We start from the raw sequence: 57671 nt of genomic DNA, 5'->3' as shown, positions 1-57671 counted from the left end.
TGGGCATCAGTGTGCCACCGCGGGTGCGCGATTCCGTTGCGCTTGCGGCGGTAGATTCGAGACATGCGTGAGTTGCCGGCGGGACCCGATGCGGTCGTGCTCGACTTCTCGGCCGACGAGTCCCCGTCGGCCGCGGTGCTCGACGCCGCCGTGGCACTCCGCGACGCCGTGGAGCGCGGCGAACTCCGCGACGTCGCCGACCTGGTCCCCAGCGCGCACACCCTGCTGGTGCAGGCACGGCCGGGCCGCGGGGTCGACGAGCTGGGGGTGCGCCGGGCATTGCGGCGCCACGCCTGCGCCGGCCGGGGCCCCGATCCCCGGGCCGACGAGATCGTGATCCCGGTCGTCTACGACGGCGAGGACCTCGTGGATGTCGCTGACCTGCTGGGCATCTCGCCGGCCGAGGTGATCGCCCTGCACTCCCGGACGCGGTGGCGGGTGCAGTTCATGGGCTTCGCACCCGGATTCGGCTATCTCGTCGCCGACGACGCGGCTCCGCATCCGTTCGAGCGGGTGGGGCGACGCGCGGAGGCCCGTACCCGCGTCCCCGCCGGCGCGGTGGCGATCGCGGCGGGCTACAGCGCGGTCTACCCGAAGGCCAGCCCGGGCGGATGGCAACTGCTGGGCCACACCGACATCCGATTGTGGGACGAGCACGCCGAGCCCCCCGCGCTGCTCTCGACCGGCCGGGTGGTGCGGTTCGTGGACGCGGAGCCGGCCCGCCGATGACCACGGTGACCGTCGTCGCGACCGGACCGCTCGCGACGATCCAGGATCTCGGGCGATCAGGGTATGCGCACCTCGGCGTCCCTTGTTCCGGCGGCGCCGACCGGGCGTCGTTGCAACTGGCGAATCGCCTTGTGGGAAACCGCGAATCGGCGGCGACCATCGAGTCGACCCTGGGCGGCCTGCGGGTCCGCGCCGACGGCAACGCACTCGCCGTGGTCACCGGCGCCGACACCGTGGTCCGCGTCAACGGCACGCCGGTCGGGCTCGGCGCGGCCGTCGTGCTGCGTGCCGGCGACGAACTGTTCGTCGATCCTCCCCGCTGGGGACTCCGCAACTACCTCGCGGTGCGCGGCGGATTCGATGTCACGCCGGTGCTGGGTTCCCGGTCCACCGACACGTTGTCCGGGCTCGGGCCCGCCCCGCTGGCCGCCGACACCCGGCTGCCGGTGGGCTCGGAGACCGACGAGTGGCCGCCCACGCAGACGGCACCGCCGAACACCGAGCACCCGCCCGTCGTCGAACTCGAGGTACACGAGGGGCCGCGCACCGACCACCTGGTCACGGCGTCGGACCTGTACGCGGGGACCTGGGTCGTCGGCGCCGACAGCAACCGGGTCGGGGTCCGCCTCGACCGTCCCGGCGACTCGCCCCATCCGCTGCTGGAGCACCGGCCCGACGCCGGCGAGCTGCGCTCGGAGGGCGTGGCCCACGGCTCGGTGCAGGTCCCGCCCAGCGGACGGCCCGTGCTGTTCCTCGCCGATCACCCGGTCACCGGCGGCTATCCGGTGGTCGCGGTGCTCAGCGCGGAGTCGGTCGACCTGGCGGCGCAGCTCGCGCCGGGATCGGAGATCAGGTTCCGGGCGAGATGAGCCGGGCCGCAGCGCCCGGTTGCGTTGCGTTTGCGCCCGCTTTGCGGCATCGAGCGCAACGGGGTTCACCGCCGGAACGTTTGGCACTCCGGACCCTCGGGAACGCGGTCGGAGTCCCCGACACGGAGGTACGACCGTGACCGAACCGTCAGTGAACGACCTGTCGACCGTCCAGCTCGTCGAACGCCTGCAGCATCAGACGACGACGCTGGTGAGAACCGAGCTGCAGCATGCGGTGACCGAGATGAAGGACAAAGGCACCCGGATCGGCGTCGGCGCCGGGATCTCCGGTGCCGGCACCCTGTTCGCGCTGTTGGGGCTCGGCACGCTGGTCGCGGCCGCGGTGCTGGGCCTGGCGAACGCCGTCCCCGCCTGGCTCGCGGCGGTGATCGTCGGCGTGGCATTGCTCGTGATCGGCGGCGCGACCGCGGCGTTCGGCGCGCAGCGCGCGAAGTCGGCGGTGCCGCCCGCACCCGAACACACCGTGGAGAGCGTCCAGCGCGACGTCGCAACCGTGAAGGAGCGCCTCTAGATGCCCGACGACAACCGACCCGACCGCGACGAGTCCGCCGCGCCCCCGCCGATCGAGCAGCAGCGTGAAGAGCTCGCCGAGACCGTCGACGCACTCGCCGCGAAGCTCGACGTCCCGGCTCGGGTGAGCGCCGCGGCGTCGGAGACCGCGCACACCGCGAGGACCAAGGCCACCGAGAACCGCAACGCACTGGCCGGGGCCGCGGTGGCCGCCGTCGTCGCCCTCGGCGCCTTCCTCATCGTCCGCCGACGCCGCTGATCCACCCTTATCCCAGGAGACCTGCCATGAGTGTCGTGTCCAAGACCTTCTACAAACCGCTGTCGCTGGCCACCAGCGTCCTCGGCGGCGTCGCCGCCGGCGCGGTGTTCGGCCAGATCTGGAAGCGGATCTCCGACGACCCCGACACCCCCGATCCCAAGGACCTCCGGCGCAGCAACGGCGAGGTGTTCGCCGCGGCTGCCCTGCAGGGACTGGTCTTCGGACTCGTCCGCGCGGCCGTCGACCGGGCCGGGGCCAAGGGTTATCGGGCCGTCACGCATGAGGACCCGTCGTGATGCGTGACGGTTGACACACCGATGAGACGAAACCTAGAGTTCCGTCTCATGACCGAGCTACTGGACGACACCCAGGGCGGTTGCCCCGTCCACACCGGCGCCACGCCGAGCGACGGCACCCCGGCCGAGCGCGACGGCTGTCCCGTCGCCACAGGCTCACCCGACGCCGAGTACTCCGAGGACGGCTTCGAGGTCGGGGCCAAGGGCGTCAAGGCCGCCCACGAGTACGAACCGCTCGGCCCGGACTCGTTGACCTGGCAGATCTGGGGCACCTGGACGGGCATGTTCCAGGGCCTGTGGGCCGGCTCGATCCAGAACATGCATCCCAAGCTCGGGGCGGCCGTATGGGACCACTCCGACTTCTTCGGTGAGCGGTGGCAACGCCTGATGCGTTCGCTGTACCCGATCAGCGGCGTCGTCTTCGACTCGGTGATCCCGGGCGCCAAGACCGGGCACGAGGTCCGCGACTACCACCGCACCGTCAAGGGCGTGATGGAGGACGGCTCGCGGTACCACGCACTCGACCCGGATGTCTTCTACTGGGCGCACGCCACGTTCTGGTACGGCAACGTGCGCCTCTGCGAGCGTTTCGGACCGTTCCTCACCGAGGACCAGAAGCGCCAGTTGTTCGAGGAGTCCAAGGCCTGGTATGCGCAGTACGGCGTGTCCATGCGTCCGGTCCCGGACACCTACGAGGACTTCCTCGAATACTGGGACCACATGTGCCGCAACGTGCTCCGCGATCACGTCTCGGTGCGCACGGTGCTCGACATCACCCAGCTGCCGCCGCCTCCGTTCTTGAGTTTCATCCCGAAGCCGATCTGGGACAAGTACCTCGTGCCGCAGAACCAGAAGCTGTTCATGTGGCTGACCACCGGCTTCTACGACGAGCCGATCCGCGAGATCCTCGGACTGGAATGGACCGAGAAGGACGAGCGCCGATTCCGCCTGCTGGGCAGGTGCATCAACATCGTGATGCACAAACTCCTGCCGAAACGCTATCTGCGCCACCCGCGTCCGCGTGATGCCTGGGATCGTGTGAAGGGAAGGGTGCCGGTCGACGCACCGATCGTGCACACGCCCGAGCGCAATCTCCCGCCGGAGAGCGAACGCGGAAACCCCATGCACTACTGTCCGGTGACGGCCGCGCGTCGCGCCACCTACCCGGGGATCATCACCTCGGATTGACCGGATGTCGAGATCCGGCGAATGCCGGATCGTCGTCCCTACTGCTGCCCCTGCCCGCCCCGGCGCATCGCCTGGCGCACGCGCTCGGCTTCCCGTCGCGCATACGGGTTCGGCCGTCCGGCACGCGACCCCGCGAGCTTGGTCCCGATGTGTTCGCCGACGGTGATGGGTGAATACCGGCTGCCCGCACCGACGCACGACGGCAGCGTCGAGATCATCGCGTCGATGTTGCCGTCGTGGAAGTACGCGGCCGAGCGTCGACGTGCGATGGTGCCGTCGACGATCGGCGGCTTCACCCGGTGCAGCGTCGACATCCAGCGCTCGTTGGTCCAGCGGGCCATGAGGTCGCCGAGGTTGATCAGCAACGCACTGTCGGCGGGTGTCACGTCGTGCCAGCGGCCTTCCTTGTCGAGGACCTGCAGTCCCTTCACCTGGTCGGCCCACAAGACGGTGACGATCCCGTAGTCGGTGTGCTCCCCCATGCCGGTGAGCTCTCCGTCCAACTCCACCTCGCCGGGCGGCAGTGCGTAGTTGTTCATGCGCAGGACGTCGAGGGAGTGGTCGGTGAAGCCCTCGAAGAAGTCGGGCGGGAGGTCGAGGGCGTCGGCGAAGATCCGGGTCAGGGTGTGCGCGACGCGTCGGGCCTCGGTGAAGTACGCCGACACGGACGCCCGGAAGTGCGCGACGTCGGGCCAGGTGTTGCGCGCGTAGTGTTCCTCGGGAAGGTCGAGGTCGGGGTACTCGTCGGCCTCCACGCCGACGTTGAAGGCCTCGAAGAAGTCGTTCATCCGCCCGGCCGATTCGACGCCCAGCGACAACGACAGCGACTCCGACCTCGGCGGCGCGTACCCGCGGTTGATTTCCGGCGGGGCGCAGTAGGCCTTCTTGACCTCCAGCGGCAGGGCGAAGAAGTCGTCCATCACCGCGGTGAACTCCTCGATCACCGCCGGCGGGATCTCGTGGCCCACGATCTGCATGAAGCCCACCGAGCTCGCGGCATCGTCGACCTGCGCCGCCACGACCGCGCGGTCGGCCGGGTCACCGTGACGCACGTACGGCGAGATGTCGATGATCGGCACATGAAAGCCGGTCTGGTCGGCGGTCATGGCACCCATGGTGACACCGAATCGCCCGGTTCGCTGGCCGGAACCGATCGCGACTAGGTGCGTTGACCTGCGCGGTATCGCACGAACGCCGGGATCAGCAGCGCCGCGACGACGGTCGCGATCACCACCGCCACCCCGCCGTAGGCGGTGGCCGCGGCCACTCCGATCGAGGCGGCCGCGGTTCCGTGCGCGACGTCGGCGATGCGCGGACCGCCCGCGACCACCACGATGAACACGCCCTGGAGGCGGCCGCGCACCTCGTCGTTGGCCGCGGCGAGCAGGATCGTCTGGCGAAACGCGGCCGACGCCATGTCGGCTGCGCCGCCGATCATCAGCAGCACCACCGCGATGACGAGCATCGGCATCGCGGTGCCGTCGGCGAAGGCCACCGCGACGCCCGTGCCGGTGATCGCGACCCCCCAGATGGTGATGCAGACGATCACCGCCAGTCCCTGACGCTGCACGCGCGACACCCATCCGGAGAAGACGCCGCCGACCACGGCGCCCGCGGAGATCGCGGTGAACAGCAGCGCGAAGGCGATGCCGCCACCCTCGGGACCACCGAAGTTCTCGTGCGCCATCTGCGGGAACAGGGCGCGGGGCATGCCGAAGATCATGGCGATGAGGTCGACGAGGAACGAGGCCATCAGGATCTTGTGCCCGGTCAGGTACCGCAGGCCCTCGACCACCGAGCGCACGCCCGCGACCTTGGGCGCCGCGTCGGCCTCCGGCCGCAGCGACGGCAGCCAGACGACCGCGACGAGCGTGGGGAGCAGGAAGAGCGTGTCGACGAAGTAGAGCCACGAGTAGCCGAGCACCGGGATGAGCGCACCACCGACGAGCGGGCCGGCGATCGCCCCCGCCTGCATCACGGTCATGTTGAGCGACAACGCCGCCGGGAGTTCCCCGGCGTCGAGGAGTCGCGGCAACACCGCGGTCCGGGTGGGTTGGTTCACCGCGAAGAACGCCTGCTGAATCGCGAAGAGCGACAGGATGATCCAGACGTTGTCACCGCCGGCGGCCGCCTGTGCCCAGAACAGCGCGCTGCTGACGATGAGGCCTATCGAGGTGACGATCAGCAGGGTCCGACGGTCGAAGACATCGGCGAGGGCGCCGCCCCACAGTCCGAACACGACCAGCGGGACGAGACCGAAGACGCCCGTCAGGCCGACATACGCCGAGCTGCCGGTGATCTCGTAGATCTGGGCGGGCACCGCGACGATCGTGAGCTGCGATCCGATGACGGTGACGATGTTCGCCAGCCACAGCCGCCGGAAGTACTGATTGCGCAGCGGCGTCGTGTCGGCGAGGAGTCGTGACATTCCCACGATGCTATGGCTGTGACCGCCCTCACCCGACCTGTGGATGGCCCGTCGGCCTCCGGCCCGCGGCCTGCCGTCGCCTCCCGCGCCGTCGCGCGCGGACGATCACCCCCGCCTCACCGCAGGAGCGCCGGCGGCCGGGTCACGGCTGCAGCCGCTCGATCCGCCACTCGTGGTCGACGTGCGTGAGCCGGACCCGGTTGTGCAGGCGGTTGGCCCGTCCCTGCCAGAACTCGACCTCCTCGGGCAGGATGCGGTAGCCGCCCCAGTCGGGAGGACACGGGATCTCCTCGCCGCCGTCGAACCCGCCGAAACTCTCGGCCGTGTCGGCGGCCTTCTTCTCGAGGTCGAGGCGGCTGGCGATCGGACGCGACTGGTCCGACGCCCTGGCGGAGATCTGCGAGCCGCGGGGCCTCAGTTCCCAGTACGCCTGGGTCTCCTCGCGGCTCACATGTTCGACGGGTCCGCGGAAGTGCACCTGACGCTCGAGCGCGATCCACGGGAACGTCACCGACGCGTAGGGGTTGTCGGCGAGTTGAAGGCCCTTGCCGGAGTTGTACCCGGTGAAGAACACGACCCCGTTGGCGTCGGCCCCTTTGCAGAGGACGCATCGGGTCGACACCCTCCCCCGGGCGTCGGCGGTGCCCAACACCATCGCGTTGGGTTCGGGAATCCGCGCGTCGAGCGCCTCACGCAGCCACACCTCGAAGAGATCCAGCCAGGGCGGGTCCCCGCGCATCCAGCTGGGGTCGAGGTTCTCACGGATACCGTCCGCCCCGGCGGCACGATCTCCCTCGCCGATGTTGGGCGGGATCCCGCCGCCATAACCGACACGCATGTTCGGCAGGTCGATCGGGTTCCGGGATTTGTCCAACACAATCGTGAATTTACTCCGAGAACATTGTTCCGCCCTCGCACACGCCGCGGGGTGTGCTCATCTACAGTTCGATTCGGATCGACGCACACGAGAGCACGACACGGTTGTCAGTGAGGTGGTTGCCATGGCCAACGCGGTTCCCGAGGACTTCGTCCCTGGTCTCGAGGGCGTGGTGGCATTCACCACCGACATCGCCGAGCCCGACAAGAACGGCGGCAACCTGCGATACCGCGGCGTCGACATCGAGGACCTGGTCGAGAACAAGGTCACCTTCGCCGACGTGTGGGCGCTGCTCGTCGATGGCAGGTTCGGCAACGGGCTCCCGCCGGCCGAACCCTTCCCGCTGCCCATCCACACCGGCGACGTGCGCGTCGACGTGCAGGCGGCTCTGGCGATGCTCGCCCCGATCTGGGGCTACGAGCCGCTGCTCGACATCGACGACGCCACGGCGCGGGAGAATCTCGCGCGGGCGTCGGTCATGGCGTTGTCGTATGTGGCCCAGTCCGCGCGCGGCATCCACCAGCCCGCCGTGCCGCAGCGCGTCATCGACGAGTGCACCACCGTCACCGAACGTTTCATGACCCGGTGGAAGGGCGACCCCGATCCCAAGCACGTCGCCGCCATCGACGCCTACTGGGTGAGCGCCGCCGAACACGGTATGAACGCCTCGACCTTCACCGCACGCGTCATCGCCTCGACCGGCGCCGACGTGGCGGCATGTCTGTCCGGCGCGATCGGCGCGATGTCGGGTCCGCTGCACGGTGGCGCCCCGGCGCGCGTGCTGCCGATGATCGAAGAGGTCGAGAACACCGGCGACGCACGAGGATTGGTGAAGGGCATCCTCGACCGCAAGGAGAAGCTGATGGGCTTCGGACACCGCGTGTACCGCGCGGAGGACCCGCGGGCCCGGGTGCTCCGGCGCACCGCACAAGAACTGGGCGTGCCCCGTTACGAGGTGGCCGCCGCTCTCGAGCAGGCCGCGCTGACCGAGCTGCGTGAGCGTCGTCCCGATCGCGCGATCGAGACCAATGTCGAGTTCTGGGCCGCGGTCATCCTCGACTTCGCCGAGGTGCCGCCGCACATGATGCCCGCGATGTTCACCTGCGGCCGCACCGCCGGCTGGTGTGCACACATCCTGGAGCAGAAGCGCCTGGGCAAGCTGGTCCGACCCGCCGCCGTCTACACCGGCCCCGCACCGCGTCGTCCCGAGGACGTCGAGGGCTGGGGCGATGTGGTCAAGCCGGGGCTCTGAGCGTCGAACGAGCCACCCGAACCCCCAGGGCGGCGCCAGGGCCGCCAACCGAGCGCCGAAACCCTGCCAGTGGGCCGGCCGCGGATTCTGTTGGGCGGTGTCCGGGGCGCGCCGACGACGCGATAGCGTGACGAGAGTTCGGGCGCAACGAGCCATCCCACCACCTCCAGCCAGTCCGTACGGGTCCCGGCGGAGTACCGATTCCCGACCGAGGTGGCCGGCACCTTCACCTTCATGTGGTCCGCCGAGGACGGGATCGATCTGCATTCTCGTGCGGCGGAGGTCATCCGCGCGCAGGTCGAGTCGTGTGCACTCTCACTCTACGGCGCCGACGCGGTGTACCCCGGTGCGGAGGAAGCCGCGCTAGATGCAGATATCAGATCATCTGCCAATTGCGTTCGCCCTTACCACAGGCCACTACGAAGCGGCTACGCGTTTCAAGGAACCATCCACGCACATGTGGTCTCGGTGGAGTCGACGGACACGTCGATCTCAGCTCATGTCTGCGAAACCCGCACCGGCAGGGCGCGACTCGACCCGGACAACCCTCACCTGTACGGCACCCCGGAATCCGACGTCCTCGACGGAACCGCAGGGATCCGGATCGTCGCACAGAAGCCCGCTGACGTCGCCGACACGCGAGCCGGCGCCGTACGGATCGCCCAGCCCGGTACGGGCAATCCCGAGCCACGGTACAACGTCTTTCACCCGTGGGTGTTCCCGCCGTTTCTGCTGCCCACGACGAAACCGCCTGCCGGAAACCTCACCAGCGATCCGATCTGCGAGAGCTGGGCGGCGCAGGCACTCAACCGTGTCCCCGCCTTCGCCGGACAGAATCCGTTCCATCCCGACGGCAGATTGAGATTTCTGACTCCGAGAGCCTTGGGCCCCGAAGGATTCCCGACACTGCCCCAGTACCCGCTCTGGCCCGAACCCTAGCGCCGAGTGGCACCGCTCGATCGCGGTCGCGCGCCACAACTCCCGTCACTCTCCCGAGCCTCCCGGAGACGGACTCTTACAGGAGACGCGGGGGACGATACGACTCGACGACCGGGGCGCGCACGGTTGCGCGGCGAACCCGGCGCGAGCGGATCGAGCCGTCGGGGCTGTCGTGCGCGCATCACCGCCGCCACGCGCGACACCGAGGTGTTCCCCGCGCATCGCGATCACACAGTCACCCCCGGTTTCACGCATTCCGACTCGACGATCGTGGCGCCGCTCCGCGATTACGCACAGGACCGTACCGCCGAAACACGAGGTCGCCCCCGGGTGGCGTCCGCCACAACCCTAGAATCGAGGTCATGAGCGATACCGCGACCGCACCTGTCACCCTGCCCGCCGACCTGCTGCCGTCGGACGGCCGCTTCGGTTGCGGACCGTCGAAGGTGCGCCCCGAGCAGCTGCAGTCCCTCGTCGACACCGGCGCCAAGGTGTTCGGCACCAGCCACCGGCAGGCACCGGTGAAGAACGTCGTCGGTTCGATCCGCGAGGGTCTGGCCAACCTGTTCTCGCTGCCGGAGGGCTACGAGGTCGTCATCTCCAATGGTGGCACCACCGCCTTCTGGGATGCCGCCTCCTTCGGTCTGATCAAGCAGCGTTCGCTGCACCTGACCTACGGCGAGTTCTCGTCGAAGTTCGCGACCGTCAGCAAGAAGGCCCCGTTCCTGGACTCCCCGGCCGTCATCTCGACCGAGCCCGGCACCGCGCCTGATCCCTCGGCGCTCACCGCCGACGACTTCGGCGGCTGCGACCTCATCGGCTGGGCCCACAACGAGACCTCGACCGGTGTCGCGGTGCCTGTCGTCCGTCCCGCCGAGTCCGACGACGCGCTGATCGCGATCGACGCGACCTCGGGCGCCGGCGGCCTGCCGGTGAACATCGCCGACGCAGACGTCTACTACTTCGCGCCGCAGAAGTGCTTCGCCTCCGACGGCGGCCTGTGGGTCGCGCTGATGAGCCCGCGCGCGCTGGCCCGCATCGAGGAGATCGCCGCGACCGATCGCTGGTGCCCCGAGTTCCTGTCGCTGCCGACCGCCGTCGACAACAGCAGCAAGAACCAGACCTACAACACCCCCGCCGTCGGCTCGCTGCTGCTGTTCGCCAACCAGATCGAGTGGATGAACGACAACGGCGGCCTCGACTGGTGCGTCTCGCGCACCGCCGACTCCAGCTCGCGCCTCTACGCGTGGGCCGAGGCCAGCGAGTTCGCCACGCCGTTCGTCGCCGACCCGGCCAACCGCAGCCAGGTCGTCGGCACGATCGACTTCAACGACGACGTCGACGCCGCCGCGGTCGCCAAGACCCTGCGCGCCAACGGCATCGTGGACACCGAGCCGTACCGCAAGCTGGGCCGCAACCAGCTGCGCATCGGCATGTTCCCGGCGATCGAGCCGGAGGACGTCACCAAGCTCACAAAGTGCATCGACTACATCGTCGAGCGCCTCTGAGCCAGTCGCGAAACACCGTCGTCACCGGCGCGTCCGTACCTTCGGGTCGACGCGCCGGTGGCGTCTCGACCACCGGGTAGCCTGGATCCCACAGGCACCACCCGACTCACCGACCGCTACCGTCGCACCCGCCCCACACGTGCTGAACTGCGGTTTTACCGCGTGTCCCGGCAGGGACGACGGCCAGGGTGAGTTACTGTGACCACAATGCGTGCACCCACCGGAGGAGGAGCAGATGCGTGAGCTCCGCGTCGTCGGAGTGGAAACCGACGGTTCCCACGTCATCTGCCAAGACCCTCAGTCCGGTGAGAAATTCCGGATCGCCTCCGACGAACGCCTCCGCGCCGCGGCCCGCGGCGACATCACCAGGCTGGGACAGATCGAGATCGAGATGGAAAGTGCATTGAGGCCACGCGAGATCCAGGCGCGCATCCGTGGGGGCGCGTCGATCGCCGAAGTCGCCGCCGCAGCCGGCGTGGGTGTGGAGAAGATCGAACGCTTCGCCCATCCGGTCCTGCTCGAGCGCACCCGCGCCTGCGAACTCGCCGGTGCCGCGCATCCGATCCGGCACGACGGGCCGGCCGTCGCCACCCTCGCCGAGTCGGTCGCCGAGGGGCTTGTCGCCATGGGCCACAACCCCGCCGACGCCGACTGGGACGCGTGGAAGGGCGACGACGGCTACTGGGTGGTCCAGGTGGCGTGGAGCGTCGGCCGCACCGACAACCTCGCGCACTGGCGATACATACCGGGCACCCACGGCGGCACCGTCGACCCGCTCGACGACCTCGCCGACGAGCTCACCCACCCCGAGACCATCACGCCCCGGCGCCGGCTCACCCCGGTGTCGAATCCGGTGGTCACGCCCGAGGTCACGGTCGCGGCGTCGCCGGACGGTCGCGGGGAGGTGACCATCGACGCCAACAGCCTCATCGGTGCGCAGCGCGCCCGACAGGAGCGTCGTGCCGCCATCGAGGACGACGGCACCGTCCCCCTCGACTTCGGATTCGACGAGGAGGCGGAGCCGGCGGCACCCGAGGTTCGCCCGGTCACCCCGATCTCCGCGCCGGTCGCGCAGGCTCCCGCACGGTCCGCCGAGACCGCAACACCGGCCGCCGACGACGACGCAGCCGCACCTGCCGGCCCGCAGCAGACGGCGACGCCGGCACCCGCTCCCGAGGCGAGGCCCGCCGAGCCCGAGCACAAGGACCCCGCCGAACGCCCCCGGAAGAAGAAGTCCCGCAAGCCGGCGGTCCCGGCCTGGGAGGACGTCCTGCTCGGGGTCCGAAGCAACGGGAACAGCTGACAGATGACGGCACGCGCGGCCACCGTCTGGTTCATCGACTCCCCTGACCCGGCCGGCGACCTCCGGGCCGCGGTGCGTCCGTCGGACGGGGTTCCGAGGACACCGCACGACGTCGGGCACGCCCGACAACTGGCGTCGGGGATCTACGGCGACAGCGTTCTCGTCCCGGTCGTCGACACCGATCTCGCGTCCGCGGCCGCCGCTCGCGACAACCACGTCTACGCGGGGTTCTACGGCCCTCTCGCCGTGGTCTCGTGCTCGCTGTTCGAGACGACCACCCCGTCGACACTGTCCCGCACCCTGTCCGCGATCCGGCCGAGTTCGGTGATCACCCTGCTCTACGTGGAGCCGGAGACCGCGTTCGGCGCGTTCGCCCGCTGGGAACATGGCACGCTGCGGCGGTCGTTCTCCGCAGATCCGGTGACCATCCACGAGGACGAGGGACTCCCGTTCACCTTCGAGGGGCCGTTCTGGGGCGGCGAGTTCCCGCTGTCGGTCACCGACGGTCTCGGCACCGCGCCGATGGCGCTGCCCTTCCACCCGGGCCAACTCGCCGAGGAGGCCAACCGATCCTGGCTCGGGTTCCGGTACACCCACCCGCTCGCGCCGCACGACCTGGACCCGGCCGACATCACGGTCACCTGTTTCTCCCTGCACCCCGCGGAGTACGAACCGACCGACGAGGACCACGAGGCGTACCGGGCCGCGACCGCCGCACGTTTCGACGGCCACAGCGCTCGCGTCGAGCAGCGGCCACCGGCACACCCGGAGGAGCACGCAGGCCAGGGCGGACGCCGGAAGCGGGGACGGATCCGGGAGTACTTCGGGTTCTGATCTCTTCGCAGGCCCCGCCGACCGAGCGTGACCCACGCCATCTGCGCCGTACGCAAACGCCCGGCGACACGGGGCCGGAGCGGCTCAGCGCCCGATTACCAGCAGCGCGACCGACGACGCCACACCGGCCAGGAAACCTGTCAACAGCCCCCACACGATCCAGCGCCAGACCCGCCGGTGACGGAACTCCCAGAGCGTCCAGCCCAGGCCGCCGGCCACGACGACCACCGCCGCGAGGCCCAGGAATCGCTGGATGTTGCCGATCAACTCATAGATGCCGACGAGCACGAACGCGCCGAACAACGCGCAGATCACTGCGACGATGCTCCCGAGCCCCCACGGCGTGGGCTCGTCGGCGCCCACCCACGCAGGGGACTCGGCGTCGGCGGCGAACGGATCGCGGGTGTTCACTCCCCCATCGTGCCCGACCGGACACGCTCGTAGAACGCGACGGCCGCGGCGGTCGCGACATTGAGGGAGTCGGTGCCGCGGCTCATCGGGATGCGTGCCCTGACGTCGGTCGCGGCCATCGCCGAGCGTGTGAGTCCCGGTCCCTCGGCGCCGACGAGGAAGCCGATCTTCTCGGCGTCGACCGCCTCGGCGAGCGTGACCGCGGACGGGTCGGGGGTCATCGACACCAGGCGGAATCCGCGCGAGCGCAACTCGTCGAGCCCGTGCGGCCACTGCTCGAACTTCGCGAACGGCACCAGGAGCGCGTGCCCCATCGAGACGCGGACGCAGCGGCGGTAGAGCGGGTCGGCGCAGCCCTGCCCGAACAACACCGCGTCGACACCGAGGCCGGCGGCGTTGCGGAAGATCGACCCGATGTTCTCGTGGTCGTTGACGCCTTCGAGGATGGCGACGGTCGTCGCGTCGGCGATGACCTCCTCCACCGACAGCAGCGGTGGGCGACGGGCGACGGCGAGCACGCCGCGGTTGAGATGGAAGCCCACGATCTCGGCCATGACCTCCGCAGAGGTCCGGAAGAACGGCACACCGGCCAGTGACGGGTCGCGCAGATCGTCGTCGAGTTCGCCCAGCCGCTTGTCGACGCCGAGGAATGCGTGAGGCTCGAACCTCGAGGCGATCATGCGCTGGGCGACCAGCACACCCTCGGCGATGACCAGACCGCGCCCGGGGCGTCCGCCGGGGAGCACCGGCAGGTCGGGGCGGCGGTCGACCGAGTTGAGGTCGCGGAAATCCTCCACCCGCGGATCCTGCGGGTCGTCGATGTCGATCACGTCAACTGCGAGCCCAGGCACGCCGAACAGTGTGCCATCCGCGGCCTGGGCGACCACGGACACCGCCTTTCGACGCGCGTTCCCCGCCCCTACGGAGGACTCCGGGCGACACGGCGCGCCCCTGCGCCCGGCCCCGCCACTCCTCCATACCTCCGGCCGGACGACCGACTCGCTCGCCCGGTGCGTGCCCACCGAGACCGGATGTGAAAATGTGGAGGGCGTGACCAGTGTCTCCACCCCGAAGTCACGTCTGTCCCTGCAGCGCGCCACCGACGCGGACTGGGACGACATCATCACCACGGACGCACGCGCATTCGCCATGCGCAATCCGCTGCCGGACGACGAACGCGCCGACCTGCGCAACAAGGTCGCCGACGACGACATCGTCCTCGTGCGCGACACCGGGTTGAGTTCGAACCCGCTCGTCGGGGTGTCGATGTTCTACCGGATGTCGATGTCGCTGCCGGGCGCGGGTGTCGCCGACGCCGCGGGCCTGTCGTGGGTGTCGGTGGCCTCGACGCATCGCCGGCGCGGAATCCTGCGCCGCATGATCACCGAACTGTTCGAGCAGTGGGAGGCGGAGGACTTCACGTTCGCGATCCTCACCGCCAGCGAGGGCACCATCTACGAACGTTTCGGTTTCGGGCCGGCCTGCTTCTCGCACACCATCGCGCTGACGCCGGGCAACCCGGTGATGCGCAGCGCGCAACCGAGCGAGGCCACGGTCCGGTTCGCGAATCCGGACGAGATCGCCGCGGCGGTCCCCGATCTGCACGCCCGCTGGACCCTGGGCACGCCGGGCGCGCTCACCCGCACCCCCGAGTGGTGGGCGCCGATCCTCGCCGACCGCCCGTCGGAACGGCCGCTGAGCGCGAGCGGGCTGCACTACCTGCTGCACGACGACGGCTACGCGAGCTATCGCATCTACAAGGCCCCCTCCGGCGACGTCCGCGGCGAGGTCAACGAGATCTTCGCCGTGACCGACGACGCCCACACCGAACTGTGGCGCGTGCTCGTCAGCCTCGACCTCATCCCGTCCCTGACCGCGACCGTTCCCGTCGACGACCCGTTGCGCCACAAGCTGACCAACCTGCGCGCGGTGACGGTGACCGGCCGCCGCGACGAGATGTGGTTGCGCATCCTCGACGTCCCGGCCGCGCTGTCGGCGCGCAAATACGCCGCCGAGCTCGACGTCGTACTCGACATTGCCGACGAATTCCGCGGTCGCGGCGGCGTTTTCAAGCTCTCCGTGCGGGGCGGCGATGCGATCGTCACGCCGGCGGAGCCGGGCACGACGCCGACCGTGCGGATGGACACCTCGGTGCTGTCGAGCATCTATCTCGGCGGCATCAAGCCGTCGGAGTTCGCGGCCGCCGGCCGGCTCGACGTCGACTCACCGGCCACTCTCCGCGCTCTCGACCTGGCGTTCGGCACCGACCGGGCGCCGTTCTCGGGAACGTTCTTCTGACCGTCTCGTCCCCACTCGCCGAGACCCCGGAACACCCCGGACCGCGGTGAGTCGGCCTCTGCGTGAACGCAGGGCTCTGATCAGACGGCGCGACTGCGCGGGGCGTCGGCGTCGGGCACGGCCAGGATCTGGTTGAAGATCCGCACCCCTTCGCGCAATGTCTCGCGTTCGTCCGGGGAGAGTTCCCGCAGCCGGTCGCTGAGCCACGCCTTGCGCGCCTCGAGCTCCTCCTTGATGACGGCGAGCCCCTGCTCGGACAATGCCACGATCGCCTGCCGGCCGTCCGTGGGGTGCGGTTCCCGCTTGATCATCCCCAGATCCGCCAGCGAAGCGATGACCCTGGTCATCGACGGGGGTCGTACGCGCTCGGCCGCCGCCAGCGCCCCCGGGGTCATCGGACCCTCCTGATACAGCGTGTACATCGCCGACAGCTGGGTCAGGGAGACCACCCTGTTCTCTCGACGGCCGCGCAGGCGACGCCCGAGCCGGACCACGGCCAGGGACAGGTCTCCGGAAAGGCTTCCGTCACCGAATGGTGAGTGCATTGACACAATGTATGCGTAGAAAAGCGTACGAAGGACCTCGGAATCCCAAATTGACTCGCACGGACGACACCGACAGCGATCTGGGATCTCATCCCTAGGCGGCCTTCAGTGCCGGTTGCGGATGTCAGCCGATCAGATCGGAGATCGGACCCCGGGCAAAATAGGCGACGAAGATCGCCGCGACCAGCCACAACAGCGGGTGGACCGTGCGCGCCTTGCCGCTCGCGGTCGCCATGACCACCCAGCTGATGAAGCCGACGCCGATGCCGTTGGCGATCGAGTAGGTGAACGGCATCGACACGACCGTGAGGAATGCCGGCAGCGCGTACTCGAAGCGGGTGAAGTCGACGTCGCGCAGCTGCCCGATCATCATCGCGCCGACGATCACCAGCGCGGGCGCGACGGCCTCGAGCGGGATGATCTCGTAGAGCGGCGTCAGGAACATCGCGGCGAGGAACAGCGCGCCCGTGACAATGTTGGCGAGGCCCGTCCGGGCGCCTTCGGCGATGCCGGAGGCGGACTCGACGAAGACCGTGTTCGACGACGAGGAGGCCACACCGCCGGCGATGGCGCCGCTGCCCTCGATGACCAGCGCGCGGCCGATGCCCGGGAGATTGCCCTTCTCGTCGGCGAGACCGGCTTCCTTGCCGAGGCCGGTCATGGTGCCCATGGCGTCGAAGAAGTTCGACAGCACGAGGGCGAACACGAAGACCGATGCCGACAGGACGCCGATGCGGGTGAACGCGCCGAAGAGGTCGACGTCGCCGACCAGGCTAAGGTTCGGCAGGCTGCCGAGGGCGTTCGGGATGTCGGGCACCGACAGCCCCCAGCCCTTCGGGTTCTCCATGCTCGAGCCGTAGTCGAAGATCGATTCCAGGATGATCGACAAGACCGTCGTGATGACGATGCCGATCAGCAGACCGCCCGGCACCTTGCGCACGACGAGGATGCCCATGATCAGCACGCCGAGCGCGAAGACGAGGGTCGGGATGGAGGCGATCGAGTTGTCGATGCCGAGCTGGACGGGGACCGTGGTGCCCGCCGCGTCGGGGATGCGCTTGACGAAGCCGGCGTCGACGAACCCGATGAAGGCGATGAACGCCCCGATGCCGGCGGCGATCGCCGCCTTGAGTTCCGGTGGGACCGCGTTGAACACGGCGGTGCGGAAGCCGGTCACGGCCAGCAGCACGATGATGATGCCGTCGATGACCACGAGTCCCATCGCCTCCGGCCAGGTGACCTCGGGGGCGATGGAGACCGCGAGCAGGCTGTTGATGCCCAGGCCGGCCGCGATCGCGAACGGATAGTTGGCGACCAGGCCGAACAGGATCGACATGACGCCGGCGACGAGGGCGGTGACCGCCGCGACCTGCGCGAGCGGGAGCACGTTGCCGAGGACGTCGGTGTTCTTGTCGCCGCCGGGGATGCCGCCGATGATGATCGGGTTGAGCAGCACGATGTAGGCCATCGTGAAGAAGGTGACGAGACCGCCGCGCAGCTCTCGGCTGATCGTCGACCCGCGCTCGGTGACCTTGAAGAAGCGGTCGACACGGCCGCCGGGGATCGAGGTCGACGGCCCCTTGGTGGTGGTGGGCCCCGTCTCCGCGGGCACCGGATCGGGTGTCGGTTCTGATGCCGCCGTGGTGGCGGTGTCGTCGGGTGTCGCGTCGCCGGAGTCACTCGGAACGTGGTTCGTCACCTGTCGAAAGCTACTCTGTGACCCATGTCCGATGAAGTCGACATCCCCGAACTGCCCCGAGTTCTCCGCGCGCCGGAGCCGGTGATCGTGGTCGGGATGCTGTCGTGGGTGGTCGCGACGCTGGTTGTCGCACTCACCGACATCGGCGGCGACAAGGCCCTGCAGATCTGCTTGGTCGGACTCGGCGTCGGACTGCTCGGCACGACCATCGTGATCGTCCAGAAGGCCGCTGTCCGACGCGGAGCCAAGGGAGCTCAGGTCGGATTGGACTGACGGCTCCGACCCGACCCACCGGCCGTCGGGTCGTCGAAGATCCAGCCGAGGTGTTCTCGCCCCCACCCGCGCACCTCGTCCTCATCGGCGAACGGGCGCGTCTCCAGCGTGGTCAACAGCAGTGAATGGGTGATCCGGACCATGACCTCGGCCATGTGGCGCGCCTGTGCGGTCGTCTGCTCTGGACCCGCCAGCCCGCCCACGCGGGCGGCGAGGTAGTCGACGGCCCGGTCGAACACCGGCCTCGACGCCACCGTGAGGACGCGAAGCGTGGTCGCCGGGTCGGCGTCGTATTCACGGACCAACAGCGGGTGGTCGTAGAAGGCCCAGAAGATCTGGGCGAAGCCCTCGACGAGGCGCTCCCGTGGATCGTCCACCGCCGCCAGGCTCTGGTCGACACGGTCGAAGAGCGCATCCGCCTCCCGTGACAGGAGGTCGGTGAAGAGATCCTCCTTGTGGGGCCAGCGACGGTAGACCGTCATGTGCGAGACGCCGGCCACAGCGGCGATGGCCTCGACGGAGGTCCGCTTGATCCCCTTGGCGAGGACCGACGACATCGCCGCGTCGAGGATCTTCTGTCCCGTGCGCTCCGCACGCGACATGCCCGGGGTCTTCACACAGACATCTTCCCAATGTTAGCGTCCAGCGCAACCACTAACATTTTACCCGGGGGAACGATGACCATCACCGACCAGCCGAAGCCCGTCGACACCCAGACGCGGACGTCGGCCGCCTCAGTCGATCTCACCGACCTGCCGCCGGCCGTGGAGCAGTTCCGGTGGCACCTGGGCAGCGTGCTCTTCGGATTCTTCGGCGCGTCGTTCTTCGACCAGGTCGCGCTGGAGCCCGTGGCCGCCGCGGTCGACCGCACGGGCCGCTTCGCCGACAACTTCGTCGATCGCGGACTCCGCAGCTTCGGCGCCGAACAGCTGGTGCTGTGGGGTGACGAGCGCACGCGGAACTCCTTCGCCGACCGGCTCAAGTTCCTGCATCGGGAGGTCCGCGGCGCCGGAGTGGGCGACTTCGCCCAGACGCGCTACAGCGCCCTGGATCCGACGTTGTGGAACTGGATCGCGATGAGCGCCATGATGGGTTACCTCCACAGCTTCACCCCGTGCACGGGCATCGCACTCACCCCGGACGAGGAGGAACTCGCCTACGCGCTCATGCTCGAGCGGTTCGGCGTGCTGCAGTTGCCCGGCAGGTCCTACGGACTCCCGCCCACGCTGGCCGATGCGCAGCGCTGGTACGACGACGTCGTCGCCGAACGCGTGCAGCCGAATCCGTTCCTCGACGAGGTCACCGAGGCGCTGACCCGACTGCCGCTGCCGACGATCGGCCTCCCGCCCGTGGTCCGGGCCGCCCTGACCCCCGTCTGGCTCGTCATCCGCCCGGTCGCCGGCCACGTGGTCAAGGTGTGCTCGTTCAGCATCATGCATCCCGGCGTCCGCGCGGCGACCCCGGTGCGACTCGGCCGTCGTGAACGCTGGGAGTTCCGGCTCTACCAGCGTCTGCTGCAGACCGCGTGGCGCCGACTTCCGCGTCGAATCGTGCTGACCCCCATGGCCTATCACGAGTACCGCCGCGAACGTCTGGCACAGACGTACCGATCGATCCAGCTGGACTCGTTCGCGCCGGAGTGCCCGGCGTCGGCAGGACGGTAGCCGGATCTCCCCGACGACTCGAAGAGTTGCATCCGCGGAGCCCGCAGCCGATTGACGACTGGCTTTCCGTGCGGCCCTCTGTCTAATGTTGAGTCCGCATGTGGTCCGCCGTGCCGAGAGAAATGGAGCCCCTACTCCCCGCACGGCGTCGAGTCCGCCGGCCAGTCCGGCGGACGAGAGGGAATCCGGTGCGAATCCGGAGCTGTCCCCGCAGCGGTATGCCGTAACGACCACCGTCAACAGCACTGAGCCCGCAGGGCTTGGGAAGCGACGGTCAGTAGGAATGCTCTTGTCGAGCAACGACGGCGAGCCCGAAGACCTGCCATGTGTACCGGGCGCGCCGCGTCCGGTGGCTCGCCGCCTCGAGGATTGGGCGCAGGTCGAACTGGCGTTGGTTCGTGCGCGTACGACGCACCCGGGGCTTCTTCGACTCTCCCCGAAATGGGCGGCGGTCCATCCGTTTCGTCCGTAGGAGAAGTCGACGACCATGTCCGACACCACCGGCCGCGCGTCAGCGGCACCATTCACCACAACCGTTCTCGGGACCGCGCGTATCGGACCGAGGCGCGAACTGAAGCGAGCCGTCGAAGGCTACTGGGCCGGCCGAACGAGCCGTGCCGAACTCGAGGAGACCGCCGCCGAACTCCGACGGGCCCAGTGGCGAGAGCTCGTCGACGCGGGCCACGACTCGGTCCCGGTGAACACCTTTTCCTATTATGACCAGGTCCTCGACACGGCGGTGATGCTCGACGCACTCCCCGATCGCTTCGCCGGTGCCGACGATCCGCTCGACCGCTACTTCGCGGCGGCGCGCGGCACCGCCGACATCGCGCCGCTGGAGATGACCAAGTGGTTCGACACCAACTATCACTATCTGGTGCCCGAGATCGGACCCTCCACCGCATTTCGGCTGCAGGCGGACAAGATCCTCGCCGAGGTCGCCGAGGCTCTCGAGGCGGGAGTGCCGGCGCGGCCGGTCGTCGTCGGTCCGGTCACTTTCCTCGCGCTGTCCAAACCGGTCGACGGAGCGGGCACGCCGCTCGGTCGCCTCGATGAGCTGGTCCCCTGCTACCGCGAGCTACTCGCTGAGCTCGCCGACGCCGGGGTGGGGTGGGTGCAGATCGATGAACCGATCCTTGTCACCGATTCCGCCGCAGATCTCGGGTCGATGGCGGAGAGGGTCTACACCTCGTTGGGGGCCGAGACCCACCGGCCGTCGATCGTCGTGGCCACCTACTTCGGCGACCCGGGATGCAGGCTCACCAGCCTGTCACGGACGCCGATCGAGGGCATAGCCGTCGATCTCATCGAGGGAAGCCTCGAGACCGTCTCCGGCACACCTGGTCTGGCGGACAAACTCCTCGTCGCCGGAGTCGTGGACGGCCGCAACGTCTGGCGCACAGATCTGGACAAGGCGCTCGGCACGCTGGGCACCCTCCTCGGTTCCGCCGGGTCGATCGCGGTGTCCACGTCGTGCTCGACCCTGCACGTCCCGTACACGCTGGCTGCCGAGGACGATCTCGACGCCGGACTGCGCGGCTGGCTCGCTTTTGCGTCGGAGAAGTTCCGAGAGGTGAGCGTGCTCGCAGGTGCCCTACGCGACGGACGCGCGGCGCACGCCGTCGCGTTCACCGAGTGCAAGACTGCACTCGCGAGTCGCGCGACAGATCCGAGGCTGCACAACCCAGCTGTCCGGGGGCGCCTCGCTGCCATCACCGTCCAGGACGCCACCCGTGCCCCTGCTCCCGAACGTGCTGCTGCACAACGAGAACGACTGGATCTTCCTGTCCTTCCCACCACCACGATCGGGTCCTACCCGCAGACGTCGGCGATCCGTCTGGCACGGGCCTCGCTGCGCGCGGGTGAGATCGATGCAGAGGAGTACCGGTCTCGGATGCGGTCGGAGATCGCCGATGTCATCGAGCTGCAGGAGTCGATCGGTCTCGACGTCCTGGTGCATGGTGAGCCCGAACGCAACGACATGGTGCAGTACTTCGCCGAGCAGCTCGACGGGTTCTTTGCGACTGCGAACGGCTGGGTGCAGTCGTACGGAACCCGGTGTGTCCGGCCGCCGATCCTGTTCGGGGACGTCTCGCGCCCCCAGCCGATGACGGTGGACTGGACCACGTATGCGCAGAGCCTCACCGACAAGCCGGTGAAGGGGATGCTGACCGGCCCGGTCACCATCCTCGCCTGGTCGTTCGTCCGCGACGACCAGCCGCTGTCGGAGTCGGCCTTCCAGATCGCCCTCGCGATACGCGACGAGACGATCGACCTCGAGAACGCCGGTGTCGGGATCATCCAGGTCGACGAACCCGCGCTGCGCGAGCTACTACCCCTCCGCGACGCCGACAAGCCCGAATACCTCGCGTGGGCCGTGCGGGCGTTTCGGCTCGCGACCTGCGGCGTCCGTGACGACACCCAGGTGCACACCCATCTCTGCTACTCCGAGTTCGGTGAGGTCATCGGGGCCATCGCGGAGCTCGATGCCGATGTCACCTCGATCGAGGCGGCGCGATCCCACATGGAGGTTCTCGGCGTCCTCGATGAGGCCGGGTTCCGCAACGCGGTGGGACCCGGTGTCTACGACATCCATTCGCCCCGAGTGCCTGACACGCAGGAGATCGCCGAATCCCTGCGGGCAGCGCTGGAAACGGTCGGCCCCGCGCGGTTGTGGGTCAATCCCGATTGCGGCCTGAAAACAAGGACCACCGGTGAGGTCGTCGCGTCGTTGACCAACCTGGTTGCCGCGACCACCCAGCTGCGGTCGGAAGTGCAGTCCACCCTGCGATGACATGAGACCGGCCATCGTCGTCTTTCAGACGACGATGGCCGGTCTCGTTGCCACTCAACGAACTTCAACGATCAGGTCGCCCGCCTCGACCTGGGAGTCACCGCCGACGGCAACCCTGACCACGGTGCCGCCGCGCGGTGCGGTGATCGTCGACTCCATCTTCATCGCCTCGATGCCCGCGACCCGGCCGCCCGGCGGCACCTCGTCACCCACCGACACGGCGACACTCACGACACCCGCGAATGGAGCGGCGATGTGTCCGGAGTCGTTCGGGTCGGCCTTTTCCGCCGTCGCGACCTCGACGCCGACCGAGCGGTCCCGAACCCGCACCGGCCGCAACTGCCCGTTGAGGACGCACATGACCGTGCGCATCCCCCGCTCGTCCGGTTCGCCGATCGCCTCGAGCGCGATGATCAGCTCGACCCCGGGTTCGAGCTCGACCCGGTGTTCCTCGCCGTGACGCACGCCGTAAAAGAACTGGTTCGCCGACAACCGGAAGGTGTCGCCGTATCTCCGGCGATGCTCCTCGAACTCGCTCGTCGGCCCCGGGAAGAGCAGACGATTCAGCGTTGCCCGCCGCTCCGCGCCCGGGTTCTGGAGCCGCCGCTCATCCTCCGGTTCGAGCCCGAGGCTCCTCACCCCCACCTCGCGTCCGGCAAGCGCTTTGGTACGCAACGGTTCCGGCCAGCCGCCCGCGGGATCGCCGAGTTCCCCTCGCAGGAAACCGATCACCGAGTCGGGGATGTCGTAGGCCGCTGGATTCCGAGTGAACTCAGCGGCGCTGACACCCCGCCCCACCAGGGCCAGCGCGAGATCGCCGACGACCTTCGACGACGGGGTGACCTTGATGAGTCCCCCGAGCATCTGGTCTGCATCCGCGTATGCCCTCTCCACGGCCTCGAACCGGTCGCCCAAGCCGAGCGCCATCGCCTGCTGCCGCAGGTTCGACAGTTGCCCTCCGGGGATCTCGTGTGTGTAGACACGCCCCGTCGGAGCAGGAATACCAGACTCGAACGGTGCGTACACCTGTCGGAGAGCTTCCCAGTAGGGCTCCAGGTCACAGACCGCCGAGAGATCCAGACCGGTGTCCCGCTCGGTGTTGGCCGTCGCGGCGACGATCGCCGACAATGCCGGCTGACTCGTGGTGCCCGCCAATGCGGCGGACGCACCGTCGACCGCGTCCGCGCCGGCTTCCCAGGCCGCGAGATAGGTGGCCAGTTGGCCACCGGGCGTGTCGTGGGTGTGAACATGGATGGGCAGATCGAACTCGGCACGCAACGCACCCACCAGACGCCTAGCCGCGGGAGGCCGTAGCAGTCCTGCCATGTCCTTGATCGCCAGGATATGGGCCCCGGCGGAGACGATCTGCTCGGCCAACTTGAGGTAGTAGTCGAGGGTGTACAGGTCTTCGCCCGGATCAGTGAGATCACCCGTGTAGCTCAACGCCACCTCGGCCACCGCGGTCCCGGTCTCGCGCACGGCGTCGATGGCCGGTCGCATCGCCTCGACGTTGTTGAGCGCGTCGAAGATCCGGAAGATATCGATGCCGGTCGAGGTCGCTTCCTGGACGAAAGCGGTCGTGACCTGGGTCGGATAAGGGGTGTAGCCGACGGTGTTGGCGCCGCGCAGCAGCATCTGCAGGCAGATATTCGGCATTGCCTCACGCATCTGCGCCAAGCGTTCCCACGGATCCTCCTTGAGGAACCGCAGCGCCACGTCGTAGGTCGCACCGCCCCAGCACTCCACCGAGAGCAGTTCCGGCGTCAGCGCCGCGACATACGGCGCCACCGCGATCAGCTCGCTCGTACGGACCCTGGTCGCCAGCAACGACTGGTGCGCGTCACGGAAGGTCGTGTCGGTGACACCCAGCTGCTTCCGCGCCCGCAGGTCCGCCGCGAAGCCCTCGGGCCCGAGTTCGAGGAGACGTTGCCGCGAGCCCGGACGCGGTGTCGCGAGCAATCCCTGGTCCACCGTGGGGAGCTTGTCGCGCGGATACACCGTCGAGGGATGGTCTCCGTGAGGTTTGTTCACGGTGACATCCGCGAGATATTCGAGGAGCCGGGTGGCCCGGTCCGCCGACGTTCGAGCCGTCAACAGGCTGGGGCGCTCCTCGATGAACGACGTCGTGACGCGGCCGGCCCGGAAATCGGGGTCGTCGAGAACCGCTTGGAGGAACGGGATGTTCGTGGCCACTCCGCGAATCCGGAACTCGGCCACCGCGCGACGCGCACGCGCTGCCGCAGTGGCGAGGTCGCGGCCGCGGCAGGTCAGTTTCACCAGCATCGAATCGAAGTGCGCCGCCACCTCGGCACCGAGTACCGCGCTCCCGTCGAGCCGCACGCCGGCTCCCCCGGGCGTTCGGTATGCGGTGATCCGGCCGGTGCCCGGACGGAACCCGTTGGCCGGGTCCTCGGTGGTGATGCGGCACTGCAGGGCAGCACCGCGGATCGCGATGGATTCCTGTGCCAGACCGAGGTCCGCGAGACTCTCACCGGCGGCGATGCGTAGCTGGGACTGGACGAGGTCGACGTCGGTGATTTCCTCGGTGACGGTATGTTCCACCTGGATTCGCGGGTTCATCTCGATGAACACGTGATTGCCGTCTCGATCGAGCAGGAACTCCACCGTTCCCGCGCACGAGTAACCGATGTGCGCGGCGAACCTGACCGCATCCGCGCAGATGCGGTCGCGCAGTCCAGGACTGAGCCCGGGCGCCGGCGCGACCTCGACGACCTTCTGGTGTCGTCGTTGCAGGCTGCAATCACGCTCGAAGAGGTGGATAACATTGCCCTGATGATCGGCCAGAATCTGCACCTCGATGTGGCGGGCGTCGACCACCGCTTGTTCGAGGAACACCGTCGGATCCCCGAACGCCGCCTCGGCCTCTCGCGATGCCACGGCGATCGCCTCAGGTAGATCCCCCAGGCACTTGACGCGGCGCATGCCACGTCCGCCTCCGCCGGCGACGGCCTTCACGAACACCGGGAAACGGATGTCCTTCGCGGCAGACACCAACTCGTCCACATCGGACGACGGCACCGTGGACGCGAGGACCGGCAGTTCGGCTTCACGCGCCGCCGCCACCGCCCGCGCCTTGTTCCCGGCCAGTCTGAGGACTTCGGGATCGGGCCCCACGAACGTGATGCCGGCCTCGACGCAGGCTGCGGCGAGACGGGGGTTCTCGGAGAGGAACCCATACCCCGGATACACCGCGCCCGCGCCCGATCGGATTGCCGCACCGATGATCTCGTCCACCGATAGGTACGCTCGGACCGGATGTCCGGGCACACCGATCTGGTATGCCTCGTCGGCCTTCAATCGGTGAGGCGAATTCCTGTCCTCGTATGGATAGACCGCAACGGTCCGCGCGCCGAGTTCATACGCCGCGCGGAATGCGCGGACCGCGATCTCGCCACGATTGGCGACCAGAACCTTGTCGAACACGTGGTGACTCTTCCCTCTTGTCATGTCGATCGCACCCACCGGGGCCCGGTCGCGACCGGATGGGTCGGCCGGGCCCCGGCAAGCATGGTGGTTACGCGCTGTTCCCGGTTCACGTACCCAAGGCACGCTGCGGATGCCCGGAGTACTCACTCAGGGGCCGGATGAGCGCATTCGCCGACACCTGCTCGATGATGTGTGCCGTCCAACCGGTGATCCGGCTCATCACGAACATCGGCGTGAACGAACCGATGTCGAAGCCCATCAGGTGATAGGCGGGCCCGGTGGGGAAATCCAGGTTCGGTTTGATCCCGGTGCGCGCGTTCATCTCGTCCTCGAGTTCGTGATAGATCTCGAGCCATCGGCTGTCCCCGAGGTGCTCCGAGACCTCCACGAGCGCCGCTTTCATGGTCGGGACTCGCGAGTCACCGTTCTTGTAGACACGATGACCGAATCCCATCACCTTCTCCTTGCGGGCGAGCTTGCCCTGTAGCCATTCTCGAGCGCGTTCCGAGCGATCGATCTCGATCATGTCGTACATGACGGCCTCGTTGGCACCCCCGTGCAGGGAGCCCTTCAGCGCACCGATGGCAGCGGTGACCGCGCTGTACATGTCCGACCTGGTGGAGGTGACCACGCGCGCCGCGAATGTCGAGGCGTTGAAGCTGTGCTCCGCGTAGAGGATCATCGACTTCTCGAAGGCGTTGCGCAGGACGGGATCCCCCGCCTCACCGAAACACATGGTGAAGAAGTTCTCCACATAGCCGAGGTGACTGTGCGGCGCGAGTGGCTCCAGTCCGCGCCGACGCCGCATGTCGGCGGCGACGATCGTCGGCAGGACGGCGAACAATCGGATCGCCTTATCGAGGTTGGCACGCTCGTCCGTCTGGTCCTCGAGCGGATCGTCCGCGCCGAGGTAGCTGATGGCAGTGCGGACGACATCCATCGGATGGCACGTCTCCGGCAGCTTCGCCAGCAGCGCCAGCAGTCCTCTGCCGACACGTCGCGAGGCCCGCTCCTTCTGGACGAACGCCTCGAGCTGAAGCGAGGTCGGGAGCTCGCCGTACCACAGCAGGTAGGCGACCTCCTCGAAGGAGCAGCGGGCCGCGAGATCCTGAACCGGGTAACCGCGATAGATCAACGAGTTGGTCTCGGGGACGACCTTGGAGATCGCGGTCGTGTCCACGACGACGCCGGCGAGCCCCTTGTGGATGATCCGGCGCGTCGGCGCTGCCGGAGACTCTGTGACACTCATGAGCGCACCTCCTCGATGGTGAAGTTGAACAGGGCTGAATCGAAGGTGTTGTAGTCGGGGTAGCGGAGCAGCTCGTAGAGGCGCTTACGGTGCTGCATCTTGTCGAGAAGTCTCGATTGTGTTCCGCACGAGCGGATCTCACGGAGGCCGTCCTCAACCGCGCCCATCGCGATACGCAGCGTGGTGACCGGGTAGATGACGGCGTTGTATCCGATGCCGGACAGTTGTTCCGCGGTCAGCAGTTCCGACTTTCCGAACTCCGTCATATTGGCCAGCAAGGGCACATCCACCGCTTTACGGAACGCCTCGAACTCCGACAGATCACGCAGTGCCTCGGTGAAGATCATGTCCGCACCGGCGTCGACGTAGGCCTTCGCCCGGTCGGTCGCGGCGTCGATCCCCTCGAGCGCCCGTGCGTCCGTGCGAGCGCAGATCACGAAGTCCGTGTCCCGGCGGGCCGATACCGCAGCTCCGATCCGGCGGAGCATCACCTCGGTCGGGACCACAGCCTTGCCGTCGAGGTGGCCGCACCGTTTCGGATTCACCTGATCCTCGAGATGGCATCCGGCCAGACCCGCGTCCTCGAGCGTTGCGATGGTGCGCGCCGCATTCATCGGTTCCCCGAACCCGGTGTCGGCATCGATGAGCGTCGGCAGTTCGGTCGCCCGCGCGATCTGGCCGCCGCGATTGGCGACCTCGGACAGCGTGGTGAGTCCGATGTCGGGCAGTCCGAGATCGGCGGAGAGCACCGCGCCGGAGACATACACGCCCTCGAACCCGACATCGGCGATCAGCTTTGCGACCAGCGGAGAGAAGGCACCGGGCCAGCGCTGCAACGTCCCCGAGGCAAGACCCGCCCGCAGCGCGCGACGCTTGGCATGCGCATCGACAGTCGACGAGAACAGTCCCTGGCTCCCGCTCATCAGAAGATTCCCTCGGGGAGGATCGGAGCCTTGTCGAGCACGTTCGGCAGTACCGACACGTTCAATCCTGCGAGTTCGTCGCCACTCAGATTCGCCAGGTTCGCAGCCACGGCGAGGAACCGGCGCTGCTCGTCAGCATCGACGATCCCCTCGGCAAGAGCGGCAAACTTGGCCGTGTACTGTTCGCGGCCGAACGGCCGCGCGCCCAGCGGGTGCGCGTCGGCCACGGCCAGCTCGTCGATGATGACATCCCCGTTCTTCATGGTGATGACCGCTCGTGCACCAAACGCCTTCTCGTTGGGGTCCTCCGAGTGATAGCGCCGGGTCCATTCGGGATCCTCGACGGTCGAGATCTTGCGCCAGAGTTCGATCGTGTCGGGACGGTTGGCCCGCTCCGGGGCGTAGGAGGCCTCGTGGTGCCAGGTGCCGTCCTGCAGTGCGACCGCGAAGATGTACATCACCGAGTGATCCAGGGTCTCGCGGCTGGCACCGGGGTCGAACTTCTGCGGGTCGTTCGATCCGGTTCCGATCACCACGTGCGTGTGGTTGGAGGTGTGCAGGACGATCGATTCGATGTCGTCGAGGTTGGGGATTCGTGTCCGCAACCGGCGGGCCAGATCGATCGGCGCCTGACTCTGATACTCGGCCGAGTGTTCTTTCGTGTAACTGTCGAGGATCGCGCGCTTCGGCTCTCCCGGCCCGGGCAACGGAACAGTGTACTCGGCATCCGGCCCATCGAGGAGCCAGGCGATGACACCATCTTCACCCTCATAGATCGGTGCGGGTGCCCCTTCGCCACGCATCGCGCGGTCGACCGCCTCGATCCCTATCTTGCCGGCGTGTGCGGGCGCGAAAGCCTTCCAGCTCGAGATCAGGCCCTTCCGCGATTGCCGCGTCGCCGTGGTCAGATGCAGCGCCTGCCCGACGGCCTGATAGATGGTCTCGATGTCGAGGCCGAGCATCGTACCGATCCCCGCCGCAACCGACGGGCCGAGGTGGGCGACATGGTCGATCTTGTGCTTGTGCAGCGAGATTCCGCGGACGAGGTCGATCTGGATCTCGTAGGCCGTCGCCAGGCCGCGGATCAGATCCTTTCCGCTACAGCCCTTGTGCTGCGCGACCGCCACGAGGGCCGGGATGTTGTCGCCCGGATGCGAGTACTCGGCAGCGAGGAAGGTGTCGTGGAAGTCGAGTTCGCGAACGGCGACCCCGTTCGCCCAGGCCGCCCACTCCGGTGAAACCCGACCGCTGACGCCGAAGACAGTGGCCCCTGGAGACGCGGGGTGCGCGAGTGCCTGCGCCCGGGCGGTGGTGACGGGACGCCGCATCGCCGACGCCGCGCTGACCGCAGCGTTGTCGATAATGCGATTGATGATCATCTCGGCGGTATCGGCAGGCACTTCGACCGGGTCGACGGCGACCTCGGCGATCTTCTGGGCGAGGTGTTCGGACTGAGGGAAGTCGTCGGCACTGCGGCGGACACGGACTTTGTGTTCGATCATGATTCGCACCGTACGCAGCCGACCACGAACAGCGAAAGAGCTGGCAAATGTATATTTTTGCGGAATCTCTTGCGCGCTCTTGCGAACGCTGTAAACGCACTGACACGGTAGTATCGACCACATGGCCAGAACTTCTACCGGCACCGGACGTCTCTACGTCGGCGCCCGATTGAGGCGTCTGCGCGCCGACCACGGCCTGTCACAGGCCGCCCTGGCACGGCGGATCAATCTCTCGACCAGTTATGTCAATCAACTCGAGAACGACCAGCGTCCGATCACGGTACCGGTGCTGATGACACTGACCCGGGAGTTCGGCCTCGATCCGAACTACTTCTCCGCCGATGGCGACGCACGTCTGGTCGCCGACGTCGTCGATGCCCTCGCCCCCCATATCGACCTTGGCGACTCCCACCGGTCCGAGGTCGCCGAGCTGGTGGCCCGGATGCCCGATGTCGCGCACGCCCTGGTGTCGATGCATCGCAGCTTGTCCTCCGCGACAACGGAGTTGGAGACCTATCGGGCACATGTGACCGAACCGGGGAATACCGCGCTGCCGCCGATGCCGTTCGAGGAGGTACGGGACTTCTTCTACGACAACAAGAATCACTTCGTCGAGCTCGATGATGCGGCCGAGTCCCTGTTCGAGGGCCATCGACTCTCGATCGGCGGACTCGACGTTCAACTCACGGATCTCCTCGCCTCGGAGTACGGTGTGCGGGTCAAGATCCTTGCACCTCCCGGTGCACGGGCCGGTAACGCGGGCGGTCCCAAACGACGCTTCGACACCGAGACCCGCACGCTTTACCTCGCGCGAACCCTTACCTCAGGTCAGCGCGCTTTCCAGATGGCGACGCAGATCGCACTCATGACCCAAGACGCTCTTATCGAGCGGCTGATCGCCGGCGCCGACCGACTGAGCCAGACTTCGGTACCAGTAGCCCGCATCGGTCTCGCGAACTACTTCGCCGGCGCACTAATCCTTCCCTACAGCCGGTTTCTGCACGCCGCCGAGGAGTGGCACTACGACATCGAGATGCTCGGCCTCCACTTCGAGGTGGGGTTCGAGACGGTCTGCCACCGCCTGTCGACGCTTCAACGACCGGGAAACCAGGGTGTGCCGTTCATCTTCGTACGCACCGACCGCGCCGGCAATATTTCAAAACGTCAGTCCGCAACCGCTTTTCACTTCTCACGAGTCGGCGGTAGCTGCCCGCTCTGGGTGGTTCACGACGCGTTCACCGCCCCCGGCCGCATCCACGTCCAGGTGTCTCAGATGCCCGATGGCCGTTCCTACTTCTGGGTCGCGCGGACCACCGACGACGGACGATCGTCGTACCTGGGAACCCGCAAGACCTTTGCGGTCGGACTGGGATGTGACCTCACACACGCACACAAACTCGTCTACTCGACCGGCGTCGATCTGCACGATCCCAGAACGATGGTCCCGATCGGCGCGGGCTGCAAGGTGTGCGAACGAGACGCATGCCCGCAGAGAGCGTTCCCCCAGATCGGTAGACCGTTGAACGTGGACTCACGGATCAGCGACTCGATACCGTACCGCCCGGCCCCTGACACTCCGCGCGAGCACCACTGAGGCCCCAACCTCGCGGTGCGACATCCGACCGCGGGCCACGACGGTTCATCACCAGAGATGCCCGAACCACACCATGCACTCCACCGCACAGAAGGATACGGCCCTGCTGCCGATTCGGGGCGCACAGTAGTGCCCCATAGAGTGGTGTAACTCGGTGGCCGAGTTCGTTATCGACGTCGTGTCGTTAACGGATGCAGAGCGGCCACCGCGTGATCCTTCGAGTCAACCTTCCACAGAATCCTCGAGGAGTCATCGCGATGACCGCACCCCATATTGTCGACCCTGCAGGCCTTCTTGGCCAAGCCCTCTCAGACGCGTCACCAGATCTGATGCGTGAACTGCTGCAAACCATGATCAACGCGCTGCTATCGGCCGATGCCGACGCGGTCTGCGGAGCCGAATGGAACCAACGCACACCAGAGCGCACCAGCCGCCGCAACGGCTACCGCCACCGGCCACTGGATACCCGCGTCGGCACCGTCGACGTCGCCATTCCCAAGCTACGTTCGGGCAGCTACTTTCCCGAGTGGCTCCTCGAACGCCGCAAGCGGGCCGAGTCAGCACTGATCACCGTCGTGGCCGACTGCTACCTCGCTGGAGTCTCGACCCGCCGGATGGACAAGCTGGTCAAAACTCTCGGCATCGACTCGCTGTCGAAGTCACAGGTCTCACGCATGGCCACCGACCTCGACGAACAGGTCACAGCGTTCCGCCATCGTCGCCTCGACGAGGTCGGGCCGTTCACCTTCGTCACCGCCGATGCGTTGACGATCAAAGTCCGCGAGAACAAGCAGGTCGTCAAAGCCGTTGTCCTGCTGGCCACCGGTGTCAACGGCGATGGCCACCGCGAGGTGTTGGGCATGCAAGTAGCGACCAGCGAAACCAAAGCCTCCTGGAACACCTTCTTCGCCGATCTGGTCGCCCGCGGGCTGGGCGGGGTGCGTTGACCAGCCCACCGCCACCGCCGTGCACGAGCAGTTCGACCGACTCCTGGAATACACCGAAGGCAGACTCCCCAAGGTTGCTGACCATCTCGGTGACGCTCGAGAGGACCTGTTGGCCTTCACAGGCTTCCCCGATGACGTGTGGCGACAGATCTGGTCCAACAACCCCACCGAACGACTCAACCGCGAGATCCGCCGCCGCACTGACGTTGTGGGTATCTTCCCCAACCGTGACGCCATCATCCGACTCATCGGCGCGGTCCTGGCCGAGCAGACCGACGAGTGGGCCGAAGGCCGCCGATACCTCGGCCTCGAGGTCCTCAACCGATGTCGACTGACCCTGACCACCGACACCACCACAACACCGGAGGCCACTACCGACCCGCTGATCGAACTGCCTGCCTGAAAGCCCGACGAAGGATCAGAAACGAGTTACACCACTACCTGGGACTTGACCGGGCGCACCCGCTGCGAGAGTCACGATTCCGCCACGGCGAGCCGCAAATCCCCCAGCGACCGTCATCCGACTCGCGGAACAGTCGCGACGCACGTCCCGACCAGACGGCGCACCAGCCCATAACCGGGGAGCCAAACCCGACGCTTCCGATCAGGGGCCGAGCACCTGCGGGGAAATCGCCCGAACCCTTTGCTACCCCCGGAAGGGGATTCACTATCTCAAATAATAGGTCCATGAATGAGGACACGTCTCGCGGCGGGAATGGCCGCGGCAACCATCGCGTCGGCTACCGCATGTGTCGCACTGGGAGCGTGCACCGCCGACGCACGCCCCTCCACCACTACGTCAAGCTGACCAGATCGCAGACCGCTGCGGTTGCACAGACCGGTGTCGCGGCGATGTTCGCCGCCACGCCGCCGTTGCCGACCGTGTACAACAATCCTTGGCTCGGGAACACGATCCAGGAGACCGCGAACCAGGCGGCACGGACCGGCGGCTGCATTTCCGTGCGTGTCTTCGGCAACGGAACCGGCAACTACACGAACGTAGTCACCTACTACCCCTCGCGTTTCTGCGCGCCCTAGCAGTCCGGATCGCCGCGTAGGGTGAGCCGTCGAAGCGGGCTCATCCCACGCGGTAGATGATCTCGCCCAACCTCCCGTCGAGCAACTTCACGGCCTCACCGAGGAACGCGAACGCCTCGTTGTGGGTCTGGCCGTGGTAGTAGCGGTAGTAGATCTGCTGGGCGATCACGGCGGCACGGAACAGGCCGAACGCCTCGTACCAGCGCCACTTGTCCGGGGTCATCTCGAAACCCATGCGCTCGCAATAGCGTTCGACGAACTCCGCACGGGTGATCATGCCCGGCAGGTGCGTCGGCACGCGGCGCATCATCTTCTGGGCGTCGGAGTCGTCGGCCTGGATCCAGTACGCCATCGACCCCGCGACGTCCATCAGCGGATCGCCGAGCGTGGCCATCTCCCAGTCGAGGATGCCGATGACCTTGGTCGGGTCGTTCTTGTCGAGGACGACGTTGTCGAGCTTGAAGTCGTTGTGGATGACGCAGTTCCCGACGTCGTCGGGCTGGTTCGCCTCGAGCCAGCCCATCGACGTCTCGAGGTCGGGGACGTCGGGGGTGTGCGCGTTGCGGAAGCGCGTGATCCAACCGCCGACCTGCCGCTTCACATAGCCGGGGCCCTTCCCGAGGTCGCCCAGGCCCGTCTTGGTGACGTCCACCGAGTGCACCTCGACGAGGGTGTCGATGAAGTTGAAGCACAGTTGCCGGGCCTGCTCGGGGCTGAGCGGGACATCGGCCGGCCACTCCTTGCGCGGGATCACCCCGTCGATCCGCCCCATGACGTAGAAGTCGGCGCCGAGCACCGACGGGTCGTCGCAGAACGCGATCATCGGCGCGATGTACGGGATCACGTCGGCGAGTTCGGACTGGATGCGGTACTCGCGCCGCATGTCGTGCGCGCCCTTGGCCTTGGTCCCGCGCGGCGCGTGACGCAGGATCAGGTCGCGCGTCGGGTAGCGCAGCAGGAACGTGAGATTCGATGCGCCGCCGGAGAACTGGCGTACCTCGGGCACGGCGTCGAGCCCCTCGACGTCCGGTGCGGCGGCACGCAGCCAGGACGCCACGGCCTCGACGTCGAACGCATCCTCGTCCCGGACCGCGCTGGCCCCGGCCACCTCGTCTGCCATCGTGTTCGGTGCTTCCTCTCGTGCGATTGGGTCGTGTTCGATCAACGGGGTGTCAGCGGTACTTGCCCAGCTCCAGTCGGGCGACCACGTTGCGGTGCACCTCGTCCGGACCGTCGGCCAGGCGCAGCGACCGCGCGCCGACCCATGCCTGGGCGAGTGGGAAGTCGTCGGTCATGCCGGCGCCGCCGTGCAACTGGATGGCCATGTCGATGACCGACAGCGCCATGTTCGGCACCTCGACCTTGATCTCGCTGACCGCCGACAACGCCTCCCGGCTCATGCCCTGGTCGAGCAGCCACGCCGCGTGCAGGACCAGCAGCCGCGAGCGGTTGATCGCGATGCGGGCGTCGGCGATGCGCTCGCTGTTGCCGCCCAGCTTGGCGAGCCGCTTGCCGAACGCCTCGCGTGAAAGCGCTCGCCGGACACCGAGTTCCAGCGCCCGCTCGGCGAGGCCGATCGCGCGCATGCAGTGGTGGACGCGACCGGGGCCGAGGCGTCCCTGCGCGATCTCGAACGCCCGCCCCGGACCCAGCAGGATGTTCGACGCCGGGACGCGCACGTTGTCGAAGCTGACCTCACCATGGCCGAACGGCTCGTCGAAATAGCCCATCGTGGTGAGCATCCGCTCGACCTTCACCCCGGGGGTGTCGATGGGGACGAGCACCATGGTGTGCCGCGAGTGCCGGTCGGCCTGCGGATCGGTGACGCCCATGAAGATCAGCACCTTGCAGTCGGGATGCCCGACGCCGGTGGAGAACCACTTGGTGCCGTTGATGACCACGTCGTCGCCGTCGAGTACCGCGCTCGCCGCCATGTTGGTGGCGTCCGACGACGCGACTGCCGGCTCGGTCATGCAGAAGGCGCTGCGAATATCCGCGCGCAGCAGCGGTTCGAGCCATTCCTTCCGCTGCTCCTCGGTGCCGTAGCGGAGCAGCACCTCCATGTTGCCGGTGTCCGGCGCGTTGCAGTTGAAGATCACGGGCGCCAGCGCCGACGACCCCATGGCCTCCGCGATCGGCGCGTAGTCGATGTTCGACAGGCCCTCTCCCCCATCGGTGCCGAAGTCCGCCGCATACCGGCCGGCGTGCGCCGCGGGCAGAAAGAGATTCCAGAGCCCTTCCGCGCGAGCCTGTTGCTGCAGGTCGGCGATCAGCGGCGACGGCGTCCACGGGTCGCCGCCCTCGTCACGACGTTTCTTGATGTCCCGATGGATCTCGGCTTCGGCGGGTTCGATCTTGTCGGCGACGAACGCCCGCACCCGCTCGGTGAGCTCGGCGGACCTTGGTGACGGAGAGAAGTCCATGCCCCGACCGTATCGCGGCCCACGACCGTCGGGTGGCTACTTCCAGTAGACCGTCGTCCCCTCCGGCCCTCCGGTGGTGCGGATCAGCTTGGCGAAGCAGTGGTCGGGGTCGAAGCCCTGGGCGCGGCACCAGTTGTTGGCCTCGGCCGGGCCGGGGAACGTCGCCGCGGCCACGGTCACCCACCAGCCGGAATAGGAGAAGATCGGCCACTCGTCGCTGTAGAGCAGCCGAACATCGTTGAACCGCAGCCGAAGTGCCAGGAACTCGTCGAGGATCGCCTGGTCGTCCCAGGTGCGACCGTCGGCGACGAGGCCCGGGCGCTTGGAACTCAGCTGCGCCACCCACCGGTTGTTCAGGTTGGCCAGGATGAACGCGCGATCGGAATCGGCCTGGAGACGCAAGGCGTTCGCGCTGCTCGCGGTCACATCCGCGCCCGCGGGCAGGGCCGGACCGGTCGCCACCGCGGACGCCGACGACGTGCCTGACTCCGGCACCGTCAGCGACGGCGGCGCACCCGATGTCGGGCCCTTGTCGCAGTCGACGAGGTACCGGCCGCCGCCGTCATTCGATTCGCCGGAACCGGACCCGGCCGTACCGGGCTCGGCGGATGTCCCGTCCGGGAGGGTGTCGGGGAGCCGGAAGAAGCTGCCCGGCGGATAGGTCAGCTCCAGCGTCAGGCCGGAGCCCGCGTCGTCGAGCGACGGCACCGCAACCGGTGACCGCTGGAAGTCGAAGTTGCCCGAGGCGATGAGCCCGCTGCCGTCGGAGATGGTGATCCGCGTCTGCGGCCCGTAGAGCACGTCTCCGCCCGGGCATTTCGCCGTCACCTTGAACGTGACCACGAGCCCGCCCGAGGCTGTGCGGAAGGACTGCGGTTCGAACACCGGCGGCGAACCGCAGGGCGTCACGTAGGTGGTTCCGCCGTCACCGGTCGCCGACCGGCGCTCGGTGCCGGGGACAATCGCGCGCGGACCGGTCGGCGCGAAGCCGGTGATCGCGGTGCTGGTCAGCGTCACGAGGCGGTCGCCGAGTGCGAAGGTGAGCGCCGCCCGGGGCGTCGAGTCCCCAGCGGGCGGAACGTTTCCGAGCGAGGCTGCCGGGAGGGTCCACGCCGCCGCGCCGCCTTCGAGATCGAGCGCGACGAGACCGCCTTCTGCCGTCGGGGTGATGAGCCGTTCACCGTCGGTCACCGAGTGAGACGTGGAGCCGTAGGCCCTTCCGGCCGGCGACGTCCACCGTTCCTGCCCGGTCCGGGTGTCCACCGAGATGATCTTCCCGTTGTCCCGCACCACGACCTCCCGGTCGTCGGCGACCGCGAGCTCGGGCGACGAATACTGCTGCAGCCCCTGCATCGACCACAGCCGGTCCCCGTCGGCCAGATCGGTGTACGCGGTGTCGATCAGGACGCGCCCCTCCTGTCCCGGGGTCGCGACCACCGGTGCCGATGCGGTCGCGCCGGCGATCTCGTCGGTGGTGCCGTCGGGTCGGATGCGTACGAGCGGTCCGTTCTCCGGCATGTCGCCGACCATGCGTCCGGTCGTCACGAGCAGCGAGCCGTCCGACAACGCGTCCATGCCGGTTCGGCCCGGACGGGCGAGGACTTCTCGCCCGTCGTCCGCCGAGACCACCGCCACGACACCGTCGGCGCTGGCGACGAAGTGCTCGGTGGCGATGAACTGCGAACTGTCCCCGGTGGGGAGTGCCTCGGGCAATTCGACCACGCGCTCCCACTCGGTGCCGCTCGGGGTGATCTTCTGGAACGTCACCGAGCGTCCGGCTCCGCCGCCGAAAGTGCGCACGTATGCGGCTTTGCCGTTGTATGCGATGCCGAACGCGGATGCCGGTGCCGGCGCCGCGCCGGTCTGTTGTCCCGTGCGGGTGTCGATGAAGTACGCCGTGGCGTCGCCGAGACAGGCGATGGTGTGGTCGACGATCGACGGTGAGCATGACGTGACCGGCTTGTCGAAGATCCACCGGCCACCGGTCTCGACGTCGACCCCGAGCACGCGCCGCGTCGGGCCGTCTGCCGTGCCCGGGCCGCTGACGAGGGTCACCAGGGTGTCGTCGTCATGGGCGGCGCCACTGGTCCGGTACTGGGACTCCTGCGACAGCACCGACACGAACGCCTCCCCACCCACCGATGCCGAGTCGATCCTCCACGCCGCGCTCGGCGTGGTCGGGAACGAGCCGGTCAGCTGACCGGCGACCAACTCCGGGTCGTCCGGGGACCGCGACGTCTTCCACCAGACCACGCCGCCGATTACCAGGGCGAGCACGCATGCCAATGCGATACCGGTGATCGCGTACGCCTTGGTGTTCGAGCGTCGCGGTTGCGGCGGTTGCCATCCGGACTGCGGAGCTCCTGGCGGGTATCCCGGGGGCGGGTATCCGCCCGGCGGGTATCCCTGGGCCGGGTATCCGGCCGTCGGATACCCGGGAGGAGTCGGGCCGGGAGGACCCGATGTCGGAGCCATCCCCGGATACGGACTCTGTCCCGGCTGCGGCATGGCCGGCCCGGGTCCGTACGCGGTGGGTACCGACTGGGTCGCGGCATACGGATCGGGCTGGGCGGGGATGCCTCCGGACGGCGCGGGCGGGGCCGGATCGGATGCGACGTCCTTGCTCAGCGAGACGCCGGGCACTGCCGTCGGGGGCTCGGGCTGAGGCGCGGGCGGGGCCGGATCGGATGCGACGTCCTTGCTCAGCGACACGCCGGGCACGACCGTCGGGGGTTCCGGCCCGGGGCGGACCGCCCGGGGCTCGATCACCGTGGGTGACTCGTCCGGATCGGGCACCGGCGAACCGGACTGTCCATCACCCGTGTGCGACATCCCCACAGTCAAACCCAGGAGGACCCGGACGACTATCCCCCGTGCGGACTATTTCCCGCCGTCTCCTCCCGGTCGGCCTCACCGACGGGAAGATCTGCGCGAGCGCGGTTCTCGTATCGGAGCAGCATCTGCGTGCAGATCCACACCCAGATGGCGCCGAACAGCCAGCCCGAGAGGACGTCGGTGGTCCAGTGCACGCCGAGTTCGATTCGGGTGAGCCCCACCAGGATCGACAGCAGCGGGGCGAGCAGCAGCACCCATCGGTGAGCACGGACCCATGCGAAGGACCGGTAGGCGACGACCGCGCACAGACCGAACACGATCATCGTCATCATCGAGTGGCCCGACGGGTAGGAGAAGGTGTCGATGTTGAGCAGGCGGTCCTCGACCGGCGGACGGTTGCGCGCGAACCCGAACTTCAGCGCCTGCGAGATCGCGAAACCGACGATGGTGCCGGCCGCGACGTAGACCGCGTCGGCGGTGCGCCGCGCCGCCGCGAGTGCCAGGACCGCCAGAACCGTGATCACGGTGATGGTCACCGTGTCGCCGAAGGTGGTGATCACCTCGGCGATGGTGTTCCACGGTTCGGTGCGGTGGGTCACGACCCATTCCCAGATGTTCTCGTCGATCCGGGTCGGCGATATGAACATCCGTCACCGGCCTTCCTGCTCGTACCGATCGCGTCGCGTGCCCAACCTTATCCCGGCTTCGGCAACCATCCGTCCGACCGACCCTGCGACGCCTCCCACCTGCGCAGACAGGCCCCGCAAGCCGCCTCCAAGTGCGCCGCAAGTCCTGGCCACGAAGGTGGTCCCATCACCTTCCAGAACCACCGACACGAAAGCGAGAGCCCTCTGATGAAGACCCCCCGTCGCCACCTCCGTCCACCCCGTGCAGTTGCGTCTGCCCGGACAGGCCGCCGCGCCGCAGGGCCCGGTGGACCCGTTCATGATGTACGTGATGCATCACGCGTTCCGTCGCGATCTCACCGACTTCGCCGCGGCGGTGCCGGTCACCCCGCTCCACGATGCAGGGACGTGGAAGGCGCTGGCCCGCCGGTGGGACCTGTTCTCCCGTGCGCTCCACCACCATCACACCGGCGAGGACTTCGAGCTGTGGCCGGTCCTCGAGGAGCGTGCGGACGAGGCGGAGAGAGTGGTCCTGCAGGCGATGGACGCCGAACACGACATGATCGACCCGCTGCTGGAGAAGGCCGCCGCCGGATTCGCCGCGCTCCTCGAGAATCCGGACGAGCAGACGCGTTCACGACTCTCCGCTGTCCTGTCGGAGGCCGTGACGGTCCTCGACGCCCACCTCGCCCATGAGGAGACCGATGCGCTCGCCATCGTGCAGCGCCGCATGACGCCGCAGGACTGGGCCGACTTCGAGGCGAAGATGCAGCGGTCCAACGGCCTGCGCGAGATGACGAAGGTCGGGCCCCTGTTCCTCAAGGGACTCCACGGCGAGCACCTCGCCGACGTCAACGCTCGCATCCCGTCGGCCCTCAAGCTGATCGTCAAGCTCGGCGGACCGTCGTTCCGCCGACTCGACGGACGCGCCTTCTATTACATCGGCGCCTAGGCCCGCTCGCCCCGGAACGAGATCGCCACCTCCGAAGGATTCGCATGCGAATCGACGGCGGAGGTGGCGATCTGCTTTCGGTCTGGGCTACTTCGTCAGCGCGCGCCCGATGACCAGGCGCTGGATCTGGTTGGTGCCCTCGAAGATCTGGGTGATCTTGGCCTCGCGCATGTACCGCTCCACCGGGAAGTCACGGGTGTAGCCGGCGCCGCCGAAGACCTGGACCGCGTCGGTGGTGACCTTCATGGCGGCATCGGTGGCGACGAGCTTGGCGGTCGCCGCGGCGCGCGAGTACTCCTTGCCGGCGTCGCGGCGACGGGCGGCGTCGAGGTAGGTGGCGCGGGCCGAGTCGACCGCGGCCGCCATGTCGGCGAGCACGAAGTTCAGGCCCTGATGGTCGATGATCTTGCGGCCGAACGCGGTTCGCTCCTGTGCATATTCGACGGCGGCGTCGAGCGCGGCCTGCGCGAGGCCGGTCGCGACCGCAGCGATGCCCAGGCGCCCGGAATCCAGTGCCGAGAAGGCGATCTGCAGACCCTGCCCCTCGGCACCGAGCCGGCGTCCCTCCTCGACGAAGGCGCCGTCGTAGGACGCACCGGTGGTCGGGACCGCGTGCAGGCCCATCTTGTCCTCGGGCTTGCCGAAGGTCAGCCCCTCGGTGTCGCGCGCGACGAAGAAGCAGGACACGCCCTTCGACCCCTCGCCGGTGCGGGCGAACAGGTTGTAGACGTCGGCGATCCCGCCGTGGGTGATCCACGCCTTGGAACCGGTGATCGAGTAACCGCCGTCGGTCGGGGTGGCGCGGCAGGTGAGCGCGGCGGCGTCGGACCCGGCCTGCGGCTCGCTGAGGCTGTAGGCGCCGATGATCTTGCCGTTCAACAGGTCCGGGAGCCACTTCTCCTTCTGCTCCTCGGTGCCGAAGTTGAACAGCGGATGACTCGCGAGTCCGTGCACGCTCACCGCGACGGCGACCGATGCCCAGCGCGCGCCGAGCTCTTCGAGGACCTGCAGGTACACCTCGTACGGCTGGCCGCCGCCATCCCATTCCGTCGGGTACGGCAGGCCGAGCAGGCCCGCCTCACCCAGCTCGGCGAAGAGGCCCTCGGGGTACTTGCGCTGCTTCTCGTACTCGGAGGCGATCGGCGCCATCCGCTTGTCGGCGATGTCGCGGACCAGCGCGATCAGGTCGCGGGCCTCGTCGTTGGGAAGTAGACGGTCGACCGGCATCGGAACCTCCATGTTCACAGCGTTCAGGTAACTGAACTAGTACTCAAGTCCTCTGCACAGTACTATTTCGGCAGCCGTCCGTACAGCCACGGTGGTCGTGGGTCGGGTGAGGGAGGAGGTGGCCGCGTGCCGCGCGAGGGATTCGCCACGCGTCGTCGTGCCGCGTTGTTCGACGCCCTGCTCGAGCTGATCCTGCGGGACGGCTTCGCCCACCTGTCCATCGCCGACATCGCCACCGAGCTGCGCTGTTCCAAGTCGACGCTGTACACGCTCGCGGCGAGCAAGGAGCAGCTGGTGACGGCCACCGTGACCCACTTCTTCCGCACCGCGACCGAGCAGGTCGAGGCACGGGTCGTGGCGGCCGAGGGCCCCCGCGAGGCCGTCATCGCCTACCTGGTGGCGGTCGGCGAGGCCCTGTCCCCGGCGTCGGAGGCGTTCATGCGCGACCTGGACGCCTTCGCGCCCACCCGAGCCCTCTACGAGCTCAACACCCGTGCGGCCGCCACCCGCGTGCAGGAGCTGATCGCCGAAGGCGTGGCGGCGGGCGAGTTCCGCAACGTGAACGCGGCATTCGCCGCCGACCTCGCCGCGTCGATGATGAGCCGAATCCAGCGTCGCGAGGTCCATGCCGCGACGGGACTCGACGACGCCGCGGCCTACCGGCAGCTGGCATCGATCCTCACCGCGGGAATCGATGCGGCCGGCGACAGTTCCTGAGACCGCGGTTCGCCGGTTCTCACCGCCCGGAAAGCACTCCCGCGGAACGCTTTCCGCCCGGGAACGAGCCCTCGGCCCGACTGTCCTGTTCAGCGACCTCGACGCTCGAGGTGCGTCACGCCGGCGGCGTCGACCCACCACCGCACGCGGACCTCGCGCGGAGATCCGCCGTCGGACACCGTGATCCACAGCTCGTCGTGCAACCGCACCTCACCGCGCGGTATTTCCACCCCACGTTCGGCGGTGAACCGCACCGCTTCCGGGTGTGCCCAGGTGACCGCGTCGCCCGGTTCGGCGACGCTCGCCCCGTACTCCTCGGAGGCCAGCGGCAGGTCGAGCAGGGTCGCGAGCACCTCGGCGTCCGCCGGGTTCACCGTCGGACCGGAGAGCACCGCCTCGTCGTCCGGCAGCGCCTGCAGGAACCACGCCTCGTCGACGACGACAGCGCGATCGGACACCGCGCCGGACAGCGTCCGCACCCGTTCCGGCACCTCGACGTCGGCGGGGTCGACGACACCGGACCGGCACGCCGCCACCACCGCGGCGTGCACGAGCACCGCCGCCCCTGCCGCGATCTCCCGGTCGGCCGACCCCAGCCTGGTCAGAAGCAGCGCGGCGTCGTCGGCGGTGTCGGGCTCGAGCCGGGCGAGCGCACCGACCAGGGCGTCGGCGTGTGGATGCTCGAGCGGGTCGACGATCCCGGCGAGGATGTCGTCCGACGGCGCACGGTACTCCCCCAGGAGCAGCCCGTCGATCTCGGCGTTCCGGCGCAGCCACCACGCGGTGTAACCGTCACGATCGGCCAGCAGGGGTGCGATCTCCTCGTCGGTGGCGAGCATCGTCAGCGCCTCCGGCCAGCGGCCCTCGTCGACGAGGTCGAGATCGCGTACCGCCCGCAGGCTCTCGGGAGCCTCGGGGAGGGAGTCCCACCAGTCCTCCTCGTCGGGCAGGTCGTGATCGGGCCCGACGGGCAACGCGTCCTCGACGACGAGGAATCCCCATCCGACACCGAGACGACGCAGCTCGTCGGCGCCGCATCCGGCGACGACGTCGTCGGCGACCACCCCGAACGGATGGTCCTCGACGAGCACGTCGAGCAGCGGGCTGTCCGGGAGCAGCAGCTCGTCGGCGGGGCGGAGTTCGCCCTCGGTGTCACGCAACGGCAACTCCGCGAGCCACGGCGGCACCGCGGCGTCGGGGTCGGCGCGGAGCACGGCGCAGATCTCGGCGGCCAGGCCGTCGTCGTCGATCCCGTCGAGATCGACATCGGCCACCAGCGTCCGCAACGCCGGGTCCGCGAGCGCGTCGGCCACCGTGAGTTGCCCGACCCCGAGCCGTTCCAGCAGCGGGTGGCGGGCGTCGGGGTGCACGGTGGGGATCCAGCGCATGGGCGTGGCGATGCGGTCGCTGACGAACAGCCCGCGCGCCCCGATGGAGATCCGGCCGTCCGACCTCGGGACCGGCAACGCGCCCAGTTCCTCGACCTCGCGCCCGGTCGAGACCAGCGGGGCGAGCGCGTCGTACAGGTCATGCCACCACGACGGCTCGTGCTGCAACCCGACGAGCCGCTCGGCGAGCGCGGCGAGCCCCAGCTCCTCGACCCCGAGCCGTCCGAGTGTCGGAAGATGTTGCGCCATCGAGAGATCGGGGTGAACGAGATCGCCGAAGTGCTCGCCGAGCAGATCCGCGAGGCGGTCGGTGAGCCCGACGAGGACGACCGCGCGGGAGGGGATCAGCTCGCCGCCGTCGGCGGCCGGCAGCCACGCCGCGTCCCGGAGCTGCGCTCGCACCGCCTCGATGAGCCGTGCGTCATCCCGGTTGCGCGCGAGATGGAGCTCCGGCACGAGCTCCACGCGCCGTGCCGGCTCGACGATCCGGACGAGATCCACGTATCCGACTGCGGCATCGGCGATCTCGGCACCGGGATGCAGGTGTCGCCGGTCCGGGGTCAGCGGTAGGTCGGTGATACAGCGGCAGGGCAGACTCAACTCGATGTCGGTGGGGGTCGGCGCACGCAGCACGTCATGCTCGGGCGGGACGCCGTCGGCCTCGACGAGCCACCGTGTGCCACCCCGGGCGACCTCGAGCCATCGCCGCGCCGAACGGTCGCCGTCCTCGCCCACGGTCACCGCGACGACCGAGGCGACCGCATCCGGGTCGTCGAGCTCGGGACCCGGCGTCCGCTCCACCCGCACGTCCACACCGGAGATCGTGATCCGTTGCAGCGCTGACAATTCCACGACGAGGTCGGGCGCCTGCGCGATCATCGCCGCCAGCAGCGGGGCCGCCGGCTCACGCAGGTGCAGGACCACCTCGGTGTCGAAGTCGGGGGCCGGTCGGGCGTCGGTGGGCCAGACGAGGCGCAGGGTGGGCACCGAGGAGTCGTCGACGGGGATCCCCGCCGCGCGGACCGCATCCAGGGTCCGCTCACGATCGAAGACGATCGACCCCGACCTCGATCTCACCTCGACGCGGTCGGAAACCGTTGCGGTGGCGGTGAACCCGACCCCGAATCGGCCGATCTGCCCCTCGGCGGGCGCCTTGGCGGACACCCGCAGCGCCGCCAGCGAGCGCACACCTTCGACGGTCAGCGGCGCGCCGGTGTTGGCGACATGCAGTTCGTCGCCGTCGGCCCACACCTCGAGGTGGCCGGCGACACCGGCGGCGGCCGCCGCGTCGGCGGCGTTGGCCGCGAGTTCGGTGAGCAGCCGGTCACGGTAACCGACCGTGACCAGATCGGATTCGGCCGCCGCGTCCTCGGCGAGCCTGGTGGGCGATGCGGCCCAGGCGTCCAGGGTCGCGGTCCGCAGGGATGCGGTGCCGAACGGATCGGCGCTCATCGGACGCGCGGTGTCGTTCAGGAACGGGCCGGTTCGGCGTCGCGGGCGAACTCGATGATCTCCAGCGCACCGTCGTCGTAGGCGTCATAGGCGGGCGAACCCTCGCCCTTCGGCGCCTCGACGTCGGAGTGCGCACCGCAGCCGTACTCGGCCGAGACGACGTGGCCGTCGGCCGCGTATTCGTTCGTGCAGGCGCCGAACGCGGCACGCAGGGCACCGGACAGCGGGACGAAGAATCCACAGGTGCAGCACTTGTACGGTGCGGCCTGCGCCATGTCCGAACCCGGACCGTACTCACCGTCGTACCAGCGCTGCGCGGTCTCGAGGCGCCCCTCGTAGCTCAGCAGACGACGCCGCCCGAGGCCGATCTCACCGACCACCTGGCCGACGTCGTCCGGGTCCGGCGACTCCGAGTGGAAGCGGAACTCGTCGGCGGTGTCGACGTGGTTGGGGACCAGCCGGGGATCGTCGGGCTCGGCGGCCAGCAGGTCGCCGGGCGCGAGGTCGCCGGAGGCGACCCGGTCGGCCCACGGAACCCACGGCGGCGCCAGCAGCGCACCCTCGCCGGGCAGCAGCACGATCTCGCTGAGAGTGATCTCATCGGTGCCGGGCGCACCCGCCAGCACCACACACCACTGCCACCCGCGGTAGCCTGCGAGCTCGGCGTCGAAGTAATGTGCGGCCGCCCATTCGCCCTCGGCGACGCTGCGCCGGTGAGCGCCGGGCTGTTGGCCTTCCTCGACCAGCGCGGCACGAGCGATGTCGACAGCCGCGAGCAGTCGTCCGCCGTCACTTACGTCAGTCACGGTTCCAGTGTGCAATATCGTCGACGTGGGCCACACAACCGACCCGCTTCAAGCGTCACCGGGCGCAGATGAGGAACAATCGACATCGTGATCCCACGGAGTTCCCGACACGACGAGGGGCGCGGGACCCCCAGGGGTCCGGCGAACCAGCACGGTCAACCGCCACCCGCCGACCGCGGCCGGCGGTCCGCACCTCACCCCGGTTCGGCGAACTATCCGGCCGACGAGACCCGGCAGATGCGGTCGCGTCGTCCCGCGCCCGGCTGGGGCCCTTCGGGCAACCCGGGGCCGGGACGTAACGCCTATCTCCCGCCGCCGACGCACAACCCCCACCTGCCTCCGCTCGACGACCGCCACCAGCCGCCGTCGGACGAGTCCGCCACCCGGGCGATGCCGAACGACCGCGATCCGCGCGCGCCGAAGAAGCTGACGGTGATGCGAGTGGCCGCGATGCGCAGCCGCGAGCTGACGAGCAAGGGCATCGGCAAGATCTACAAGGCCGCCACGGCCGACGGGGCCGACCAGTCGGGCCTGACCGCGCTCACCCTCCCGGTGATCGCGAACTTCGCCGCCGACGCCGCCATGGCCGTCGCGCTGGCCAACACCCTGTTCTTCGCCGCGGCGACCGGCGAGTCCAAGACGAACGTCGCGCTGTACCTGGCGCTGACGATCGCACCGTTCGCGCTCATCGCGCCGCTGATCGGCCCGCTGCTCGATCGCCTGCAGCGGGGGCGTCGGATCGCGATGGCGACGACCTTCGGCCTGCGCGTCGTGCTGGCCCTGCTGATCATGTCGAACGTCCAGTGGAACGACGTCAAACAGCAGCTCGAGTACGACCCGTGGGTGCTCTATCCCTGTGCCCTCGGCCTGCTGGTCCTCTCGAAATCGTTCGGCGTGCTGAAGTCGGCGGTCACCCCGCGCGTGGTGCCACCGACCATCGACCTGCCGCGGGTGAACTCCCGTCTGACCACGTTCGGCCTGATCGGCGGCACCATCGTCGGCGGCGCGCTCGCCGCACTCGTCGAGATGGTGCTCGGCAAGCTCCTGCCGCTGCACCTGCCCGGCGCGATGCTGTGGCTGGCGATCGTCGCGGCGGCCGGCGCCTACCTGTGCATGCGGATCCCGTCGTGGGTAGAGGTCACCGAGGGCGAGATCCCGACGACCATCACCTACCACGGCGAACCGGCCCGGACCTCGGTCCCCGAACACGAGCCGACCAGTGCCCGCGAGGGCGCGAAGATGCTGGCGGCGAAGATGCGTCAGCCCCTCGGCCGCACCGTCGTCGCGGGCCTGTGGGGCAACGGCACCATCCGCATCCTCACCGGCTTCCTGACCCTGTTCGTGGCCTTCTACGCCAAGGCGCAGCAGGGCAACGCCTCCGACTGGACGCAGCTGCTGCTCCTCGGCCTCGTCGGCGCCGCAGCGGGCGTGGGCAACGCGATCGGCAACGGCGTGGGCACCCGGCTGGAGCTGAAGAACCCGCCGAACGTGATCGTGTGGTCGACGGCCGCCTGCTTCGTCGTCGCGGTCCTCGCCGCGATCTTCGGCAACATCATGATGGCCGCGGTCGCCGCGCTGATCGCCTCGGGCACCAGCGCGATCGGCAAGGTCTGCCTGGACTCGTCGATCCAGGACGACCTGCCCGACGAGTCGCGCGCCTCGGCGTTCGGGCGTTCGGAGACGGTGCTGCAGCTGTCGTGGGTGTTCGGCGCGTCGCTGGGCGTGCTGCTGCCGCCGACGCTGTGGATCGGCTTCACCGTGGTGTCGGTCCTGCTGGGCCTGGGACTTCTGCAGACGGTGATGACCACCCGCGGGTCGTCGCTGGTGCCGGGCCTCGGCGGACGCCGCCCGGACCACGCGGCCCCGACCGTCTCCTTCCGCGCGGCCGGCACCGAGTCCCGCTCACACGCCGATTCCCGGTCACGTGCCGACGGTCCGGGCACCCGCCGCGCCGGCCCCGGATCGGCACCGACCCGGCCCCACACGCAGCGTCCGACGACCGCGCGCATGCCGTCGACCGCCCACTTCGAGAACCCGGGTGACCACACCCCCGATCAGACAGGACATCGCCTACCGTGATCAGCAGTGGTGAGAAGAAGGCCCTTTCCATCATCGCGGCGGTGGTCGTGGTGTTCGTGGTCGTCGTCGCGACGTCGGTGTTCCTCCTGACCCGCAACAGCGACAAGGAGCACGAGCCCTACCTGCACATCGCTGTCGGCAGCGACCTCTACACCGTGGAGCCGGCCCGGTGGTGCGACCTGTTCCTGGAGAAGTGCGCCCCGGCGGCCGACCAACCGCAACGCCCGACGCCCCGCGTGCCCGTGCCGGTCGGCGAGACCATCCTGCTGACCGTCTCGGCCGAGATCGCCGAATCCCCCTGGCGCCTACAGACCGTCTACTGGGTTCCCGGCGCGGGCATCGACGAGGACGAGGACAAGTTCGACGCGGGCACGACCCACTCGGTGCCGCTCCGATCCACCCCGGAGAAGATCCTGGTCGGCATCACCGTCCTGCCGCCGTCGGGCGTCTTCATCGGGGACAACGTCACCTACGACCGCGGGGTCCTCACCGCCGACACCTCACCGGCCGACTTCCAGCAGATCGTCGACTGACCGCGAAGGCACCGAGAAAGCGAAGAGCCGCGCACCGGATGTGTCCGGGCGCGGCTCTCGTCTCGTCAGAGCGGACTACCGCTCGAGTTCGCGTGCCACCGCGCGCACGACCTCGGAGATCCGGTGCGCGGTCTTGCGATCCGGAAAACGGCCCTTGCGCAGGTCCGGCTGGATCTTGGTCTCGAGGAGGGTGATCAGGTCGGCGACCATGCCGTGCAGCTCGTCCGGCGAGTGCCGCTTGGCGTCCTTGCGCGCGGCCTCGCGGACGTTCTTGGCGACGCTCGGCGCCGGATCCAGGATCGTCACCGTGAGGGCCTGCGGACCCCGACGCCCCGCGGCCATGCCGAACTCGACGCGCTGACCGGGCTTGAGTGCCTCGACCCCGTCGGGCAGTGCGGATGCACGGACGTAGACGTCCTCGCCGTCCTCCTGCGAGAGGAAGCCGAAACCCTTGTCCGCGTCGTACCACTTCACCTTGCCGGTCGGCACTGTGATCACCCTCATCTGTGTCGTTGATCCGCGAGAGATCAGCCTGTCACAACAAAAGACGCCATCACCCATCGCAGCAGCCCCACGGCGGGATTCCGTTCGGGGCCCAGACGGATGCAAGGCGTCTGCGCGACCATCGTAGCCAACGGGCCACCATGCGGTCACACCATTACCGTGCCGAACTCCTTCGCGGCGTCGCCGTGCGCGGCGTTGGACTACCGTAGAGGCCATGCAGAAGACGACGTCCCCGCGGTTGCTGCAGGCCGCAGTGATTGTTTTCGCGATCGGACTGGTCGCTCTCGTGGCACTGTTCGTGACCCCGTTGGTGACCGGCGGCGACACCGCCCCGACCGCCGTCTACCTGCTGACAATGTGTGCGCCGCTGGGTTTTCTGCTCGGCCTCGTGCACGCACTCCGTACCGGACGCCGAGCCAGGTGAGGACCCCGTGACCGCGACCATCGACACCATCCCAGATCTCGCCCCAGTCTCCGACTCGAAGGCCCTGCGGGCGGCCTACAGCTGCTTCCCGTCGGGGGTCGTGGCGGTGTGCACCCGGCGGGGCGAGGGAGATTCGGCCACGCTGATCGGAATGGCGGCGAGCTCGTTCACGACGGTCTCCCTGGACCCTCCGCTGGTGTCGGTGTGCGTGCAGAACACGTCGAGCACGTGGCCGCTGATCCGTACCGCGCCGGCCATCGGCGTGAGCGTGTTCGCGGGTCACCAGACCGACCTGTGCAAGCAGCTCGCCGGCCCCGCAGAGCACCGTTTCGCCGGCATCACCCCGCTGACGACGGAGAAGGGCGCAGTCTTCGTGCCCCACGCGGCCGCGCACCTGTCCTGCACGATCCACAACGAGATCCAGGCCGGCGACCACACCGTCGTGCTGCTCGAGATCGACACCCTGCGGGCCGACCCGGGCGTGGAGCCGCTCGTCTTCCACGCCAGCACCTTCCGGGCGCTCGAGGCCCGCAAGGAGCCGAACGCCACGTGACCGACAGGTCGTCATGAGCACGGTCGGGCTGGGAATCCCGGCGCCCCGCCCGTCGTCGGCCGGTGCGCCGACCGCCGGCGTGCCCTCCGACGGGCCGCTGCGCGACACCTTCGGCCGGGTGGCGAGGGATCTGCGCGTGTCGGTGACCGACCGCTGCAATCTGCGCTGCACGTACTGCATGCCTGCCGAGGGTCTGGACTGGATGCCCGGCGATTCGGTCCTGACGACCGGCGAGTTCATCCGCGTGCTGACCGTCGCCGTGCGCGACCTCGGCATCGAACGCATCCGCTTCACCGGCGGCGAACCGCTGCTGCGTCGCGACCTCGAGGAGATCATCGCCGCGGTCGCCGGCCTCCCGTCGCGTCCCGAGATCGCGATGACCACCAACGGACTCGGCCTCACCAGGCGGATCGACGGGCTCGTCGCCGCCGGACTGCAGCGGATCAACATCTCCCTCGACACCGTCGACCGGGAACGCTTTGCCGAGATCACCCGCCGCGACCGCCTCGACGACGTCCTCGCCGGCCTGGCCGCGGCCAAGCGCGCCGGGCTCGACCCGGTGAAGGTCAACGCCGTGGTTCCCGACCGCGCGGATCTCGGCGCTCTCCCCGATCTCCTCGCCTACTGCCTGGATCACGGCTACGAGCTCCGCATCATCGAGCAGATGCCACTCGACGCCGATCACGCCTGGCAACGGGCCCGGATGGTGACCGCCGACGAGATCCTCGCGACGCTGCGCACCCGGTTCACCCTGCTGCCCGATCCGGCCCCGCGCGGAAGCGCCCCGGCCGCCACGTGGGTCGTCGACGGGCACCGGACGCCGCGCGGCCCGGCGAGGGTCGGGGTGATCGCCTCGGTGACGCGTCCGTTCTGCGGCGACTGCGACCGCACCCGGCTCACCGCCGACGGTTCGTTGCGCAACTGCCTGTTCGCGACGTCGGAGTCCGACGTGCGTACCGTCCTGCGGACGTTGCCGGACGAGGAGATCGACGCCGCGATCGCCGCAATCTGGCGCGGCGACATGTGGCGCAAGGCCGCCGGCCACGAGGTGAACGCCGACGGCTATCGGCAGCCCGACCGGCCGATGTCGGCGATCGGCGGATAGGCTCGCAGCCCATGCAGCTCACCGTCCGATTCTTCGCCGCGGCGCGCGCGGCGGCCGGCACCGACGAGACCGTCGTCGACGTCGCCACGTCGACGACCCTGGGCGAGCTGGAGACGCAGCTGGCCCGCGGCAACGACGAACTTCGCAAGGTTCTCGATCGGTGCTCGTACCTGCGCGACGAGATCGCGCTCACCGACCGTTCACAACAGCTCGGCACCTGCACGACGCTGGATGTTCTTCCCCCGTTCGCCGGTGGCTGACACTACAGTTCACTTGTGACCTTCGTCACATAACGGACGGGTAACGAGATGGGCACGGGAACGCATCCACCCCGATGAACTGCGATGACGCCGATAGTTGGTCGAGAGACCAGGTTTCGACGCGAAAATCGGTTGCGCACAAGCAGGTGAATCGCTCGATCGAACGACGTACTGTACGAAGCGACCTTCTCGAAGGTCACGGTAAGGAAACAAGACATACGTCCTGCCGGCCGCGCCGAGCCTCGCTCCGCCGGTAGGGACGACCGCAAGAATCTAGGAGCGAGGACGGGGGACCCACCTCATCCCCTGAGACCGGGCACCGACCAGGTGCCCTTGGGGTTAAGTCCCGGGCGCAGAACCGCGGTTAACACTCCGCGGCGACGCACCGGGGCCGAGCAGCCTCTCGCTCGAACCCGACAGCTGACTTCGTAGGCGCGTGGAGAGAGGAAACTGATCTATGTCCGGACGTCATCGCAAGCAGACGACCAGCTCTACCACCAAGACCATCACCAAGGTCGCGCTCACCGGCGCTGTCCTCGGCGGCGGTGCCGCTCTCCTGGGCACCGGTACCGCCAACGCCGCCACCGACGCCGAGTGGAATCAGGTCGCGCAGTGCGAGTCCGGCGGCAACTGGGCCATCAACACCGGCAACGGTTACCACGGCGGCCTGCAGTTCTCGCCGAGCACCTGGACCGCACACGGCGGCGGCGAGTTCGCCCCGACCGCCGACCAGGCCACCCGCGAGGAGCAGATCGTCGTCGCCGAGCGCGTGCTCGCCAACCAGGGCAAGGGCGCCTGGCCGACCTGCGGCACCGTCCTGTCGGGTCACACCCCGCGGACCGCTCCCACCGATGTCCCGGCTCCCAAGTCGATCGCCCCGCAGCTCGACGGCAACGGCAGCTTCAGCTTCGTGAAGGCCCCCGAGGCCAAGAGCACCGAGGACGTGGCCAACCTGGTCACCGACGCGCTCACCGAGGCCGGCGTGAGCCCCGAGGTCAAGAACCTCTGGAATGCCGCCAAGAACAGCGGTGTGTCGCTGAGCCCCGACCAGATCAAGTTGTTCAACGACAACAAGCACCTGCTGCCCAATCCCTGATCTGTGACAGCTTCCTGATCTGCAGCGGCGCGGACACGATCCGCGCCCGCAGAGGGACCCAGACGAAGGGCCCCGCACGTTGATCGATCTCCGTGCGGGGCCCTTTTCCAATTCTGCGGGTCGGTAGGCGACCTACGCCGAGTTGATCCACTCCTCGGTGCCGTCGCCGTAGAACTGGTGCTTCCACACCGGCAGGCGATCCTTGACCTCGTCGACGAGCCGGGAGCAGGTCTCGAAGGCCGCGCGACGATGATCGGCCGCCACCGCCACCACGAACGCCACATCCCCGATCCGGAGCGCGCCGATCCGGTGCGACACCGCGACCGCCCGGACCCCGTCGACGTCGGACACCTCCTCGACGACCTCGGCGAGCACCTTCGGCGCCGTCGGGTGTCCGGAGTAGTCGAGCGCGGTGACGGTACGGCCGCCGTCGTGATCGCGAACCGTGCCGACGAATCCGACCACCGCGCCGGCCTTCCCGCCGGCGGCCTCGGCGACCATCGCCTCGTGCTCGGCCAGCGAGATCGGTTGCTCGGACACCGCGGTGTGCACGACTACGGTCATCGGTGAATCCTGTTCTGTCTGGGAAAGTGCGGGACGTCGCTGGAGGAGGGGTCCGGTCCTCAGAGGCCGGAGGCGTCAGAGAGCCGAATGCGTCAGTGATCCGAGCCACGGATCTGCTCGAGAGCATGGTGTACGACCCCGGCGAGAACGCCGAGACCGTCGCGGACACCGCCGGTCGACCCTGGCAGGTTCACCACCAGCGTGGCCCCCGCAACGCCCGCGACGCCGCGGGACAACACCGCCGTGGGCACCTGGGGCAGCCCGGCGGCCCGGATGGCGTCGGCGAGGCCGGGGATCTCGAAGTCGAGCACCGTGCGGGTCTGCTCGGGGGTGCGATCGGTGGGCGACAACCCGGTCCCGCCGGTCGTGAGGACGAGGTCGATGCCGTCGGAGATCGCGGCGCGCAGGGCGACCCCGACCGGTGGCCCGTCGGGGACGACGACACGGCCGTCGACGTCGAACCCCTGCTCGGTGAGCCAGGTCTCGATGACGGGCCCGGTCCGATCCTCGTAGACGCCGGTGGCCGCGCGGGTCGAGGCGACGACGACCCGCGCGCGGCGGGGTTCGGCGGACGTCATGATCCGGACGGCGACTCGTCCCGGAACCAGTCGCCGGATTTTCCGCCGGTCTTCTGCAGCAACCGGATTCCGTCCATCCGGGCGTTCCGGTCGACGGCCTTGACCATGTCGTGGAGTGTGAGCCCGGTGACCGCGACCGCGGTCAGGGCCTCCATCTCGACGCCCGTCTGGCCGGAGGTGGCGACGGTCGCGATGACGTCGATGGTGTCGGCACCGATGGCGAAGTCGATCTCCACCGAGGACAACGCCAGTTGATGGCAGAGCGGGATCAGCTCGTCGGTGCGCTTGGCCGCCATGATCCCGGCGATGCGCGCGGTCGCGAGCACATCTCCCTTGGGCAGCTTCGCCTCGCTGAGGAGTCCGATGACCTCGGAGGTGGTGTGGAAGGTGCCGCCGGCGACGGCACGACGCTTCGTCGTCGCCTTGTCGCCGACGTCGACCATCCGGGCCGAGCCCGTGCTGTCGATGTGGGTCAGGCCGGTGTCATCGCGTCGGTCCGCCCCGCCGTCAGTCCGGGAGGCCGGCATCGGCGTCAGCGGTTGACGACGGTCTTCGGCTGGACGAAGGGCAGCTCGTCCGCCGGGATCGGGAACTCCGTGTCGCCGAACGGCGACAGGGCGCCCGAGATGTCGGTGGCGAACTCGGAGACCGCGTGGTCGAGGACCTCGCCGTCGGCGGTCCTCGGCCAGCCGTTGTCGACGTAATGCTTCTTGCCGGTGTCACCACTGTTGTTTGCCACGGGAGCATTGTGCCACGGCGGTCACGACCGGGTGGTGACGAGTCCGGGGCGTGGCACGCGAACGCGGGAGGCCGGCGCGTCGGCACAGCTCACCGGCCCGCTGCCGCCCTCATCGAGAGCCGCCACGAGCACGAATACCGCGAAGGATTCATCCGGTCGGGAGATGACCAAGAGGGTCCCGGAACGGATACCGTCCCAGCGTAGACCCCGAAACACCCCCCGTCTCCGAGGAAAGAGGTGTCGCCGTGCCGCTGAGTCCGGGCACCCACATCGCCGGCTACCGCGTGATCTCCCAGCTGGGGGCAGGCGGCATGGGCGAGGTCTATCTGGTGGAGAACCTGCAGCTCGAGCGACGCGAGGCGCTCAAGGTGATCTCGTCGGCGGTCGCCGCGCAGCCGGGGTTCGCACAGCGCTTCACCAACGAGGCCAAGACCACCGCGAAGCTCGACCACCGCAGCATCATCACCATCTACCAGTACGGCATCGCCGACGGTTCGCCGTGGTTCTCGATGAGTTATGTGGACGGCAAGGACCTCACCGAGGAGCGCCTGACGCCGGCCGAGGTCGCCGACGTGGTCGAACAGGTCGCCGACGCCCTGGACTACGCGCACCGGCACCACATCGTGCATCGCGACATCAAACCCGCCAACATCCTCGTGACGCGCGACCCCGCGACGCATGCCGTCGACCGCGCGCTCGTCCTCGACTTCGGCATCGCCAAGCTCGCCGGCTCGGCCAACCTGACCGGCACCCACTCGTTCATCGGCACCGTCGCCTTCTCGGCCCCCGAGACGCTCGAGGGCGCTGATGCCACACCGCGATCGGACCAGTACTCGCTCGCGTGCACGGCGTACGCCCTGCTCGCCGGCCAGCCGCCGTTCGTCGGACCGTCCGAGCCCTCGGTGATGCTCGGACACATCCAGCGCCCGGTGCCCCCGATCGGGCAGTTGCGCGGCGACCTCGCCCATCTCGACCCGGTGTTCCAGCGCGCGCTCGCCAAGGACCCGGCCGCACGGTATCCCGACTGCCGCAGCTTCGCGGCCGCGCTGCGGGAGGCCGTGGAGGCCACTGCCTCGGCCGGACAGACGATCGCCGCGCCGGTGTCTCCGCCCCCGGTCGTCGGAGGCGCCGGGGTCGGGTCCGGCGCGCAGCAACCGTTCGGCCGGCCCTTCGGCGGGTACACGCCACCGCCGGCACCTGCTGCGGCCGGACCGTCGGGTCCGGGGGCCATGGTGAACGGACCGTCGGGTCCCCAGCCCGTGGTGAACGGACCGTCCGGTCCGGGCGCGGTCGTCAACGGACCTTCGGGTCCACAGCCGACGATGGCGGCATCGGGGCCGCAGCCGGCGATGGGCGCGGATGTGAACCGGTCCGGCCCGCAACCGTTGTTCGACTCGCAGCCGGGATATGCGGCCTCGCAGCCGGTACCGACGCCGACCGCGCCGAAGAAGAAGCGCACCGGCCTGATCGTCGCCGGCGTACTCGGTGCGGTGCTCGTCCTGGTGGCCGGCGCGATCGCCGGCGTCGCGGTCCTCGGCGGGGACGACGATCCGCCGCCCGCCACCGTCGCGCAACCACTGGTCAGCACCAACTTCGGGTCCAGTTGCGCGGTCGTCGGGGGCAAGGTCTATTGCTGGGGCCTCAACAGCACCGGCCAACTCGGCAACGGCACGGTCGAGCCGCACGCGCGCCCCGAGGTCGTCGGCGGCGTCGCCGACGCGACCATGGTGGCCGTCGGCGGCTATCTGACCGGCGACAACTCCTACGTCGGAACCGGATGTGCGATCACCACCACCGGCGAGGCGTACTGCTGGGGCAACAACAACTACGGCGAGGTCGGCGACGGCACCGACGGCGAACCGGTCGAGGACGCGATCCGGGTCCGCGGACTGACCGACGTGAAGGCGATCTCCACCGGCTGGGGCACCACCTGCGCGGTCGTGGGCACCGACGCCTATTGCTGGGGCAACAACGAGTACGGCCAGCTCGGCATCGGCGACGCCACCGAGAGGACGTCGAGGCCCCAGAAGGTGTCGGGACTGGGCAAGGTCACCGACATCTCGACCGCCTACGGCACCACGTGCGCGGTCTCCGACGGCAGCGCCTACTGCTGGGGCAACAACGACACCGGGGCGATCGGCGACGGCAGCACCAAGGCGCGGTCGACGCCGGTGAAGGTCGACGGCCTCGACGACGTCACCGACATCGCGGTCGGCGGCTACCACGAGTCTGCGCCCGACGACGACAACGACCCGTCCACCAACACCAGCAACTACTTCCAGACCACCTGTGCGGTGGCCGGCGGAGAAGCCCATTGCTGGGGCGCCAACCGGTACGGGCAGCTCGGCGACAACACCACCGACTCCCGCAAGACGCCGACGAAGGTCGCCGACCTGACCGACGTCACCGCGATCTCGACCGACTGGGGATCGACCTGCGCGATCGCCGGAACCAGGGCGTACTGCTGGGGCGACGACGACCGCAACCAGCTCGGCTCCAACGGCGGCGCCACCCGCGTCCCCCGGGAGATCATCAACATCGCCGACGTGACCTCGATCGCCACCGGCAACGGCACCTCGTGCGCGATGGCATCGGAGTCGGTGTACTGCTGGGGCTTCAACCGCAGCGGCCAGGTCGGCGACGGCTCCCAGGGCGAGGGCGCCAACCGTTCGTCGCCGACGAAGCTGTCGATCTGATCCCGACGCGTCGGGGGACCCCGGCCGGGCCCCGGTAAGCTCGATCGAATGAGTTCGGATGACCAGCACGCCGGCCTTGCCGCTGAGTTGGCCGCACGTTCCGACGACGAGCTCACCGAGCTGCTGATCGAGCGGCCGGATCTGGCCTCCCCCACTCCGCAGGGCACCCGTGTCCTCGCGCAACGCGCACTCTCTGCGGCATCGCTGACCGTGGCCGGGGAGGATCTCGACGTGCTGTCGGTCGCCGTCCTCGAGCAGGTGATCGCCTTCCGCACGGACACGTCCAAGCGCAAGCCGAAGTCGCTCACCGCGGCGTCGATCGTCAAGGCGCTGTCGGGTCGCGCCGACGCCGACGAGGTCCGCGCCCGCATCGACCTGCTCCGGCGCCGCGCGATCCTGTGGGGCAAGGACTCCTCCCTGTTCGCCGGCGACCACGTCGACGCGGCGTTGCCGTGGAAGGCACGGCATCTCACCGGTCTGCTCGCCGGCAGGTCCGGCGAGGAGATCGCAGCGATGATCGCCGAGCTCCCCGAGCGGCCCCGCGAACTCCTCGAGACCCTCGCCCGCGGTCCGGCGCTGGGCCGAAGCCGCGACGCCGCACCCGATGCCGACCCGACCGCCCCGGTGGCGCAACTGATCTCGTCGGGGCTGCTGGCGCGCGTCGACCATCAGACCGTCGAGCTACCGCCGATGGTGGGGGCGGTGATCCGCGGCGAA

Annotated in this window: 53 protein-coding genes, 1 pseudogene and 2 riboswitches (2 of these 56 cut by a window edge); of the genes and pseudogenes, 29 read left to right on the top strand and 25 right to left on the bottom strand. The window is 68.7% G+C overall.

What is annotated here, in order from left to right; genetic code table 11:
• On the bottom strand, position 1 holds a 1-nt sliver of the coding sequence (locus tag E1P53_RS17495) for a carbohydrate kinase family protein (RefSeq protein ID WP_131735023.1). The gene continues 947 nt to the left of window position 1, outside the view; a 1-nt sliver of its 948-nt coding sequence is all that appears in the window; only part of the start codon is in view: it crosses the left edge, with 1 base visible at position 1; its stop codon lies off the left edge, out of view.
• 62 nt (positions 2–63) lie between these two features.
• On the opposite strand from E1P53_RS17495, the gene E1P53_RS17490 reads away from it, so the two are divergent.
• The 6 genes from E1P53_RS17490 (at position 64) to E1P53_RS17465 (ending at position 3872) form a co-directional block, all read left to right on the top strand.
• Positions 64–729, top strand: coding sequence for a 5-oxoprolinase subunit B family protein (locus E1P53_RS17490; RefSeq protein ID WP_131735022.1), 666 nt, complete (start codon positions 64–66; stop codon positions 727–729).
• Positions 726–1598: a 5-oxoprolinase subunit C family protein gene (locus E1P53_RS17485; protein ID WP_131735021.1), complete on the top strand. Its 873-nt coding sequence runs from the start codon at positions 726–728 to the stop codon at positions 1596–1598. The genes E1P53_RS17490 and E1P53_RS17485 overlap by 4 nt, the downstream gene beginning before the upstream one ends.
• A 136-nt stretch (positions 1599–1734) precedes the next feature.
• Positions 1735–2130 carry a phage holin family protein gene (locus E1P53_RS17480; protein ID WP_131735020.1) on the top strand — a complete coding sequence of 132 codons (396 nt, stop codon included), beginning with the start codon at positions 1735–1737 and terminating at the stop codon, positions 2128–2130.
• Positions 2131–2388 carry a DUF3618 domain-containing protein gene (locus E1P53_RS17475; RefSeq protein WP_006898782.1) on the top strand — a complete coding sequence of 86 codons (258 nt, stop codon included), beginning with the start codon at positions 2131–2133 and terminating at the stop codon, positions 2386–2388.
• A gap of 26 nt (positions 2389–2414) precedes the next feature.
• Entirely contained in the window at positions 2415–2684 is a 270-nt protein-coding gene (locus E1P53_RS17470; RefSeq protein WP_131735019.1) for a DUF4235 domain-containing protein, read from the top strand.
• A gap of 48 nt (positions 2685–2732) precedes the next feature.
• A complete protein-coding gene (locus E1P53_RS17465; RefSeq protein ID WP_131735018.1) occupies positions 2733–3872 on the top strand; it encodes an oxygenase MpaB family protein in 1140 nt (379 codons plus the stop codon).
• 38 nt (positions 3873–3910) lie between these two features.
• Here the strand turns inward: E1P53_RS17465 and E1P53_RS17460 are convergent, their stop codons facing one another.
• The 3 genes from E1P53_RS17460 to pdxH form a co-directional block, all read right to left on the bottom strand.
• Positions 3911–4987 carry an isopenicillin N synthase family dioxygenase gene (locus tag E1P53_RS17460; RefSeq protein ID WP_131735017.1) on the bottom strand — a complete coding sequence of 359 codons (1077 nt, stop codon included), beginning with the start codon at positions 4985–4987 and terminating at the stop codon, positions 3911–3913.
• Positions 4988–5031: 44 nt separating this feature from the next.
• Positions 5032–6300 carry an MFS transporter gene (locus E1P53_RS17455; RefSeq protein WP_131735016.1) on the bottom strand — a complete coding sequence of 423 codons (1269 nt, stop codon included), beginning with the start codon at positions 6298–6300 and terminating at the stop codon, positions 5032–5034.
• A gap of 142 nt (positions 6301–6442) precedes the next feature.
• Complete coding sequence (gene pdxH, locus E1P53_RS17450; protein ID WP_174320687.1) at positions 6443–7138, bottom strand: pyridoxamine 5'-phosphate oxidase; 696 nt, start codon at positions 7136–7138, stop codon at positions 6443–6445.
• Between the two features lie 163 nt (positions 7139–7301).
• Between pdxH and E1P53_RS17445 the strand changes: the two genes are divergently transcribed.
• The 5 genes from E1P53_RS17445 to E1P53_RS17425 all read left to right on the top strand — a co-directional run bounded on the left by E1P53_RS17445 (position 7302) and on the right by E1P53_RS17425 (position 13013).
• Positions 7302–8429: a citrate synthase 2 gene (locus tag E1P53_RS17445; RefSeq protein WP_131735015.1), complete on the top strand. Its 1128-nt coding sequence runs from the start codon at positions 7302–7304 to the stop codon at positions 8427–8429.
• A gap of 213 nt (positions 8430–8642) precedes the next feature.
• Complete coding sequence (locus tag E1P53_RS17440) at positions 8643–9368, top strand: hypothetical protein (protein WP_131735014.1); 726 nt, start codon at positions 8643–8645, stop codon at positions 9366–9368.
• Positions 9369–9730: 362 nt separating this feature from the next.
• Positions 9731–10876, top strand: coding sequence for a phosphoserine transaminase (gene serC / locus E1P53_RS17435; protein ID WP_131735013.1), 1146 nt, complete (start codon positions 9731–9733; stop codon positions 10874–10876).
• Positions 10877–11111: 235 nt separating this feature from the next.
• Positions 11112–12179 carry a septation protein SepH gene (sepH, locus tag E1P53_RS17430; RefSeq protein ID WP_006898773.1) on the top strand — a complete coding sequence of 356 codons (1068 nt, stop codon included), beginning with the start codon at positions 11112–11114 and terminating at the stop codon, positions 12177–12179.
• Positions 12180–12182: 3 nt separating this feature from the next.
• A complete protein-coding gene (locus E1P53_RS17425; RefSeq protein WP_006898772.1) occupies positions 12183–13013 on the top strand; it encodes a DUF6928 family protein in 831 nt (276 codons plus the stop codon).
• Positions 13014–13097: 84 nt separating this feature from the next.
• On the opposite strand, the gene E1P53_RS17420 is transcribed toward E1P53_RS17425, so the two are convergent.
• Together E1P53_RS17420 and E1P53_RS17415 are read right to left on the bottom strand one after the other, a co-directional pair.
• Complete coding sequence (locus E1P53_RS17420) at positions 13098–13424, bottom strand: DUF2537 domain-containing protein (RefSeq protein WP_006898771.1); 327 nt, start codon at positions 13422–13424, stop codon at positions 13098–13100.
• A complete protein-coding gene (locus E1P53_RS17415) occupies positions 13421–14275 on the bottom strand; it encodes a TrmH family RNA methyltransferase (RefSeq protein ID WP_040526256.1) in 855 nt (284 codons plus the stop codon). Before E1P53_RS17415 ends, E1P53_RS17420 begins: the two co-directional genes overlap by 4 nt.
• Positions 14276–14474: 199 nt before the next feature.
• On the opposite strand from E1P53_RS17415, the gene E1P53_RS17410 reads away from it, so the two are divergent.
• Complete coding sequence (locus E1P53_RS17410) at positions 14475–15722, top strand: GNAT family N-acetyltransferase (protein WP_040526254.1); 1248 nt, start codon at positions 14475–14477, stop codon at positions 15720–15722.
• An 80-nt stretch (positions 15723–15802) separates the two neighbouring features.
• Here the strand turns inward: E1P53_RS17410 and E1P53_RS17405 are convergent, their stop codons facing one another.
• Positions 15803–16267, bottom strand: a complete 465-nt coding sequence (locus tag E1P53_RS17405) for a MarR family winged helix-turn-helix transcriptional regulator (protein ID WP_131735012.1) — start codon at positions 16265–16267, stop codon at positions 15803–15805.
• 124 nt (positions 16268–16391) lie between these two features.
• Positions 16392–17966: an NCS2 family permease gene (locus E1P53_RS17400; protein WP_040526226.1), complete on the bottom strand. Its 1575-nt coding sequence runs from the start codon at positions 17964–17966 to the stop codon at positions 16392–16394.
• Between the two features lie 24 nt (positions 17967–17990).
• On the opposite strand from E1P53_RS17400, the gene E1P53_RS17395 reads away from it, so the two are divergent.
• Entirely contained in the window at positions 17991–18239 is a 249-nt protein-coding gene (locus E1P53_RS17395; protein WP_006898766.1) for a DUF2530 domain-containing protein, read from the top strand.
• Here the strand turns inward: E1P53_RS17395 and E1P53_RS17390 are convergent.
• Positions 18221–18856 (bottom strand): TetR/AcrR family transcriptional regulator, encoded by a 636-nt coding sequence (locus E1P53_RS17390; RefSeq protein WP_006898765.1) that lies wholly within the window; start codon positions 18854–18856, stop codon positions 18221–18223. The genes E1P53_RS17395 and E1P53_RS17390 overlap by 19 nt on opposite strands.
• Positions 18857–18916: 60 nt before the next feature.
• Here E1P53_RS17390 and E1P53_RS17385 point away from each other — a divergent pair, with 60 nt between their 5' ends.
• Both E1P53_RS17385 and metE read left to right on the top strand, forming a co-directional pair.
• Entirely contained in the window at positions 18917–19903 is a 987-nt protein-coding gene (locus tag E1P53_RS17385) for an oxygenase MpaB family protein (RefSeq protein WP_006898764.1), read from the top strand.
• A 152-nt stretch (positions 19904–20055) separates the two neighbouring features.
• Positions 20056–20226, top strand: a riboswitch (cobalamin riboswitch).
• A gap of 164 nt (positions 20227–20390) precedes the next feature.
• Positions 20391–22697 (top strand): 5-methyltetrahydropteroyltriglutamate--homocysteine S-methyltransferase, encoded by a 2307-nt coding sequence (gene metE / locus E1P53_RS17380; protein ID WP_109238400.1) that lies wholly within the window; start codon positions 20391–20393, stop codon positions 22695–22697.
• 54 nt (positions 22698–22751) lie between these two features.
• Here metE and E1P53_RS17375 read toward each other — a convergent pair whose 3' ends face one another.
• The 4 genes from E1P53_RS17375 to prpD form a co-directional block, all read right to left on the bottom strand.
• Positions 22752–26141: a pyruvate carboxylase gene (locus E1P53_RS17375; RefSeq protein WP_131735011.1), complete on the bottom strand. Its 3390-nt coding sequence runs from the start codon at positions 26139–26141 to the stop codon at positions 22752–22754.
• A gap of 109 nt (positions 26142–26250) precedes the next feature.
• Entirely contained in the window at positions 26251–27393 is a 1143-nt protein-coding gene (locus tag E1P53_RS17370; protein ID WP_006898760.1) for a bifunctional 2-methylcitrate synthase/citrate synthase, read from the bottom strand.
• A complete protein-coding gene (gene prpB / locus E1P53_RS17365) occupies positions 27390–28316 on the bottom strand; it encodes a methylisocitrate lyase (RefSeq protein ID WP_131735010.1) in 927 nt (308 codons plus the stop codon). Before prpB ends, E1P53_RS17370 begins: the two co-directional genes overlap by 4 nt.
• Positions 28316–29818 (bottom strand): 2-methylcitrate dehydratase PrpD, encoded by a 1503-nt coding sequence (prpD, locus tag E1P53_RS17360; RefSeq protein ID WP_006898758.1) that lies wholly within the window; start codon positions 29816–29818, stop codon positions 28316–28318. Before prpD ends, prpB begins: the two co-directional genes overlap by 1 nt.
• Before the next feature lie 121 nt (positions 29819–29939).
• Here prpD and E1P53_RS17355 point away from each other — a divergent pair, with 121 nt between their 5' ends.
• The 3 genes and pseudogenes from E1P53_RS17355 to E1P53_RS17340 all read left to right on the top strand — a co-directional run bounded on the left by E1P53_RS17355 (position 29940) and on the right by E1P53_RS17340 (position 33397).
• Complete coding sequence (locus E1P53_RS17355) at positions 29940–31412, top strand: short-chain fatty acyl-CoA regulator family protein (protein ID WP_131735009.1); 1473 nt, start codon at positions 29940–29942, stop codon at positions 31410–31412.
• 257 nt (positions 31413–31669) lie between these two features.
• A pseudogene (locus E1P53_RS17345) lies at positions 31670–32762 on the top strand (IS256 family transposase).
• Positions 32763–33046: 284 nt separating this feature from the next.
• A complete protein-coding gene (locus tag E1P53_RS17340) occupies positions 33047–33397 on the top strand; it encodes a hypothetical protein (RefSeq protein WP_131735008.1) in 351 nt (116 codons plus the stop codon).
• 40 nt (positions 33398–33437) lie between these two features.
• Here the strand turns inward: E1P53_RS17340 and E1P53_RS17335 are convergent, their stop codons facing one another.
• Genes E1P53_RS17335 through E1P53_RS17320 form a run of 4 tightly spaced genes read right to left on the bottom strand, consistent with a single transcriptional unit; the run spans position 33438 to position 39302 of the window.
• Positions 33438–34517, bottom strand: a complete 1080-nt coding sequence (locus E1P53_RS17335; RefSeq protein ID WP_006901985.1) for a phosphotransferase family protein — start codon at positions 34515–34517, stop codon at positions 33438–33440.
• Positions 34518–34569: 52 nt separating this feature from the next.
• Complete coding sequence (locus E1P53_RS17330; protein WP_006901986.1) at positions 34570–35820, bottom strand: acyl-CoA dehydrogenase family protein; 1251 nt, start codon at positions 35818–35820, stop codon at positions 34570–34572.
• 36 nt (positions 35821–35856) lie between these two features.
• Complete coding sequence (locus E1P53_RS17325) at positions 35857–38652, bottom strand: outer membrane protein assembly factor BamB family protein (RefSeq protein WP_342353779.1); 2796 nt, start codon at positions 38650–38652, stop codon at positions 35857–35859.
• Between the two features lie 32 nt (positions 38653–38684).
• The gene (locus tag E1P53_RS17320) at positions 38685–39302 is read right to left on the bottom strand and encodes a phosphatase PAP2 family protein (protein WP_006901989.1); all 618 of its coding nucleotides are present in this window, start codon (positions 39300–39302) and stop codon (positions 38685–38687) included.
• 241 nt (positions 39303–39543) lie between these two features.
• Between E1P53_RS17320 and E1P53_RS17315 the strand changes: the two genes are divergently transcribed.
• On the top strand, positions 39544–40233 hold the full coding sequence (locus E1P53_RS17315) for a hemerythrin domain-containing protein (RefSeq protein WP_131735007.1): 690 nt from the start codon (positions 39544–39546) through the stop codon (positions 40231–40233).
• A gap of 87 nt (positions 40234–40320) precedes the next feature.
• On the opposite strand, the gene E1P53_RS17310 is transcribed toward E1P53_RS17315, so the two are convergent.
• Complete coding sequence (locus tag E1P53_RS17310; protein ID WP_131735006.1) at positions 40321–41460, bottom strand: acyl-CoA dehydrogenase family protein; 1140 nt, start codon at positions 41458–41460, stop codon at positions 40321–40323.
• 126 nt (positions 41461–41586) lie between these two features.
• On the opposite strand from E1P53_RS17310, the gene E1P53_RS17305 reads away from it, so the two are divergent.
• The gene (locus E1P53_RS17305; protein WP_131735005.1) at positions 41587–42177 is read left to right on the top strand and encodes a TetR/AcrR family transcriptional regulator; all 591 of its coding nucleotides are present in this window, start codon (positions 41587–41589) and stop codon (positions 42175–42177) included.
• An 89-nt stretch (positions 42178–42266) separates the two neighbouring features.
• Here the strand turns inward: E1P53_RS17305 and E1P53_RS17300 are convergent, their stop codons facing one another.
• Both E1P53_RS17300 and E1P53_RS17295 read right to left on the bottom strand, forming a co-directional pair.
• Positions 42267–45017, bottom strand: coding sequence for a sacsin N-terminal ATP-binding-like domain-containing protein (locus E1P53_RS17300; protein WP_131735004.1), 2751 nt, complete (start codon positions 45015–45017; stop codon positions 42267–42269).
• Between the two features lie 17 nt (positions 45018–45034).
• A complete protein-coding gene (locus E1P53_RS17295; protein ID WP_006901995.1) occupies positions 45035–45823 on the bottom strand; it encodes a DUF3027 domain-containing protein in 789 nt (262 codons plus the stop codon).
• Between the two features lie 87 nt (positions 45824–45910).
• On the opposite strand from E1P53_RS17295, the gene E1P53_RS17290 reads away from it, so the two are divergent.
• Both E1P53_RS17290 and E1P53_RS17285 read left to right on the top strand, forming a co-directional pair.
• Positions 45911–47902 (top strand): MFS transporter, encoded by a 1992-nt coding sequence (locus tag E1P53_RS17290; RefSeq protein ID WP_131735003.1) that lies wholly within the window; start codon positions 45911–45913, stop codon positions 47900–47902.
• Entirely contained in the window at positions 47899–48435 is a 537-nt protein-coding gene (locus E1P53_RS17285; RefSeq protein ID WP_109238387.1) for a DUF2771 family protein, read from the top strand. The genes E1P53_RS17290 and E1P53_RS17285 overlap by 4 nt, the downstream gene beginning before the upstream one ends.
• Positions 48436–48510: 75 nt before the next feature.
• On the opposite strand, the gene E1P53_RS20965 is transcribed toward E1P53_RS17285, so the two are convergent.
• Entirely contained in the window at positions 48511–48924 is a 414-nt protein-coding gene (locus E1P53_RS20965) for a cold-shock protein (protein WP_040527398.1), read from the bottom strand.
• 229 nt (positions 48925–49153) lie between these two features.
• Between E1P53_RS20965 and E1P53_RS17275 the strand changes: the two genes are divergently transcribed.
• The 5 genes from E1P53_RS17275 to E1P53_RS17255 all read left to right on the top strand — a co-directional run bounded on the left by E1P53_RS17275 (position 49154) and on the right by E1P53_RS17255 (position 52377).
• A complete protein-coding gene (locus E1P53_RS17275) occupies positions 49154–49363 on the top strand; it encodes a hypothetical protein (protein WP_006901999.1) in 210 nt (69 codons plus the stop codon).
• A 7-nt stretch (positions 49364–49370) separates the two neighbouring features.
• Entirely contained in the window at positions 49371–49916 is a 546-nt protein-coding gene (locus E1P53_RS17270) for a flavin reductase family protein (RefSeq protein WP_006902001.1), read from the top strand.
• Between the two features lie 13 nt (positions 49917–49929).
• Positions 49930–51021: a GTP 3',8-cyclase MoaA gene (moaA, locus tag E1P53_RS17265; protein WP_006902002.1), complete on the top strand. Its 1092-nt coding sequence runs from the start codon at positions 49930–49932 to the stop codon at positions 51019–51021.
• A gap of 11 nt (positions 51022–51032) precedes the next feature.
• Positions 51033–51281, top strand: coding sequence for a MoaD/ThiS family protein (locus tag E1P53_RS17260; protein WP_006902003.1), 249 nt, complete (start codon positions 51033–51035; stop codon positions 51279–51281).
• Between the two features lie 254 nt (positions 51282–51535).
• Positions 51536–51732: riboswitch (cyclic di-AMP (ydaO/yuaA leader) on the top strand.
• A 6-nt stretch (positions 51733–51738) separates the two neighbouring features.
• Positions 51739–52377, top strand: a complete 639-nt coding sequence (locus tag E1P53_RS17255; protein WP_006902004.1) for a transglycosylase family protein — start codon at positions 51739–51741, stop codon at positions 52375–52377.
• A 132-nt stretch (positions 52378–52509) separates the two neighbouring features.
• Here the strand turns inward: E1P53_RS17255 and E1P53_RS17250 are convergent, their stop codons facing one another.
• The 4 genes from E1P53_RS17250 to E1P53_RS17235 form a co-directional block, all read right to left on the bottom strand.
• The gene (locus E1P53_RS17250; protein ID WP_006902005.1) at positions 52510–52941 is read right to left on the bottom strand and encodes a molybdenum cofactor biosynthesis protein MoaE; all 432 of its coding nucleotides are present in this window, start codon (positions 52939–52941) and stop codon (positions 52510–52512) included.
• Positions 52942–53033: 92 nt separating this feature from the next.
• Complete coding sequence (locus E1P53_RS17245; protein WP_006902006.1) at positions 53034–53519, bottom strand: MogA/MoaB family molybdenum cofactor biosynthesis protein; 486 nt, start codon at positions 53517–53519, stop codon at positions 53034–53036.
• Positions 53516–54046: a cyclic pyranopterin monophosphate synthase MoaC gene (gene moaC / locus E1P53_RS17240; RefSeq protein ID WP_131735002.1), complete on the bottom strand. Its 531-nt coding sequence runs from the start codon at positions 54044–54046 to the stop codon at positions 53516–53518. Before moaC ends, E1P53_RS17245 begins: the two co-directional genes overlap by 4 nt.
• Positions 54047–54051: 5 nt before the next feature.
• Complete coding sequence (locus E1P53_RS17235) at positions 54052–54258, bottom strand: hypothetical protein (protein ID WP_131735001.1); 207 nt, start codon at positions 54256–54258, stop codon at positions 54052–54054.
• Between the two features lie 245 nt (positions 54259–54503).
• Between E1P53_RS17235 and E1P53_RS17230 the strand changes: the two genes are divergently transcribed.
• Together E1P53_RS17230 and E1P53_RS17225 are read left to right on the top strand one after the other, a co-directional pair.
• Entirely contained in the window at positions 54504–56954 is a 2451-nt protein-coding gene (locus E1P53_RS17230) for a protein kinase domain-containing protein (protein ID WP_131735000.1), read from the top strand.
• A gap of 48 nt (positions 56955–57002) precedes the next feature.
• On the top strand, positions 57003–57671 hold the 5' end (the start) of the coding sequence (locus E1P53_RS17225) for a helicase-associated domain-containing protein (RefSeq protein WP_131734999.1). Its footprint extends 1680 nt past the window's final position; 669 of the gene's 2349 nt are visible here — the first part of the coding sequence; its start codon is at positions 57003–57005; its stop codon lies beyond the right edge, outside the window.

This window comes from Gordonia paraffinivorans (genome assembly GCF_900683595.1).
GTDB classification, from domain to species: Bacteria; Actinomycetota; Actinomycetes; order Mycobacteriales; family Mycobacteriaceae; genus Gordonia; species Gordonia paraffinivorans.
This window is presented reverse-complemented; position numbering and strand designations above follow the sequence as displayed.

Bases quoted from the DNA above. Each gene is read 5' to 3' on its own strand.
- E1P53_RS17385 (WP_006898764.1), top strand. From the start codon at position 18,917: ATGACCATCACCGACCAGCCGAAGCCCGTCGACACCCAGACGCGGACG.
- moaC (WP_131735002.1), bottom strand. From the start codon at position 54,046: ATGCCGGCCTCCCGGACTGACGGCGGGGCGGACCGACGCGATGACACC.
- E1P53_RS17300 (WP_131735004.1), bottom strand. From the start codon at position 45,017: ATGAGCGCCGATCCGTTCGGCACCGCATCCCTGCGGACCGCGACCCTG.
- E1P53_RS17355 (WP_131735009.1), top strand. From the start codon at position 29,940: ATGGCCAGAACTTCTACCGGCACCGGACGTCTCTACGTCGGCGCCCGA.
- E1P53_RS17275 (WP_006901999.1), top strand. From the start codon at position 49,154: ATGCAGAAGACGACGTCCCCGCGGTTGCTGCAGGCCGCAGTGATTGTT.
- E1P53_RS17455 (WP_131735016.1), bottom strand. From the start codon at position 6,300: ATGTCACGACTCCTCGCCGACACGACGCCGCTGCGCAATCAGTACTTC.
- E1P53_RS17475 (WP_006898782.1), top strand. From the start codon at position 2,131: ATGCCCGACGACAACCGACCCGACCGCGACGAGTCCGCCGCGCCCCCG.
- E1P53_RS17245 (WP_006902006.1), bottom strand. From the start codon at position 53,519: ATGACGTCCGCCGAACCCCGCCGCGCGCGGGTCGTCGTCGCCTCGACC.
- E1P53_RS17310 (WP_131735006.1), bottom strand. From the start codon at position 41,460: ATGCCGGTCGACCGTCTACTTCCCAACGACGAGGCCCGCGACCTGATC.
- metE (WP_109238400.1), top strand. From the start codon at position 20,391: ATGTCCGACACCACCGGCCGCGCGTCAGCGGCACCATTCACCACAACC.
- E1P53_RS17485 (WP_131735021.1), top strand. From the start codon at position 726: ATGACCACGGTGACCGTCGTCGCGACCGGACCGCTCGCGACGATCCAG.
- E1P53_RS17330 (WP_006901986.1), bottom strand. From the start codon at position 35,820: ATGGACTTCTCTCCGTCACCAAGGTCCGCCGAGCTCACCGAGCGGGTG.
- E1P53_RS17325 (WP_342353779.1), bottom strand. From the start codon at position 38,652: ATGTCGCACACGGGTGATGGACAGTCCGGTTCGCCGGTGCCCGATCCG.
- E1P53_RS17465 (WP_131735018.1), top strand. From the start codon at position 2,733: ATGACCGAGCTACTGGACGACACCCAGGGCGGTTGCCCCGTCCACACC.
- E1P53_RS17470 (WP_131735019.1), top strand. From the start codon at position 2,415: ATGAGTGTCGTGTCCAAGACCTTCTACAAACCGCTGTCGCTGGCCACC.
- E1P53_RS17460 (WP_131735017.1), bottom strand. From the start codon at position 4,987: ATGGGTGCCATGACCGCCGACCAGACCGGCTTTCATGTGCCGATCATC.
- E1P53_RS17445 (WP_131735015.1), top strand. From the start codon at position 7,302: ATGGCCAACGCGGTTCCCGAGGACTTCGTCCCTGGTCTCGAGGGCGTG.
- sepH (WP_006898773.1), top strand. From the start codon at position 11,112: ATGCGTGAGCTCCGCGTCGTCGGAGTGGAAACCGACGGTTCCCACGTC.
- E1P53_RS17255 (WP_006902004.1), top strand. From the start codon at position 51,739: ATGTCCGGACGTCATCGCAAGCAGACGACCAGCTCTACCACCAAGACC.
- moaA (WP_006902002.1), top strand. From the start codon at position 49,930: ATGAGCACGGTCGGGCTGGGAATCCCGGCGCCCCGCCCGTCGTCGGCC.
- E1P53_RS17370 (WP_006898760.1), bottom strand. From the start codon at position 27,393: ATGAGTGTCACAGAGTCTCCGGCAGCGCCGACGCGCCGGATCATCCAC.
- E1P53_RS17490 (WP_131735022.1), top strand. From the start codon at position 64: ATGCGTGAGTTGCCGGCGGGACCCGATGCGGTCGTGCTCGACTTCTCG.
- E1P53_RS17320 (WP_006901989.1), bottom strand. From the start codon at position 39,302: ATGTTCATATCGCCGACCCGGATCGACGAGAACATCTGGGAATGGGTC.
- E1P53_RS17340 (WP_131735008.1), top strand. From the start codon at position 33,047: ATGAATGAGGACACGTCTCGCGGCGGGAATGGCCGCGGCAACCATCGC.
- E1P53_RS17395 (WP_006898766.1), top strand. From the start codon at position 17,991: ATGTCCGATGAAGTCGACATCCCCGAACTGCCCCGAGTTCTCCGCGCG.
- E1P53_RS17335 (WP_006901985.1), bottom strand. From the start codon at position 34,517: ATGGCAGACGAGGTGGCCGGGGCCAGCGCGGTCCGGGACGAGGATGCG.
- E1P53_RS17260 (WP_006902003.1), top strand. From the start codon at position 51,033: ATGCAGCTCACCGTCCGATTCTTCGCCGCGGCGCGCGCGGCGGCCGGC.
- E1P53_RS17425 (WP_006898772.1), top strand. From the start codon at position 12,183: ATGACGGCACGCGCGGCCACCGTCTGGTTCATCGACTCCCCTGACCCG.
- serC (WP_131735013.1), top strand. From the start codon at position 9,731: ATGAGCGATACCGCGACCGCACCTGTCACCCTGCCCGCCGACCTGCTG.
- prpD (WP_006898758.1), bottom strand. From the start codon at position 29,818: ATGATCGAACACAAAGTCCGTGTCCGCCGCAGTGCCGACGACTTCCCT.
- E1P53_RS17405 (WP_131735012.1), bottom strand. From the start codon at position 16,267: ATGCACTCACCATTCGGTGACGGAAGCCTTTCCGGAGACCTGTCCCTG.
- E1P53_RS17250 (WP_006902005.1), bottom strand. From the start codon at position 52,941: ATGACCGTAGTCGTGCACACCGCGGTGTCCGAGCAACCGATCTCGCTG.
- prpB (WP_131735010.1), bottom strand. From the start codon at position 28,316: ATGAGCGGGAGCCAGGGACTGTTCTCGTCGACTGTCGATGCGCATGCC.
- pdxH (WP_174320687.1), bottom strand. From the start codon at position 7,138: ATGCGTGTCGGTTATGGCGGCGGGATCCCGCCCAACATCGGCGAGGGA.